This window comes from Candidatus Competibacter denitrificans Run_A_D11, from assembly GCF_001051235.1.
GTDB classification, from domain to species: domain Bacteria; phylum Pseudomonadota; class Gammaproteobacteria; order Competibacterales; family Competibacteraceae; genus Competibacter_A; species Competibacter_A denitrificans.
The window spans coordinates 1-57671 of the sequence record NZ_CBTJ020000102.1 but is presented as its reverse complement, the minus strand read 5'-3'; the positions used below and the strand labels follow the sequence as shown (position 1 = coordinate 57671).

Sequence of the window (57671 nt, the reverse complement as noted above, 5' to 3'; positions counted from 1 at the left end):
GGATATCGCAGCGGTAGAGCGGTTATTGCCCTTCATTTCCTTTGAATACGCCGCCCGCTATCACATTCTACCCATCGCGGCCGACGAGAGCCGTGTGGTCTTCGCCACCACCGAGCCGTGGCTGACCGACTGGCAAAATGTCTTGGGGCAAACGCTGCGTCGCACTATCGAACGGGTCATCGCCAACCCGCTGGATGTTAGCCGCTATCAGATGGAGTTTTACGGCGTCTCGCGTTCGGTACGCGGCGCGCTCAAGGGCACGGCGGAGCCGGCATCCGGGATTCTCAATTTCGAGCAACTCTTGGAATTGGGCCGCCGGGGCGAGCTGAGCGCCGATGAACGCCCCATCGTGCAGATTGTGGACTGGCTGCTGCAATATGCGTTTTCCCAGCGGGCCAGCGACATTCATCTGGAACCACGGCGCGAGCAGGGCAATATCCGATTTCGCATTGATGGCGTGCTGAATGCGATTTACCAACTGCCGCCTGCTGTGATGGCCGCCGTCACCAGCCGCATCAAGATTCTCGGCCGGATGGATGTGGCTGAAAAGCGGCGGCCACAGGATGGTCGGATCAAGACCCGTACCCCGGCCGGCCGTGAGATTGAGCTGCGCCTGTCAACCATGCCAACCGCCTTCGGTGAAAAATGCGTGCTGCGTATTTTCGATCCCGATACGGTCACCAAGACCTTCGGCCAGCTCGGTTTCGCACCCGCTGAGGAAAAGGCATGGCGTGGGATGATTGCCCGACCGCACGGTATCGTGTTGGTCACCGGGCCGACCGGCTCCGGCAAGACCACCACTTTATATACCACGCTCAAGCAGTTGGCAGCACCAGAGGTCAACGTCTGTACGGTGGAAGACCCCATCGAAATGGTCGTGCCGGAACTAAACCAGATGCAGGTGCAACCGGCTATTGACCTCACCTTCGCACACGGTATTCGCACCCTGTTGCGGCAAGATCCCGACATTATCATGGTCGGTGAAATCCGTGATCTAGAAACCGCGCAGATGGCGGTGCAGGCTGCTTTAACCGGCCACTTGGTGCTATCCACGCTGCATACCAACGACGCCGCCTCGGCTGTGACCCGCCTGCTTGATTTGGGCGTCCCGTATTATTTGATTCAAAACGTGCTGATTGGCGTGATGGCGCAACGCCTGGTGCGGACCTTGTGTCCCCATTGCAAGGGGACCGACGAAATCGACGAGGTATTGTGGAATGCCCTGGTCCGGCCCTGGCCCTTACCGAAGCCAGCGAGCATCGGTGCACCCAACGGCTGTCCAGAATGTCGCAACACCGGTTATTTGGGGCGCGTTGGTGTCTACGAGCTGTTAGCGGTCACGCCGGGGGTACGCCACCTGTTGCGGCCGGAGCTGGATGAAGAGACGTTACGGCGTGGGGTTTTCGAGCAAGGGATGCGACCCTTACGGGTCGGCGCAGCATTACAGATCGCCGCCGGCACCACGACCTTCGAGGAAGTGGTGCAGATTTTGCCGCCTTTAACCGATTAAAAATCAGTTTTATTTTGGATACGTGTTGCCGTTTTTGACTAAATTGTTGTGAAAGCGCACAATATATTTGTGTTTTTTATGCCTGATTTTAATATCCAATAAAACATTACAACAACCAATTTAGGGGTGCGCGATGTCCTCAAAATTAGCTAAAAGCGCTGTAGCGGCCGCGTTGGCTGCGAGTTTGTTAACGGGTGTTGCCAATGCCTACCAGACTGGCGATTGGGTGGTCAGAGGCGGTATTTGGGGCGCATTCCCCAAGTCCGATAATCTCTCACTCCCTCTCGGCACGCTGGAAGTGGACGATGGCGTGACCTTTGGTTTCAACGTAACGCATATGATTACGCCGAACCTCGGCGTCGAGCTGCTCGGCGCGTGGCCATTTAGCCACGACATCAAGCTGGGTGGTCGTAAAGTCGGGGAAACCAAGCACCTGCCGCCAACCGTGACCATGCAGTATCACTTTTTGCCGCAGAATACGGTTCGGCCTTATGTGGGTCTGGGGTTGAACTACACCTTCTTCTTCGATGAAGGCACCACGGGCGCGCTGACCGGAACCAAATTAAGCCTAAAGGATTCTTGGGGCCTGGCTGCGCAAGCGGGCGTCGATATTGATATCACGCCAGATTGGTTCGTAAACCTGGACGTTCACTATATCGACATTGACACCAAAGCCAAGGTCAACGGTGCCACTCTTGGTACTGTTGAAATCGATCCTTGGGTGTTTGGCATCAACATCGGCACCCGCTTCTAAGCACTTCCCTCACGCAGCGCCGCTGCCGCCTACACGGGTGCAGCGGCGCCTCGATCCTTGGTTTGGGCCGCACCGGCAAGCGGTGTGAGGTCAAACGCACGCAGCGACCCCGTGTTGTTCAAGCCCGTTCGGGATAGCCCAACTCCTGCAAGATTTTGGTTAATTCAGCCCGGATATCGCTGTCTGCTTGCACGGTCACCCGACCGGTTGACACCTCTACTTGGATGTCGTGCGCCTGCGGGTGTTTACCCAGCCCGGCGCGGATCGCGCTGGCGCAGCCGTTGCACTTAATATTCTGCGCAAGAAATTCGAGTTCCATAGTGGAAGCCTCTGCTGATTGCCACAGCTTTGGAGTATAACCCGCCGGGGCAATCCTGCCATCTGCTGGGCAAATCGAGCCATTACGCACCAATATGGTGCGCTCTATTCTGGTTTTGCACTGATAGGGTTCGCTATCACGCTCATCATGTGGGCGCTTTTAAGGGCAATGCGCTATTTCATGCAGAAAAATCGGCACTGGCATAGTTTGTGCTCTAGTTTGGCGCAATGAGTGATGATGTCCAGCCGTTTCTCTACCCAACCGGCCAAGACCGGTTTGTCAATCCGAGGAAGCAACGAAATGAATGCTGCTGATGTAATGAAGCTGATTGAGGAAAAAGACATCAAATTCGTGGACTACCGGTTCACGGACACCCGTGGCAAGGAACAGCACGTTACGGTACCGGTCAGCGCTGTGGACGAAGATGTATTCGAAGACGGCAAGATGTTCGATGGTTCCTCAATCGCCGGTTGGAAGGGCATCCAGGAATCGGACATGATTTTGATGCCCGATCCAGTCACCGCCTTTGTCGATCCGTTCTTTGAGGAGCCGACGTTAGTCTTGACGTGTGATGTGATCGAGCCTAACACCATGCAGGGTTACGAGCGTGACCCGCGCTCGTTGGCGCGTCGCGCCGAAGCCTATCTGAAATCGACTGGCATTGCCGATACCGCCTATTTCGGCCCGGAAAACGAGTTTTTCATTTTTGATGATATCCGTTGGGGCGCCGATATCAGCGGCTGCTTTTATAAGATCGATTCCTCGGAAGCCGGTTGGAATTCCGAGCGCGCCTATGAAGGCGGCAACTTCGGCCATCGGCCGGGGGTCAAGGGCGGTTATTTTCCAGTGCCGCCGGTCGATTCGTTACACGATATCCGCGCCGCCATGTGCCTGGCGTTGGAACAGGTCGGTCACAAAGTTGAAGTGCATCATCACGAGGTCGCCACCGCAGGCCAGTGTGAGATCGGCGTCGCCTTCAATACCCTGGTGCGCAAGGCCGATGAAGTGCAGTCGCTCAAATACGTCGTGCAAAATGTGGCGCAGAGTTACGGCAAAACCGCCACTTTCATGCCCAAGCCGCTGGTCGGTGATAACGGCAGCGGGATGCACGTCCATCAGTCGCTGGCCAAGGATGGGGTCAACCTGTTCGCCGGTGATCGCTACGCCGGACTATCGGAAATCGCGCTGTATTACATTGGCGGCATCATCAAACATGCCAAGGCCCTGAATGCCTTCACCAATGCCTCTACCAATAGTTACAAGCGATTGGTGCCCCACTTTGAAGCGCCCGTGATGCTGGCCTATTCGGCTCGCAACCGCTCGGCCTCGATCCGTATTCCTTATGTCAGCAGCCCGAAAGGTCGGCGTATCGAAGTCCGCTTCCCCGATTCCACCGCCAACCCGTATCTGGCCTTCGCAGCCATGATGATGGCGGGTCTGGATGGGATTCAGAACAAGATCCATCCAGGCGATGCGATGGATAAGGATCTGTATGATCTGCCGCCGGAAGAAGAAAAGCAGATTCCCAAGGTCTGTTTCTACTTCGATGAGGCATTGGCAGCACTGAACGCCGACCGCGACTTTCTGACCAAGGGTGGCGTGTTTACCAACGATCTGATCGGTGCTTACATTACCTTAAAGCAAGAGGAAGTCACGCGGTTGCGCATGACCACCCATCCGGTGGAGTTCGACCTGTATTACAGCTTGTAATGGCGAGTCGGCTACAAGCCTGCGCAACGGGCTGATCTGATGGGCTTTGCCAGTTGTGACGCCCCTGCGGGGGCGTTCGCGTTTACGGTGGCCGGGCTGTGGACGCAAGCCTGGAGTGGTTGCACTACAATGGTGCAATCGTGCTGAAATCGGCGCAGTGGGTGATTTGCTGTCAACGTGGTGAGGTGAGCTGGCTTCGATTCTGCGCTTGGCGATGAGGGTGCTGCAAAGGCGAGACAAACATGTCCAGAGACTACTACCGTCGGGTCGTGGATGGCTTGAGTGTCGCCGTGCTGGTGCTGGATCGGCGGTTGCGCTTGCTGTTTATGAACACGGCCGCCGAAACCCTCTTCGAGCTGAGTTTCCGTAAAGCGTACAAGCTGGCCTTACCCACGCTCATCGTGGGTGGCGAAGCCTTCATCACCGGACTGCGCCATTGCCTGGCCAGCGGCTATCCGTATATCGAGCGGGAACTGCAATTGATTTTGCCGGTGGAACGTACCATCACCGTGGATTGTACTGCCGTACCCTTGCCAGAGCGTGATCCAGCCACCGAATTGCTGTTGGAGCTGCGACAGGTCGATTGGCGGCTGCGGATCGACCGGGAAGAACACATGCTGGCCCAGCATCACACCACCCGGGCATTGGTGCGCAATTTGGCGCACGAGGTGAAAAATCCCCTGGGCGGGTTGCGGGGCGCGGCCCAATTGCTGGAGCGGGAATTGCCCGACCCGGCGCTGCGCGAGTACACCGGCATCATCATCGGTGAGGCCGACCGGCTGCGTAATCTGGTGGATCGAATGCTGGGACCCAACCAGCCGAATGCGTGTGATGAGGTCAGTATCCACGAAATCCTGGAGCGGGTATGTGCCTTGGTCAAAGCCGAAGCCGCGCCTGGCATCCGCATCGAGCGGGATTACGATCCCAGCATCCCGCCGGTGTGGGGCGATGCCGACCGTCTCATTCAAGCGGTGCTCAACGTGGTGCGCAACGCTGTCCAGGCTCTCGATAGTCACGGGACGATCATTCTGCGGACTCGGGTGCAGCGTCAGTACACCATCGGTGCCAAGCGGCACAGGCTGGTCGCCCAGTTGGATGTGATCGATGACGGGCCGGGCATTCCGCCGGAGCAGCAGGATCAGATCTTTTATCCGATGGTCAGCGGCCGCCCGACCGGTACCGGGCTGGGCTTGTCGATTGCCCAGAATATCGTCAACCAGCACGGCGGCCTGATTGAATGCGCTAGCCGATCCGGTGAAACCATTTTTACGTTGTTGTTGCCCTTGGGAAAGACCGGATGAGCAAGAAAGAACATGTGTGGGTGATCGACGATGATCATGCCATCCGTTGGGTGCTGGAAAAGGCGTTGCAGCGCGAGAGCATAACCGTCACGGCTTTCGAGAGCGCCAAGGGTGTGCTGGGTGCGCTCCAGCAAGGCCGGCCCGATGCGGTGATTGCCGATATTCGGATGCCGGATATAAACGGTCTGGAATTGTTGGCGCGCTTGCATGAGCGGGCGCCCGATTTACCGGTCATCATCATGACCGCCCATTCTGACTTGGATAGCGCAGTATCCGCCTATGAGGGCGGCGCCTTCGATTATCTGCCGAAACCGTTTGATGTCGATGAGGCGGTCGCTTTAGTCCGGCGCGCGTGCCTAACCTGTCGGCAGCAAAACCAGCCCCCACTCCAGGAAGACCCCGTGCCGGAGATCATCGGCGAGGCGCCAGCGATGCAGGAGGTGTTTCGTGCCATTGGTCGGCTGGCACGCTCCAACATCACTGTGCTGATCACGGGGGAATCCGGCACCGGCAAGGAATTGGTCGCCCGTGCTTTGCACCGGCACAGCCCGCGCGCCGCCAAACCCTTCATTGCCATCAACACCGCCGCCATTCCCCGCGATTTGCTGGAGTCGGAGTTATTCGGCCATGAGCGTGGCGCGTTTACCGGCGCGCAAGCCAGCCGCCAGGGCCGATTTGAGCAGGCCAACGGCGGTACCCTGTTTCTGGACGAGATCGGCGACATGCCAGCGGAGCTACAGACCCGCTTGCTGCGCGTGGTGGCCGAAGGGGAGTTTTATCGCGTCGGTGGCCACACGCCGACTCAGGTCGATGTGCGGGTGATCGCCGCCACCCATCAAAACTTGGAGCAGCGGGTCAAGGATGGCCGCTTTCGTGAAGATCTTTACCACCGGCTGAACGTGATCCGCGTGCAATTGCCCTCGCTGAACAAACGGCGAGAGGATATCCCTTTGTTGACCCGCCATTTTCTGGGGCAGGCTGGGCGAGAGTTGGGCGTCGAGTCCAAGATATTGCGGCCTGAAACCGGCGCCTATCTGAGTGAGCTGGATTGGCCGGGCAATGTTCGCCAATTGGAGAATCTATGCCGTTGGCTAACGGTCATGGCGTCCGGTCGGGAAATCTTGCTGGCCGATTTACCGGCAGAGTTGCGCGAGCGCGGGCCGGTAACGGAGCCGAGCGGCCCCGATTGGGAAATAGCATTACGAGCCTGGGCGGGTCGCCGGCTGGCGCGTGGCGGACATAATTTGCTGGAAACCGCTCTACCCAGTTTCGAGCGGGTGCTGATTCGGGTCGCGCTGGAGCAAAGCGGCGGGCATCGCCAAGATGCGGCCCGGTTGTTGGGCTGGGGACGCAATACCTTGACGCGCAAGATCAAGGAATTGGGGATGGAGTGAGCGAGCCAGTGGTAGGTTAGTCAAAACCATGTTCGACGTACTGCTCTATGAGCCGGAAATTCCGCCCAACACAGGCAATATTATCCGGCTGTGTGCCAATACCGGCGCCCGCTTACACTTGATTCGACCGCTGGGTTTTCAGTTCGATGATCGCCATTTGCGGCGTGCGGGTTTGGATTATGCCGAGTGGGCCACAGTTCGCCTGCACCAGAATCTAGCCGCCTGTCTGGCCGAGATTAGACCAACGCGCCTGTTGGCCTTAACGACCAAAGGTTCACGCGGCTACCACACGGTCGCTTATCAGCCAGACGATGCTTTGCTGTTTGGCCCGGAAACTCGTGGGTTGCCAGCGCGTGTACTTGCCGAAATCCCATCGGAACAGCGTTTACGGGTGCCGATGCTGCCGCCTGGTCGCAGCCTTAACCTGGCAAATACGGTCGCCATTGCCCTGTACGAGGCGTGGCGGCAAAACAACTTTTGTAGTCCCAGTGGACAAGACGCCGCTGAACCGCCGAACTATCCCCCAGGTGCCGTGATCTGAAAAAGGGTACGTCGATCCGTGTTTACCGGAGACCCCCATGGCCTACCAGTTGATTAGCTTTGTCCTCTGTCCTTTTGTACAACGCGCGGTCATTGCGCTCAAGGAAAAGCGGGTTGCATTCGAGATCACCTACATTGATTTGCAAAATCCGCCGGCGTGGTTTCTCGCCATTTCACCGATGGGCAAGGTGCCGGTCTTGCGGGTGGACAGTGGTGGTGTGCTCTTCGAATCAGCCGTTATCAACGAATACTTGGATGAGACCAACCCGCCGGCGCTGCACCCGCAAGATCCCTGGCGACGGGCGCATAATCGGGCGTGGATCGAATTTGGCTCGAACTTGATCGGCCGCCAGTACCGGATGCTGACTGCGCCTGACCAAGCGACCTTGCTCCGAGAGCGGGACGGTTTTTTAGCGGAGTGGGGGCACCTGGAAAAACAGCTCGGAGATGGGCCGTTTTTTAACGGTGCGGATTTTTCGCTCGCTGATACGGCGTATGCGCCGTTGCTGATGCGGCTGGAGATCATGGAACGCCGCTATCCCCAGCAACTGCTCGAATCAACCCCGAAGATTGCCGCTTGGTGTGCGGCGCTGCTCGCTCGTCCGACGGTCAGGGAATCGGTCGTGGCGGATTTTGAGGCGCAGTTCCGGGTGTATTTCGCCGGGCAGGGCGGCTATTTGGGCGAACGTCTGGCGTGAATACGCCGCGCTTTGCTCCTTTCAGCGAATGCAACCGTTCCGCTCGCGCCGATATGGGGTGGGGCTAGCTGTGCTCGCCGCTATCGCGCGGATCATTTAGCAGATACCGGCCGCACAGTTTGTGAAAGGCTTCCGACGTCTTGCGCCCCGCCAGCCCGTCAACCCGCACGAACAGACCGGGCCAGGTATTCAAAAACCGCTGCAACGCTTCCACCGCAGGCGAAAGTTCAGAGGCGGAGAAGTGCAGCAGCGGCCCCATCGGTCGAGTACCGCCGGAAAATTCGATCACACCCTGTTCGGCCAGTCGCCGCAGCAAGACGGCGACCCCGCAGGGCTGCGCGATTGTTGTTTCCTGCCAGGTGTCGTCAGTAACGTATTTACCTTGGCTATAGTGGGTCGAATAATTCCACAAATAGGGTGAGAGCACTTCGGGATGATGGAGCCGATAGCCCCAGCCGCCGTGGCCTTCCAGCACGAACAAGGTACCGGCGACGCTCCAGTCGGCCCACTGATCCAGATGCCGTAACTGTAGTGCATCGACCGCGCTATCTTCCCACCGAAACGGCGGTTCTCCGGTCAGGGGTCGGCCATCCGGCAAATGACGGGTGCGTTCGGTCAGCGGATCGCCATTGTGCAAATGCACGTCAAAATTGCGGTCGGTATCGGCGTAATGCAGCGCTGCGACCGCGAACCAGGGCATCTTCAGCCGACCGGCCACGGCGTGATAGCGGGGCCGATCTGCCAGCAGTGCCTCAATCAAACCATCCACCTCGGCGAGGTGTTCGGAGCGGATATCGCAGGTCGCAAACAAGCGCTCATAGTCGCTTTGCAGCGCTCCAGTCAGGGCGACGCGGCTCATTGCGAGTGATCCTTAAAGTAGTCGGGTGGGAAAGACCGATGCAAAGGCTTGACTTGGGCGATAGGTCAGGCACCGGCCGCGCGCAAAGCGAGTTTCACCACCAGCCAAATCGCTAAAATGAACAGGATCGTCAAGCCGATACCGACGATGATGAAATGGGCAGGTCGGCCGTGCTCAAAATCCCGTTCGCGGTTGCGCGCGCTTTGTACGCCCAAAAATGAAGAGAGCACACTGAGAATGACATCCAGTGGGCCGGGAGGCCGACGGGCAGCTTGGGGATTGGGGTCGGTTTTATTGGAGGGGTCAGGGGCAGTCATTGAGATCAGTAGGGTTTGCGTTGGGATGTCGGGCAAGGCTCGCTCGGTGGAGAGGGTCACTCAGGTGAAGAATGGGTTCTGGCTCCATTATAACCCACGCCGGGTTGACTTTTACGGTCCATGCCGCAGCGGCTGTCCAGCGCCTTGGCGTTTTTGGTGCTATCACGCTCTCGCAGCTCGGAATCCAATTCCGCCAGCCGCTGGGGAGTGCCGATATCACGCCAGGCACCGGCATAATACTCGCCAGTCACCCGGTCGGCCGCGATGGCTTGCCGTAAGAGCGGCCCCAGCGGGAAGCGTCCTGCGGCACAATCGGCGAACAGCTCCGGTCGCAAGACGCTGACCCCGCTAAATGTCAGGCGGGGCGCCCCGCTCAAAGACACCCTGCCAGTCTCCGCCAGCCATCCGAAATCGCCGGTAGGATGCTGCGGTGGGTTATCAACCAAGACCAGATGGGCCAAGCCAACGGACGCTTCCTTTAAGGCAGCGAAAGGATAGTCGGTCCAGATATCGCCGTTGACCACCAAAAACGGTTGAGATCCCAGCAAGGGCAGCGCCTGGAAGATACCACCGCCCGTTTCCAGCGCATCGGGCGGTTCCGGCGAATACGCGATGTGTACTCCCCAGTCGCGGCCATCACCCAGAGTCGCTGGCAAGCGTTCACCTAAATGGCCCGTGTTAATCACCAGATCGGTGATGCCCGCCGCACGCAAGGCATCCAAGTGGTGAGCAATCAATGGTTTGCCAGCGACCGGCAACAGCGGTTTGGGGGTATGATCGGTCAGCGGCCGCATCCGTTCGCCACGCCCAGCGGCAAGAATCATCGCCTTCACGGCGCTGGTGTCCAGCGGTCGATTTGATGAGCCAGCAACAGATCACGCAGACCGGCCAGTTCTGGATAGCGCGGCGCAACCGCCAGGATGTAACTCAGCGTGCGGGGAATGTCGTGCAGATAGCCGGGCTTGCCGTCGCGCAAGTTAAGGCGGGCAAAGATGCCGGTTGCTTTGAGATGACGCTGCACGCCCATCAAATCAAACCAGCGCAGAAATTGATCGGCATCCTCCAGACCATGGACCCCTGCCGCCCGCAGTCGCTGCCGATGAGCCAGCGCCCAGGCTTCCACGCGCTCACGCGGCCAGGCGATATAGCAATCGCGCAACAGGGAAACCAAATCGTAAGTGACCGCTCCGACTACGGCATCCTGAAAATCCAGGACGCCGGGGTTGCCGGCCTCGGTGACCATCAAATTACGGGAATGATAATCCCGATGGACCCAGACGCGCGGTTGTTCCAAGGCATTATCGGCCAGGGCGGCGAAACTGTGATCCAGCGTGTGCTGCTCGGCCTCGCTCAAGTTCAAACCGAGCTGGCGGCCAAGAAACCATTCCCGAAACAGTTCCATTTCCCGGTGCAGCAGCGCGGAATCGTAGGGGGGCAATAGCGCCGTGCCGGGATCGCCCCCAACCTGCAAACGCGCCAGCGTGTCTAGCGCATCATCGTACAAGCCGGCAACGCTGTGCTCGCCAAGCGCCGCCAGATACTGCTGTTCCCCCAGGTCTGTCAGCAATAGCAAGCCTTGATCGAGATCGGCGGCCAGGACTTCGGGGACGTTCAAGCCCAATCCATGCATGGCGCTGCCAATGGCGACGAAAGGCCGGCAATCCTCCTTATCCGGTGGCGCGTCCATCACGATACGAGTCTGGCTGTCGTACCAGACCCGGAAATAGCGGCGAAAACTGGCATCGCCGGATGCCGGGGCGATACGATCTGGCGGTGCTGGCAGTACGGCGCTCAGCCAATCCAGTAATAGAAGCTCTCGGTCGTTCACAGTGGCTCGCGTCTCCAGCCCGATGGCGTTGCAGCGATAATCAATCTATGCGATGTTAAGTCACTTTCATAAGCCCGTAAAACCCCGTTCCGTGACTCCGTATTTTCGAATCTTAGCGATTTGCCTAGCGCTGACGCTCGCTTTATCGACCAGCCTCCAGGCGAAGCAACCGACCCGACCCCCCGATGTATGGGTCCAGTGCGAAGCCGATGAATTGGCCGGTGAGATCGTTCCGGCTGAGGCTGGCGCGCTCCCTTTGGACGATGCACCGATTCAGGCCGAGGCTGGTACCGTGGAATCTTCGCCGGCCCGGTCTGTGCTAGAAGGCAATGTCCGCCTGTCGCGCGGCGGGCAACGCTTGCAAGCCGACAAGATCACGCTGGATCGCCCAGCCAATCAGGCTGTGATCGAAGGCCCCTACACCTATGGTGATTCGAGCCAGGCACTGCGCGGCAAAAAATCGGCGACCGTGGATTTGAACGCACAGTCCGGCCAGTTTGAGGAAGTCGATTATTACTTGCCGGGGCGCAATGCCCAGGGTTCCGCTGATGTGGTCAGAGTGGATCGAGGCAAACGCCGTACCCGCCTGGGGGATGCGACCTATTCGACATGTGCCCGTGGCAAGGAACACTGGGAGTTGCGGGCGCATCAGCTCACCCTGAACGACGCGACCGGCCGTGGTGAGGCGCGTGATATCGTGCTGGCGCTGTGGGATACACCGGTATTTTATTTTCCCTATTTGTCGTTTCCGCTCACTGACGAGCGGCAGTCGGGCTTTCTGTTCCCCACGGTGGGCTATTCGAATACCTTCGGTTTCAATGTAGCGGTTCCCTATTACTGGAACATCGCGCCCGAACGTGATCTAACCCTCACGCCGCGTTGGATGACCCAACGCGGGTTTGCGCTCGGCGCCGATTACCGGTTTCTCAGTCCCAAAGATCAGGGTCAAGTCCGGTTGGAATACCTGCCATACGACCAGCACTACGGTGGGGATCGCGGTTCGTTCAACGTCACTCACCGCGCTACGCCGCTACCCGATACCTATACCAACCTCCGCTACGAATACGTTTCCGATCAGACCTATATCCAGAATTTGAGCAACAATCTGCGCTTCCTGACGCCCAATTATCTGGATCGCTATTTCGATGTGCGCTACCAGGGCGACTGGTGGCAGGCGCTGGCTCGGGTGCAGGGCTATCAAATTTTGAACTCCGGGCTGTTTTCCCGAACCGGCAGGCCCTACCAGCGCTTGCCGCAATTGCTGTTCGATGGTACCTGGCCGCCAACGGCTGGCGGCTTCAACTATCGGTTGCACGGCGAATTGGTTAATTTTCAGCAAGACAACGCCGTAACCGGTACGCGAATCGATCTATGGCCGACCGTCGGCTGGTCCCTTGAGCAGCCGTGGGGTTATTTCAAACCCGAGGCGGGATTTCGCTATACCGGCTATCAGTTGGCCAACACGGCGCCTAATATCGGCGATGCGTTATCGCGATCCGCGCCCATCCTGAGCCTGGACGGGGGGTTAGTGTTCGAGCGGCCATTGCAAGCCGATTGGCTGGGAGTCGCCGCCGGGGCGCAGACTCTGGAGCCACGCCTGTTCTATCTGTATGTCCCCTACCGTGAGCAAAATGCGATTCCGGTGTTCGATAGCGCACTGATGGATCGTGACCACGACTGGTTGTTCCGGCGCAATCGCTTCATCGGTGCCGACCGGCTAGGCGATGCCAACCAACTGACCGCTGCCCTTACCACCCGGATCATTGACGGTCCAAGTGGCCGCGAACGGCTACGCGCCAGTATCGGCCAGATTCAGTATTTCGCCGACCGCCGTGTGACCTTGGCAACGGATGCCCTAGCGGATACTACTGCTAGCTCCGGCCTCATCGCCCAAGGGGAGTTAAGTCTATCCTCGCACTGGGCGTTGCAAGGCGGCGTCCAACTGGAACCGGATAATGGGGATGTACTGCGCAATACCCTGGATTTGCGCTACTACGCGGGTCCGCGCCAGTTGGTTAACTTCGCCTATCTGATGGATCGTGACCAGCCAGGTCTGGATGTGAATGATCAAATTCACTCGGTGGACGTTTCCCTGATGTGGCCGCTCAGTTCGCAGTGGCGCTTTATGAGCCGCTGGAACCAGGCTCTGAACGTGTCTCGCAATCTGGAAACCTTGGCCGGTCTGGAATATGAAGATTGTTGCTGGGCGGTGCGAGCCGTGGCGCGACGCTATCGCGGTAGCACCACGCAAGCCCAATCACAAACCGCGTTTTATCTGGAACTCGAACTGAAGGGCTTATCCCGGCTGGGCGAAGGTTTGGATGCTTTGCTGCAAGGTTCCATCCTCGGCTATCAACCGATGTCCCGTTACTGAACACCATTTTCTGTGGCCCGCATGAAAAAATCGCTTGTTTTCCTCGCCTTGTGCCTGTTGGTGTCGTTGCCGATTACCGGTCGCCCGGAGCTGGTTTTTGGCCCCGGCCCGGAAGGTCCGACCAATGCGCTGGATGCTATCGTCGCCGTGGTCGATGACGATGTGATCACGCGCCGGGAGCTGAACCAGGCCATCGTGGCCGCCGAGCGCCAATTACGCCAGCGAAAAGTCGCCATTCCTGCCCGCCCGGCCCTGGAAAATCAGGTCTTGGAGCGGCTGATTTTGGCTCGGGTACAGGTTCGTGCTGCTGAGCGCAACGGCATCACCGTGGATGACGCAACACTGAATGCCGCCATCGAAACGCTAGCCCAACGCAACAATATGAGCTTGACGCAGATGCGCCAGACCGTCGAAAAAGACGGACTCAGCTTCGCGAAGTTTCGTGACGAGGTGCGCCGCGAAATCATGGGCGCGCGGTTGCGGCAAAAGGTGGTGGATGGTCAACTGCAAGTTTCCGAGCAGGATGTGGATAGCCTTCAGGCGCAACTGCCGACTAACCAGAACGGGTTCGGTGCCGGGGAAGAGGGCGCGGGTGATGGCGCGCGCGCCTATCATATCGCGCAAATCCTGATCGCTTTGCCGGAGGATGCGTCCTCCCAACAGGTAGAGGCGGCTCGACGCAAGGCGGATGCCGTGTTGGCCCGCTTGCGCGGTGGCGCTGATTTCGGGCGTTTGGCGGCCAGCGAATCCTCTGGCCAGCACGCATTAGAAGGGGGTGATCTCGGTTGGCGGACGCCCGAGCAACTGCCGACTTTGTTCACCAACATCGTACCGAAACTGCGGCCGGGCCAAGTCAGTGAACCCATTCGTAGCCCCAGCGGCTTTCACATCGTCAAGCTATTGGAGGTTAAGGGTGGGGGTGCAGCGTCGGTCGGCCGTCGGCCCGTGCCCAAAGGCCAACCGGCTGGGGTAGTGACCGAAACCCGCGCGCGGCACATTCTGGTCAAAACCACGCCCCAGTTGGCCGATGACGAGGCCCGCCAACGGCTGGAGCGCGCCCGCCAGCGGCTACAGGATGGTGGCGACTTCGCCACGCTCGCCAGAGAGCTTTCCGACGATAAAGGGTCCGCAGCACGCGGCGGCGATTTGGGCTGGGTGCCGAGCGGTGCGATGGTGCCGGAGTTCGCGCGAGAGATGGATGCCTTGCAGCCAAACCAGATCAGCGCACCGTTCAAGACGCGGTTTGGCTGGCACATCGTTCAAGTGCTCGAACGGCGCCAGGGCCAGGCTTCTCCAGCCACTGAGCGCGCCCGCGTTCGTGAAGCGTTACTCCGGCGCCGCTCCGACGAGGAATGGGATCTGTTTTTACGGCGCTTGCGTAGCGAGGCTTATGTCGAAGTGCGCTTGCCATCGACAGGGGCTGCACCTGCGGAATCACCCGCCAAATCAGCCCCGTGAGGAATTGACGGCTTGGGCGTGACGGGCGAGCGACTGACCCATCGGGCGCGCAAGCGGTTTGGCCAGCATTTTCTGCGCGATCCCTACGCTATCGAGCGGCTGCTGGCGGCGATCCGGCCGTTACCAGAGGATCGCTTGGTGGAAATCGGCCCCGGCCTCGGCGCTCTGACCCGGCCGCTGTTGGTGGCAGCGGGCGCGTTGGATGCGGTCGAGCTGGATCGTGATGTGCTGGAGCCGTTGCGGGTGCGCTGTGCCGGTTTGGGTACGCTGCGACTCCACCAGGCCGATGCGCTGACCTTTGATTTTGCCGCGTTGCGTGGCACTGGCCCACTGCTGCGGATCGTCGGCAATCTGCCGTACAATATTTCGACGCCCTTGCTGTTTCATCTGCTGGGCCAAGCCGAACATCTGCGCGACTTGCATCTGATGCTGCAACAAGAGGTGGTGGCGCGGATGGCGGCCGGGCCAGGTGAAGACGCCTATGGACGGCTGTCGGTGATGCTGCAATACCGCTGCCAGGTGATGGCGCTGTTCACGGTCGGCCCGGAGGCTTTCCAGCCCCCGCCAAAGGTCTGGTCGGCGGTGGTGCGCTTGATACCCCATGCGACCCTGCCAGTTAAAGTCCAGGACGAGCAGCAGTTCGCCGAGGTGGTGCGGCGTGCGTTTGCGCAGCGTCGCAAGACCTTGCGCAACGCGCTGCGTGGTCTGCTGGATGTGGCCGACATTGAAGCCGCCGGCGTCGATCCCGGTGCGCGCCCCGAAACGCTCGACCTGGCCGCATTCGCGGCACTAAGCCATTCTCGCTGTAAAAATCCTTTGGAGTCGGAGCCATGAAAACCAAATTACCCGCCGCCCCCGCTGGCAATCTGGATCAAGTCGTCGCCGCCGCCCGCCGCAATCGGGAGCAGCGCGAGCAAGACTACCGCGAACAGGCCCTCAAGCTTTACCCGTGGATTTGCGGACGCTGCGCGCGCGAGTTCAATCGGCAGAATTTGCACGAGTTGACCGTGCATCATCGTAATCACGATCATGATTTCAACCCGCCCGATGGCAGTAATTGGGAGTTGCTGTGCCTGTACTGCCACGACAACGAGCATCAACGGCACGAAGAAGCCCTGGCGCAAGCAGGTGCCAGTCATGGCTCCGGTAGCCAGCGAGGCGCTGCCACCCACAACCCGTTCGCCGGTTTGAAAGCGTTGCTGGAGAGCCGTAAAGAAGGCTAGAGGGCTGAGCAGGGACTATTTTTGAGTGCTCAACTCAGGTCATCGCGGTTAAGATAGCGGCCTCGTATTGCCGGCCTTTTTAGGGGACTACCCATGACGTTTGTCGTTACCGAAAATTGCATCAAGTGCAAGTACACCGACTGCGTGGAGGTCTGTCCGGTGGACTGCTTTCACGAGGGGCCGAATTTCCTGGTCATTGACCCGGATGAGTGTATCGACTGCACGTTATGCGAACCGGAATGTCCGGCTCACGCCATCTTCTCCGAGGATGATTTGCCTGCCGATCAGACACATTTCTTAGCGCTCAACGCGGAGCTGACCAAGACCTGGCCGGTCATTAGCGCTAAGAAAGATGCACCGCCCGATGCAGCCGATTGGGACGGTAAGCCCGATAAATTACCCTATCTGGAGCGCTGATCGCAGCGGTTGGCGATCTGTTAGCCACCCACTCGGCTACTGTCCAGGCTTGACCCATCGGCAGCGCTAGCCGCGTGTCGGTGTTCCCTTTACGGAATCAATTATGAGCGCATCCCCTTACGTCATTGAAGTTAATCAACACAATTTCACCCAAACGGTGGTGGAAGCCTCCCAGAGCGTGCCGGTGCTGGTCGATTTTTGGGCTGACTGGTGCCAGCCCTGTCAAACGCTGGGGCCTATGCTGACCAAGCTGGCGAACGAGTATCGCGGCGGTGTCATCGTTGCCAAGATCAACGCCGATACTGAGAAAGCGCTCGCCGCGCATTTTCGGGTGCGCAGCCTGCCGACGGTGATGGTCATTTGGCAGGGCCAGTTGGTGGATCAGTTGGTCGGTTTGCAACCGGAATCGGTTTATCGGGAGATTATTGATCGGTTGGGCGGTGGGGCGGCTCCACAAGCCGGCGATAGATTCCAAGAACAGGTGGAAGCGCTGTGGCAACACGGTCGCCAAAAACAGGCTATTGAGCTATTGCGCGATGCCATTAAGGAAGAGCCGGAAAGCGTCGAGCTAAACGTCAACTTGGCCGATAAGCTGCTTCAGTTAGATCGGGCCGAGGAGGCGCGCAAGCTGCTCGAAAGCTTGCCGGCTGAGGCGCGCGAGCGGCAACCGGCCAGCGGTCTCTTGGCGCGTCTGCAATTCGCCGACATGGCGCGGAATGCACCGACTATCGCCAAACTGCAAGCCCAAGTGAGCACGAAGCCGGACGACTGCACCGCTCGCCAACAGCTCGCCGCCCGCTATGTCCTGGCCGGTGATTACGAGGCTGCGTTGGAACAGTTCATGGACATCCTGCGGCGTGATCCGAAGTTCGGCGATGAGGCAGGGCGCAAGGGCCTGATCGCTATTTTTGATATGTTGGGCAACGAAGACCCGCTAGTCATCACTTACCGGCGCCGCCTGTTTTCCCTGCTGCATTAGGCGAGCGGCCAGGCTGACGCCGAGCACCGGCCGCATGAGTGCTGATCAAAACGGCCTTGCCAGACTCCGCAGCCAGGCTCGACAAGCCCGCACTGAGGGGCAATTCAGGCAAGCTGCCCGTTTTGAGCGTCAGGCGGTGGAACTCGCCCAAGCTTTGGGCCTGGCCAGCGAACGGGTACAGGCCCTACTGTGGGAAGGCTATAGCTTGCGCCAGGCGGGCGAGGAGGATTTGGCCTTGGCAGCCTTGCTGCAAGCGGCCAGCGAGCGGGCCACAACCGCCGATCCAGCCGATGTGTTTGCGGCGTTGGTCGCGGTTATCCATATCAGTCTGGAGCGCAAACCACCGGCGTTTTGCCGAGCGCTTCTGGATGAGGGACGGCGCTATCTTACCGATTTGCGGCAACCATGGAATGGCTTGTTGGATTATCTGGAAGGTGAACTGGCCTACCGTGAAGGTCATTGGGCACCGGCCTGGGAGTGGTATTGTCGTGCCTGGGCCGGTCGGCGGGCCGCACATCCCTGCCTAACGGCCGCAACGCATCTCTGGGCGCTGTGCCGAACTGCCTTTCGGCGGCACGATCTGGCCGAACTGGAACGGTGGATTGCCCGGCTGAGCGAACTCACGCCAAGCGATTCCCTGGATCGGCAATTGCAGCAGCGAGCGCGGTTGTTGGGTTGGCGGGCACGTCGCGCCGCTGGTGTAACCTGTGCCGATGCGGCAACCGATGCTCAGGTAGCGGAGATCGCGCAGGCGTTGCTCGCTGAAGTCACTCAGGGCGCGCAACGGGATACCGGTGTTCGGCACGAAGTGTTGCGGGTGTTGGCGTTGCTCAGTAGCCCCGTGGCGAGGTGAGCTGCCGATCTCGCACTTGCTGGAAGAACGCTGCCAGCCGTTGCGCGATCCCGTCCCAGGTTTCCTCAATCCGGCCGGCGCGCTGAGCGCCTTCACGGCAACGGCTGTACAGAGTGTTATCGGTACACAGTGTGATAATCGCTTCGGCTAACGCCTCGGATGTCGCGGCGGTGGCGATCAAACCCGTTTCGCCATCGACCACTTGTTCGCAAAGCCCACCGACCGGCGTGACCACGACCGGAACTCCCATCCCATAGGCGGCTTCCACCACACCGGACTGGCTGGCTTCCACGCATGGGACCACCACCAGATCGGCCGCCTCGAAGATAGCAGCCACTTCGTGTTCTGGAATCCAGCGGTTATCGAGGTGGATACGCGGGTGCGTGGCCAAGCGAGCCGCCCGTGCGTCCAACTCTCCGCTGCCGACCACTGCCAGGGATAAATCATCGTGGTGCTCGGCGATTTGCCGGAAAGCCTCCAGTAAAAGCGATAGTCCTTTGTAAGCCCGGATGCGGCCGAAGAACAGCAAGCGCCGCGCGCGTTCCGGCCGAGGGCTTGCAGCCTCTGGACGGGGAAAAGCGAGTGGCCCATGAGGAACGATACAGATTCGCTCTGGCGGATAGTGGTAATGGCTGAGCAGCCGGTTGCGCACATGATCTGATAGCACCAACACCCCATCGGCACATTTTAGATTGGCGCGTGTGATGGCCTCCCAACCGATGAATCGGTCGCCGGGGTGAGGGGTGGCGTCATGCAGGGTAAAAACGTAGGCGCGTTTCGTTGAGCGAAGGCGTGGCGCAACCCAGCCGCTCCAAGGGTGAATCATGGTATTGACGACCAGATCAATCTGCTGGCTTTCCAGATAGGCCAAAAACCGTCGCACGAGTTGCGGTAGGACCAAGGTTCGCCAAGCAGCGGATAGCACACCTTCATAGGTATCGACTGCGAAAATCGGCAAGTTGAGCGCTTTGGTTTCAGTCAGCAACTCGGATTGCCGCGATAGAGAAAGGTGTAGGTCGAGCGTGGGGATGCGGCTGAGGGCCTGGGCGACGTGTAAGGTATAGCGCGGGCCGCCACCGCGTCGGCCCCAACACCAGAGGAGGACGCACAGCCGTGTTAACTCTTTACCTCTATTAGACATGGCCACACTTTTTCGGAAAAACTTTCTCACTAATGACTACTAAAAGGGTCTGAAAAAAGTAACAAAAAAGTAACAAAAATGTTAAAAAATTAGCAGTTGACCCCTTGAAACTGTTTAATGCTTATTATCAATCAGTTATTATGAAATTATCAGGATTTGCGCTTTCGCACTTCATGGAGCCGTGATCAGTGCCATTTCAAGCGAAAAAATTCACAGAGATGTAGATCGTCATGACTCCAAAATTCAAAGCTGTCCACTGGCTCGGTTGGCTCATCATCTGCTTGAGCATATTCATGGGGGGCCGGATTGCATGGGCTGCCGCTCCCGCTCCCGTTCCTAGCGCCACCGTCCCATCGGGAACACTCGATCAGTTTATTGGTGAGAGCTTTACCATCCCGTCTACATCGACTGCGCCAATCTCGGATCAGGTGTGTTTTGATAATACCGGCAATGCAACCGGCTATCAGCCCGCGTTTGAATTAATCACGCCGGCGGGAGTGACGTTCAATTCGGCTACGTATCTGGGCAGTGCGGTTAGCATCTCATCACAATTTTGCCCTGCTGCGCCCGGTAATACGAACTGTACCTTTACCAATCCTGATGTCAGTACGCGGATTGTAACCGTCCACCCCGGCGAAACTTTTTCGGTCTTACGTTTTCCGCTGGGTTCCTTCACCACCGACCAACCCGCGCAATGTATGGCTTTGGCGTTTACGCTGGGCAGCTCAGCTACCGCGCCACTTGGCATAATCAAGACGCTGACAGTCACGCCATTCTTTGATTTAGGGGCCGACCCCCTGGACAATCCGGCAACCGATCTACCGCTTTTCGGCGATCTACAAATTATCAAAATCAATCCGACCGTCATCAAGCACACCAAAGTTATTAACGCCCCGGAGGATGAAACCGCGACTGGACCGGACTACCCACGCACGGTGACTTTAACTGTGGATGTGGCGACGGGAGAAACGGTCAATCCTGTTAAAGTGACCGATGATTTGCCGGCTGAGTTTCAGTTTATCAATCCGCCTGCGCCGACTGGTGGATGCTCCATTGATGCTGCCACCACTGCCACCACCACCACCCCTGGCGGTAAGCTGGTTTTTGATTGTGGCTCCATTACAGGGGTGGCTGGAGTCGATAAGACTATCACCTTTTCCTTTTATATCCCGAAAGATAGGGCGAACAATACCTCGATATTGAATCCGACGACGCCCAATCCTTTAACAATTACTAATAACTCCAGCGCTGCTAGCACATATCTTGGTAATCCGCTCCCATCCGTACTCGCCTCCGACACCATCACCGCCAAGGCTGTGGCGTTGCAAAAGGGCGGGGCCATTGTGACGAATACGGGGCCAACAGGTCTGTCCTCTGGCGATACGGTGGAATACACCCTGAATGGCCAGGTTTCCGATTACTTTACCGTGGGTAATTTGATCGTCACTGACAAGTTGGGGGATGGGCAAACCTATGATGCTAGCTTTACCCCGACTTGGAGCGTGGCTTGCGTTGGCGCTCCAGCAACCAACGGTACCTTTACCGGTAGCAACATTACCGTTACGTCGAATCAATGCACCGCGACTAACCCTCCCCCCGGTTGTGACGGTACAACGTCTATTCGGCTTGATCTTTCAAGCGCGATGGGCGGATCTGGTCTACTCGCTGGTACGGTTAACGGCCAGCAGTGTACCTTCACCATCAAGCTGCGCTCAGTCATTGATAATGCCTATACCGGTCCCGTGAGTGGCACCAAGACGTTGAGTGCCGGTGATACCGTTAAAAACCACAGCGATGTGGCCTTTAACGTAGCAGGTGGTGGCACGATCACCGAAAGCACGTCATCCAGTCTAACTGTCGCTGCACCGACGTTGGTTAAGTCAAAGTATGCTTTCAACGGGAGCACGACCCTGCCCGATCCGTTTAAGGTCGGGGCGGGCGATACAGTGACTTACCGGCTGACCACCACGTTTCCAGTTTCTTCGGTCGAGAATTTCAAACTGACCGATTATCTGCCGATTCCTTTATATAGTCTTCCAACATCTCTGGCAGGTGGGGGTCAATGCGCAGGTGGGGCGACGCCGACAGCACCGGCAACCAATGCGTGGTGTTATACCAGTAGCGATACAGTGAGCGGTACCCCACCACCACCACCACTAATCGTTACGACAACGCCCAGTCTGAACCGCATCGAATGGAATTATGGTAACCGCGAGTTACCAGATACAGGTGGCACGATTGATATTTTGTATACCGTTCAAGCTACCAATCAACCAATGGCTGACCGCTTGAACCTGGCTAATTTAGCGGTTCAGTCTTACAAAGACAGCCTCAGTGGTACTGAGCAAACGGCGGCGACGACGACCCAGGTCATTACCAAGCAGCCGCAGCTAGCTATTAAGAAAGAAATTCGCAGCGTCACGCATGGTACGCGGACAGATTCTGCTTCAGTCCCTGCTGGCTATGATGCCCAGGCAACCGGCCTGGATGCGGGTGACAAGATCACCTATCGCGTGCGCATCACTAACACCGGCAGCGCACCCGCTTACAGCATTCGCCTGACCGACGATGCGGGTACGCTGACCACCGCATTTGGCAGCCCCACCTCGTGTACCACGCCGACAGTGACGTTGGGAGATGAAAGCACAGCCGTCACCACAAGCGGTAGCCTATTTACCACGGATGCCAACTTAGGAATGACGGTCACGCCATCGTTAGCTGGTAATGGTGATGCCACAGTCGATGCCAATGAAGAACTTTTTGTTGAATACACCTGCACGCTGGCGGCTAATGCGACACCACGCACGACAGCTATTGATAACACCGCAACCCTGCGGAATTACAGCAACATCAATACGACCGGTGCAGTTAATTTCGCCACCAACCCAGCGCCGTTGACGCGCAAGGCACAGATTCAAACGCAGGGGATTCAAAGCATCACCAAAGCAATTACTGGCTCTTCTCTGCCCGGCTCAACACCCGACAGCAACATCAACAACGGCGAAACGCTGACGTTCACGATTACCGTCAATCTTTCGGAAGGGATTTACAATAGTTTCAGCTTGACCGACAACAGAACCACCATCCCTACGATTACCTGTGGCTCCAACGGTTTTACCTGTAGCAGTAATGTAACGACCTCCGGCAGTCAAGTCACGGTTGCCGCAACCCCTAATTCGACCCCTGGCACGATCACCTACACCTATTCCCAGGCCAAGGCAGCAGGCGGCACCAATATCGCTAGTGTGTCTGCAACCAACGCACCGGCCAAGACGGCCACCACAACCTGGAGCATGGATAATCCAAATCCCGCCATCAGCAAGACGCTCTCGCCTGGCAGTAATCTACAGGATGGGGATACGGTACAAATCAGGCTGGGCTGGTCTAATACTGACAACAATAACCCAATGTTCCGCTGCGTTATTACCGATACGCTTGATGGTAATGTGTTTGATCTGAACACAGTGCAGAATGTTACTGCACCTACTGATTACACCTTTGCATACAACAACCCAACCGTTACTTACACCTATACGCCGCCCGTTGCGACGCCGGATGCGCCTTGCCCCACAGTGGCAGCGGGTGGTGCGGTATTCAGCGTCCAGATTAAAAACAACGTTGTTACCGGCACCTACACCAATACTGCGAATATTGATACTTACACCGTGCCGCCGTCGGTGACCATCGGCGGGGCGGCAGTCAGCGCCAGCGTCAACGCGCAGGTACCCATCGGTGCACCGACAGTCAGCAGCAAAACAGTGCTGCGAACTTCACTGGCGGATACCAGCGGCAGCAATGTCGCCATCGGTGAGGTGGTAACCTACCGGCTGGTATTCCGAATGGCCGAAGGTGTTACGAATGCCGTTAAGCTGATCGACCAACTGATGACCGGTACCTCTACTGCGCAGTTGGTTTATATTCCTAACACGGCCCAGCTATCGCGCAGTAGCACCAGCTTGAGCGCCGCTAACGACCCTAACGGCATTAATAACGTCGCCATCAACACGCTGGTGTCGGTTACCCCAACGCTCAGTGGTTCAAACCTTATCATTGATCTGGGCAACGTTACCAATGCTGACGCCAACAAGGCCACTGCCGAAAGCTACACGTTAGAAGCGCAATTCTACGTCGCCAATGTATCCCTCAATAGCGGCGGCACAAGCTTGCAAAACCGTGCGCAAATCACTTACCGGCCGGCAGCTGCAACCGCTGATACAACCGTCAACGGCTCAACGGCGACTGTTAAAGTCGTAACGCCGCAAGTAGGCATCATCAAGACGGCAAATCCCACCGCCGGGGCGGGTGGTGATACCGTCACCTACACCTTAAAAGTGAGCAACACGGCCACGGGCGCCAACGCGGCGCCAGCCTATGATTACGCCTTCAGCGATCTTCTGCCGGCAGAAATGACGCCGACAGGCACTCCAACCGCCAACGTCGGTACCACGGGTGCAACGGTCAGTTCGCTAGCCTTCAGTGGCCAAACACTGGCCGGCGTCATCGACAAGCTTGATCCGGGCGAAACGGTGACGATCACCTATCAGGCGACATTAGCGCCAACCGTGCCTTTGGGTAAGATCCTAGTCAACAAAGCCGCTGCCACCGCCACCACCCTACCGGGAATCGATAGCAACGAGCGTACCGGCTCCGGCACGGGACCCAATACCTTATTCGCTGGGACTAATGCGCCAGTCAACACGCAAACGGTCACGCTCAGCAAGACGATCAAAAATCCCAAACCGTACTATGCCATCGGCGAGGTAGTGGAGTACGAGTTGCGCCTTGCGGTACCCATCGGTACAGCGACGAACGTCAAGTTCGAGGATACTTTGCCTACCGGTTTGAGCTATGTAGCTGGTAGTGGCGCCTTGAGTATCACGGGTGGCGTAACTACACCAACCGCTGGCCCGAACACCCCCAGCCCCACCAGTCCGCTTACCTTTACAGTAGGTACTGTCGTCGCAGCGGGCACAGCGGGCGATGTGGTAATTAGTTATCGAGCCAAGGTTGATAACACCAGCGCCAACCAGGATGGCGCCTTGCGGATCAACAACGCACAGGTCAGTTACGACAATCCCAATGGTCCCAGCGGTTCGTTGCTGACGGCCACAGCGCCCAATCCGCCGAGCGTGCATGTCGGCGAGCCGAATCTGGAAATGACCAAGACGATCCTGGCGGGGGCCGCAGGCGGCACCGCGCAGGGTGCAGGCAGCATCGTGCGCTGGCAGTTTACCGTTAGCAACAACGGCCATACCACGGCGCATCGAGTGGCGATTAGGGATGTATTGCCGGGTAATACCGCCGGTCTGGATAAGCTGACCATTGCCACTACGCCCAATATCACCGTCACCACCGTAGGTGGGGTGAGTAAGGAGGCCGGCGGTCCTGTAATTGCAAGCGACTTTTTGGTCAGTCTCACTAACCGTGCCCGCGATACGCTCTCAGCGACCGATCTGGTTCTCGAACCCGGTGCGACGCTGACCGTAGCCTTCGATACGGTCGTAGGGCCGGATGCCTCGGCTACTGATAACCTGGATAACAAGGTCGCAGCGACCTACAACAGCTTGCCAACTGGCACAGATGGGCGCGACGCCAGCAACGGAGGCGATGATGACAACGACGCGACCCTAAACAACTATCAGGAATCAGCCAGCCAAAGCCTGCGGATCAAGTCGTTCATCGCCATCGACAAGCAAGTCGAACCGGTGACGGCGACCATCGGCCAAACGATCACCTATCGTTTACACATCGACCTGATTGAAGGCACAACCAACAGTGTCGTCGTGACCGATGTGTTGCCAGCGGGACTGCAATATGTCAGCCACGCAGTTAACGTGGGCAATATCGGCATGGCGTTAACTAACGCTGCGTACAACACCCGACTGGGTTCCGGCCAAACCGTCAGCTTCAACCTGGGTAATGTGATCAACCCGGCTAACGGAGATCAAAGCGACGATTACGTAGAAGTGGAAATCTACGCCCGCGTGGCTAATATCACCACCAATCAAAACAACCTGTTGATTGCGAACGGTGGTGAGCCGACCGGTCCTTCGCCGGTGTCGGTAAGCTACAATGATGGGTCGCCGCAAACCGTCTATTTCGACCATGACGCCACTACGCCCGGCTATCAGGGCATTCCCTTCACAGTGACTGAGCCGGTGCTGGGCGTGACCAAGACGGTCAATCCAACCGCGCAGGCGCTTGGCGATATCGTTACCTATACCCTGAACATCAGCCACCAGCCGGCTAGCACAGCAGATGCCTATGACGTGGTGTTGGTGGATGTCATTCCCGCCGGTTTGACCTACATCGCCAATTCGGTAAACCCACCTGCGACCTTTGTTTCCTACGACGCCGGAACGCGCAAACTCACGCTGCGCTACGACAGCCTGCCGCAGGCCGAAGGCAGCCGGACGATCACTTACCAGGCGCAAATCAATACATCGGCCGTGGTAGGGGTTCAGCAGGTCAACAGCCTTACCATGACCTGGGCTAGCTTGCCAGGTGCCAACGGCGATCCCAACAATGGCCGCAATGGCGAGGACGGACCTGGTGGTTTGAACGATTACCAGGTCACCACCAGTACGCCGGTGACACCCACAGCCAGCGCGGTAATTGATGCCACCAAGATTGTAACTTTTGTCATCCCCGGTGGGGATGTCAACGGCAACGGCATTGTCGATCCTGGTGACACGCTGCAATACACCGTTACCCTGAAGAACACCGGGACCAGTCCGGTAACCAATGTGGTGTTTACTGATCCCATTCCCGCCAATACCCAATATGTAACGGGCAGCAGTACCTTGAACAGCAATTCGGCGGGTAGCTTCAGCGACGATACGCTGACGGTGAATGTAGGCGGCCTGAATGCCAGCGCCACCGCCACCATTTCTTTCCAGGTGACGGTGAACGCGGGAACGCCGGCAGGAACGATCATCAGCAACCAAGGTGTGGTCGATTCCGACCAGACCGTTCCCGAACCGACCGATGCTGACGGCAACGATGCCAATGGCGATCAGCCGACCGTGATCCCCGTGGGCGGCACGCAAACGGCCCTCTACGCTGAAAAACGGGTGCGGTTATATCAAGATGTCAATAACAACGGCATTGTTGATAACGGCGACATCATGGAATACTCGCTGATCCTGCACAATCAGGGCAGCACAGCACTGACGGGTGTGCGCCTGACCGATACGCTGCCAAATGGTTTGACTCCTGTTGTTGATAGCGAGTTGTCTGCCTTAAACACAAAGCTAACCGTAGCTACGGGTCAGGATGGTGTGAAGTGGGAATCCTCCACGACCCCAGGAGCCGGTTTTACAATAGGCCCCAACAGCTCGGCGCTGGCAACTTTCCGGGTGACTGTGACCGATGCCACCGCCAATAGTGGCACGTTCTCCAACCAGGCCACTGTCAATTACACCGAGGGCAGCACGCCCAGGACCACCCGAACCGACAGCAACGGCAGCCCGGAGGATGGCAACCAGCCGACGGTGTTCCAGGCCGGTTCCAGCACACCCAAGCTCGATCCACAAAAGCGTTGGCGGTTGGATACCGATCTTGATGGTGACGGTCAGCCCAGTGCTGGTGATATCTTGTATTACACCATTACGGTGACCAATACGGGTGCAGCCGCCACCAATGTGCGCTTGACCGATCCGATTCCGGCCAATACCACCCTGGTCCCCAATTCCGTGTATACCAGCCAGGGTACGATAACCGGGCAAAGCCCAATCAGTGTCAATATCGGCAACATGGCCACTGGCGATGTGGTGACGGTCAATTTTAGAGTCAAGATCGACAAGCCGTTGCCGGCGGGTGTCAATCTCATCAGCAACCAGGCCACGGTCACGAGGACCGGCGACCCCACGGGTGTCAAATCCGACGACAATGGCAATCCGAACGACAACGGCGGTAATCCAAGTCCCACCTTGACGCCGATTGGCCGACAAAGCGCCGTGACGAAGACGCTATTTGGCACCAGCGAGCCGGTTGGCAGTACCGGCAACCAAGTGTTGATCGGTGAAGTGTTGACTTACCGCCTTACGGCGACCATACCACCTGGAACCACGCGCCAATTGTCCTTTTTGGATACCTTGCCAGCAGGGCTTGATTATGTGGCGGGATCGGCGACGCTGACGCGGACGTTCACTAGCGGATTGAACGCCTCGCTTAACCCAGCGGATATCAACAGCGCAACCAGCGGTTCGCCGGTTGTTCTAACCAATGATCCCAACCTGTCCTGGACTGCGGGGACACGCACCTTGCAACTTACCTTGGGCGATGTCATCAATTCAGCCGCGACGGATGCGACCTACACGTTGGAATATAAGGTGGTGGTGCAAAACATCGCCGCCAACGTCCGTGACCAAGCGTTGACGAATACGGGCGGTATCCGTTACTGGAATGCGCTGTCGCAGCCGCAAACAACGTCCGCGACACCGGTTACGGTCACGGTCATCGAACCGCACCTGACCTTGACTAAAATACCGAGTCCATCGGCCATTGTTTCGTCATCGGCGTCTGGTCAAATCACCTACACCATCACGGTGCGCAATGATGGCAATGCATCGGCTTACAATGTGGCGATTACGGACGCCCTCACTACCCTACCAACGGGCGCGCAACTTTCAACAGTTACGACGACTCAGGTGCCAAGCGGTACGTTTGGAACCATCACCAACACTAGTTCCACAACTAATCTTGCCATCCAGGTTGCTGAATTCCCGGCAGGTGGGACTTTAACGATTGTCGCTCCGGTGAACCTAACTTTGGGGGCTTCGGCTGATTTCTCCAACACGGCAAATACCACCTGGACCAGCTTGCCCGGTGCTAAAGGCACTAACGATGCGAATCCCGCAAACCCAGGTGACATTGACGGCGAACGCACGGGTGGAGCAGGGGCGGGTAGCAACGGTTACAGCAACAGCGCGACCTCAACGGTCAAGGTCGCTAATCCAGGGCTGACCAAGGAGCTATTAAACGCTCAAAGCCGCTATGCCATCGGTGATGTCGTCGAATACCGCCTGGCACTCAGCGTCCCGGCGGGCTTCACCCTCCAGAGTGTGAGATTGAAGGATGTATTGCCGGCGGGACTGAGCTATGTTACTGGCTCATTTAACCTTGTGAAGCCGACGGATATAACTCTTGGCACTACACCGGCTGACTTCACAACGACAAGCAATACTCTGGAAGCTAATTTTGGCAATGTGGTTAACGCCAACACGACAACCAGCCAGACGATAGTTATTACCTACAAGGCGTTGGTGGCGAACGTATTGGATAATCAAGATGGCGTCTCGATGACCAATACGGCCACTCTAACTGTGTTTGATCCGGGAACTAACGGCGACCTTACCAAACCCATCACCAACCAGCCGCCCCCGGCTATCATAGTTGGCGAGCCGCATCTGAAGATGATCAAAGACGTCAATCCGGTCGTTGGGGTGCAAAACGGCGATACGGTGACGTTCACCATCACCGTGGAAAATAATGGCTCGACGCCTTCCTACGAGACGGTCTTGACGGATGCGTTGACAGGCAAGCTGGTTGGAGTTGCTGGTTCTTTAACTGTTACTGTGGTGAATGGCTCCCCCGTCGTTGGGGTGGGCAACTTCACCTTCGGCGCAGGTGGCTTGAGTACCGGCACGCCGTTCACGCTCGCTCCTGGGGCTAAAATCCAGTTAACGTTCCAGGCCAAGTTGACCGGTGTCAACATTGGCGACGCGCTGCCGAACCAGGTTAGCGCGACCTTCTCCAGCCGTTTGGGTGATGACCAGAACGAGCGTGATAACGGTAATAATGGCGTCGATCAAGACGATCCCGCGCAAAATACGGACCCGAACAAGCTGGATAACTACAACGCTACGGCAACTTCGCCAAATTTGATCGCCGCCACCACGGTCGCAATCGACAAGGGGTTTTTGCCGCAGGGCCAGAACACCTACACCATTGGCGAGCTAGTGACTTACCAGATCAAGGTCAACGTTAGCCGAGTGATCACCCCGGATGTGGTGGTGACGGATGTATTGCCGGCTGGGTTAAGCTATGTGAGCTGCGCGGTGGCTACTGGCGACTCTGACCTCACCGTTGCAAAAATAGCCATAATCCAACCCGGTTTACCAGCCAGTTGTGTCCCGTCCGCACAGGCTGGAACTGGCCCAACTACGCTCACCTTCGATTTTGGTGAGGTTAATAATCGGGCGATAGCGACGGATACTAACCCCAACGATGAGTATGTGTTGGTCACGCTCATCGCACGGGTGGATAACATCTTGGCTAATCAGGCGGGTGTCTCGCTGGGTAACAATGCCTCAGTCAGCTACACCGAGGCCGGCCAGCCCAAGAGCCTGGATTTTGACGCCGACGGTAATCCCAATAACGGGGTTATCGAGCCTCTCAAGCTCACGGTTGTGGAACCACAGGTGACATTGGATAAGACTGCTAGCCCCAGTAGCGTTTCCCTGGGCGATGAGGTGACGTTCAACCTAACCCTGACTCCGGTCGCGGATGCTACGGGCCAGTGTCGGACACCAGCCTATGATCTGGTGATAAAAGATACGCTGCCGCAATATCTGACCTATATAGGGTTGGGCGGCAGTCCATTACCCAGTGGGGTGACGGTGGCCCAGAATGGTCAGGAACTGACCTTTACCCTTAGCAGTGCGCTGGCGTGCGGTGCGCCCAAAACGATCCCATTCCGGGCACGCCTCTCAGCCGCTGCGCCAATTGGCGTCGCTCTGACTAATAATGCAACCGTCACCTGGGCCTCACAGCCGGGTGCGACGGGTGGTTCCGATAGTGGTCGCACGGGTGCGGATGGTGCCGGATCGGGGCTTAATAACTATGCAGACCCCGCGACTGCCGTAATCACGCCGACTGCCAACGCGGTGATCAGTGCCGCCAAGAGCGTCAGAGATGTCAACGGCGGTACGACTTTGCCTGGTGATCTGCTGGAGTACAGCATCACGCTGACCAACAACAGTGACGAGGACATCAGCGGGGTCGTATTCACTGACCCAATTCCGGGTAACACGAGCTATGTCGCAGCCAGCAGTACCCTGAACGGCAATCCGACCGGCAGTGTCGCTGGTAGCCCTCCGATTCTGACCGTGAATGTCGGCACGCTAAAGGCTCACGCCAGTGCAATCATCCGCTTCCAGGTCAGAGTCAGTTACAGTACGCCCAATGGCTTCGTGGTTCGCAATCAAGGCTCCGTGGACTCACCACGAACCGTGCCGACCCCAACCGATGCCGACAACGATCCGAGCAATGGCGCACAGCCGACCGAAACACCGATTGGCACTCAGACTGGTACGAACAGCACCTTGCGGGCTGAAAAGCGGGTAGCCGTGTCGAATGACATCACGCCACTCGGTGTGGTGAACGCGGGCGATACCCTGCGCTACACCATCGTTTTGCGCAATCCGGGTCAGACAGCACTGACCAATCTGACGCTTACCGATCAGGTTCCAACCGGTTTGACGTATGTCAACAACAGTGCCAGCCCGGTGGCAGCTTTTAGTAGCCCCACCTTGACGTGGTCGGGCCTAAGCGTGCCAGCTAATGGCAGCCTGACGCTGACGTTTGATGCCACAATTGACACATTTAGCGCACCACCACCACCTACCGAGAAGGAATTCAGCAATCAAGGCACGGTGACCTCGCCCCAGATCACCACCCCGGTGTTCACCGATGGCAATGGCGATCCCGGCGACGGTGAGCAACCGACTGTGATCACCGCGACGACGGCCGCTGGCGCCCCGAAGCTGGATTTGCAAAAACGTGGGGCGCTCGCTGGCAACGCGGCGGGTGGCACCGCTGTCAATCCGGGTGATACGGTCCTCTACACACTGGTGGTGTCAAACACCGGCTCCGCGACGGCAACCCAGGTGATCGTGACCGATAACGCGCTGCCGCCGCAGGTCACGCTCATTGCGGGTAGTGTGCTGACCAGCCGTGGCAGCGTGGTCACTGAAAGCCCATTAAGGGTCAATGTTGGTGACCTAAAACCGGGTGAGCAAGCGACCATCAGCTTCCGTGTCACGGTCAATGCCAATACCGGAGGACAAACCGCGAGCAATCAGGCCCGCGCAGTAGCGGATAATGATCCAAATGGCATTGCCTCCGACGACAATAACAGTGGACGCGATCCGACGGATATTCGTATCCTCCGTGTTCCTGGGGTTGGCAGCATCCCAACCTTATCGGAATGGGGAATGATCGTCCTATCTTTGCTGATGGTCATGGCGCTGGCGGTGACGCGGCGCCGGGATGCCATGATCCGTGGGAGCAGTCGGCGGTGGAGATAGGGCCAAGCTCGTGAACGGTTTGATGCGCAGACCTGGGCGGTGCAGAGTATGTTGCGATTTTTTCTGATCTTTCTCGCCATCCAGGCCGCGCTGTTCACGGCGGAGCTGACCCCGCCGGTACAGCGGATTTTCGTCGAGCCGTTTACCGGAGTTTTGGCCAAGGCATCTGGTGCAACTCTGGATTTGCTTGGGCGGGAGGTAGAAACAGTCGGCATGGTGATCCGCGATGTAGCTACCCCGTTCGCAGTCGAAATCGCGGCTGGGTGCAACGGCGTGGAGGCGATGTTGATCCTGATCGCCGCCATGCTGGCGTTTCCCGCGCCGTGTCGGTATCGGCTGGCCGGTATCGCCATCGGTATTTTCGCTATTCAGGTGCTCAATCTGGTACGCATTGTCTCGCTGTTTTTTCTGGGACTTTGGAGTCAGACGGCGTTCGAGTGGGCACATCTTTATGTGTGGCAGGCCCTGATTATGCTGGACGCCCTGGTTGTCTGGCTCTTGTGGATTCGCAGTCTACCGTCGGCTCATAATGGTTCTCCCCAAGCCATCTAGCCTGTTGGGGCGCTTTTTCTTAGCGGCCCTGTTTTGGTTGCCAGTGTGGTTTACCATCTGGTACTACGCGGCCCCAATAGTTGGAGCGCCGGTAGTTTGGCTGTCGCGTTGGGTGCTCGATTGGATTACCCCTGGCGTTATCAGCGAAGTGCTCGGTTATGGTAAAGACCTGCATTTTGCCACCACCATCCCAGCGGCCTTGCCTTCCAGCGCGCCGGCCGGGTCCGTCGCCGAGATTGTCGTCCCCGTCAATCTGCTTAAGTATTCCTGGAACCTTCCCGTACTGATGGCGTTGTTGTTCGCCGCTGACGAGCGTTTCTTTTCCCTGGGCCGGATGGTCTTGGGCTCTCTGGCGCTGCTACCATTCCAAGCTTGGGGAGTCATTTTCGAGGTTCTGAAAGTCCTTTCGATCCAGCTAGGGCCTGAAATCGCCGGTCGGGTGGGCATCTCACCGTGGGGCCGGGAAGCGGTGGCGCTGGGTTATCAGTTCGGCTATCTGATGCTGCCGGTCATTGCGGCCAGCAGTGTTTGGATGATTCTCAATCGATCCCTGATCAATACTCTCCTGTCGGCTGGTCGAGATCGTTCCGAATAGTCTATTCGGATGTTTGTAAGTCAGCTAAATTTTTTCACCGAAACCGATGGCGGGAGACGGGTTTGACCAACCGCACCAAGGACACTGCCGGTTTATACCGCACCGGCCGCGAGGATGGGGAACGTCAGCTTCGCTTTGACCGAGGCACGCTGTTGCTGGAAGGCGTCGCCGAACTGCCGACCGGGCTTGATGACTGGTTTTGTTACGATCCGCGTGTGGATGCCTATCGTGCCCCGGCGAGTTGTTACAACGCCATCATTGGCCCGCTCAAAGGTGAACTAGCCCGCAACAAGGCACCGCGTTATCAGCGCCGGGAATTGAGTTGTGCGCTGGAAATGGTGCCTTATCCGCACCAGCGCGAAGCGCTGGCCGCTTGGCAGGCCGCTAAGGGACGGGGTGTTGTGGTGCTGCCAACCGGAGCCGGTAAAACTTTAGTCGGTCTCCTGGCGCTGTGCTGGGCACGGCGCGATGGGCTGATCCTGGTGCCGACCCTGGATCTGATGCAGCAATGGTATGCGCTACTGCGGGCTGCATTTCCCGATCAGGAGATCGGCCTGCTCGGTGGCGGTTACCACGAACCACAGCCGCTGACCATCGCCACTTACGACTCGGCGGCTCGTCATATCGAGCGTCTGGGCGACCGCTTCGGCCTGTTGATCTTTGATGAAGCCCATCATTTACCCTCCGAATTTTATCGGGCTATTGCCGAATTTTCGCTAGCGCCCTACCGACTGGGTCTGACCGCCACGCCAGAGCGGGGTGATGGCCGTGATGCTGACCTGCCCACCTTGGTCGGGCCGATCATTTATCGCAAGCGGCCGGAACAGTTGGCGGGCGATGTATTGGCAGATTTTCAGGTGCGACCCGTTCATGTCGATCTTTCCCCAGCAGAACGGTTGGCTTATAGCCAGGCATTGGAGGAGCGCAATAGCTTCTTGCAGGCCAACCGCTTATCTCTGAGTACCCTGGAGGGCTGGAACCGATTCGTGATGCTGTCGGCGCGCAGTGTCGAGGGCCGTCGGGCCATGCGTGCCCATCGTGATGCCCGCCGCATCGCTCATGCCACGCCAGGAAAACTGCGCGCGCTGGGAATGATTTTCGCCAACCATGCCGGCAACAAAACGGTGATTTTTACCGAAGATAACGCGACCGCTTATGAGGTTTCCCAACGCTTTCTGGTGCCTTGTCTCACTCATCAAACCCCGATCAAGGAGCGCCAGGCATTTTTGGATGGTTTCAAAACTGGCCTTTATACCGCCATTGTCACCAGCAACGTGTTGAATGAAGGCGTGGATGTGCCGGATGCCTCCATCGGTGTCATCCTTTCCGGTAGCGCCTCAGCGCGGGAATTCGTGCAACGCCTGGGGCGTATCCTGCGGCGCGGCGATGGCAAACGCGCCATTTTGTATGAAGTGATCGCCCGCGAAACCCGCGAGGAGCGAGTGGCGGATCGGCGGCGCTCTCCCCCTGAGGCCAGCCAAAAAGCCGAACGCATCACAGCAACACTCGCCTTATTCGAGCGATCTCCCGCCGACGCTGAGCGAGAGCGCCAGGGCGAAGGCGGCAACAGACCGCATAAGCCACGCTGACCGATGCTGCCTTCCGAGTTGCTGTTCTCCGTTAAGCGTGGTGCCCAGGTCTATCCACGCTTTTTACGCCGCGAGCAACACGTCTGGGCCGAGCAGGTTTTGCGATTACTCGGTGAGCATCGCCAGCGCACGCGCGGTGAGCTGGATGCCGCGCTGCGGGCGTTGGAAGGTGATTCGCCCGATTATCGGATCGTGCGTGGTTTCGCTCACCTGGCCTTGAACGCCGCTGAATTTGCGCTGGCGATTGGGGAACTGGAGCCGGAGGCGTTGCGCCGCGAGGTGTTTACACGAGCCGCCGAGCGCGGCGGCTATGGTGAAGCCCAAGCGCGAGAAGTGCTGGAAGACGTGGCGCCACGCTATCGCCTGGAAGCTGAGACCTTGCGCGAGGCGCTCTATGCTGATCTACCGGAAAACCATTTATTGGTGGCCTTGCCAGAGTTCACCGCTGACCAGTTGATTGACCGTTACAATCTGGCACAGGCGCAAGGCTTGCTCTATTCGGCGCTTTATCTGCGCTTGACCGCTCACCGCAATGTCCCCGGCGAATACCGGCGGCTGTTCCAGCACCTCAAATTTCATGGGCTGATGTACGCGGTCGAAGGCCACCTGGATGACGGTTACCAGATTTACGTCGATGGGCCGGCCAGTCTGTTTAAACAAACTCGCAAATACGGTCTGCAAATGGCGATGTTTCTGCCGGCGTTGCTGCGGGTCAGCCGCTGGGAGATGGAAGCCGTTTTGCAGCGAGATGGCGCGGAATTCAGTTATCGACTGGATTCACAATCACCGCTTAAGCCGCTGCAAAAGCCGCCGCCGGCTTACGATAGCTTGCTGGAAGAAACCTTCGCCCGGCGCTGGGAGAAGTTGGGTACTCCGTGGACGCTGGAGCGGGAAGTCGAAATCGTCGATCTGAAAGGCACGGTCTTCGTACCTGACTTTGCCTTGCGCCACCCGGACGGCCGCTTGGTGCATGTCGAAATCATGGGCTTCTGGCACCCGGACTATCTGCGCCGCAAGCTGGAGAAATTGCGCCGCGCCGCGATGCCGGATTTGATTGTCGCGGTTTCGGATCGGCTGAATGCGGGTGCGGACGATTTCCATGACGTACCGGGTCCAGTTATTTTCTTCAAAGGAAAGCTGGAACCTCGGCAAGTCTTGGCGATACTGGAACCGGCGACAGGGATATCCTTGATCTAAGCCTCAAAGAAGTGGGGTTTAATTTTTTTGTGGGGATCAATAGGCTAAAATCCATTGATACGGCCATTCTGCTACGGCTAATGTTCTATAAGTTCTATCCAGGACCAGCCGAAAAAGCGTTACATTGACAGTATCGTTCATCTTGAACGATGACAACACGAACTATAATTAGTCAGAATTATGAACGATTTTTTGGTGACCGCTTCGACGACACTTGGCGTGGTCGCGCTAGCCGAATTGGGGGACAAAACCCAGTTAGTCTGCATGACCTTAGCCGCCCGCCACCCACCTGCTCCAGTATTGCTCGGTGCGATTAGCGCGTTTGCTCTGTTAAATTTGTTGGCGGTGCTGTTTGGTGCGGCTGTAGCGGCTTGGTTACCGCAATGGTTGGTTGCCGCTGCGGTGGCTGTTTTGTTCGCGGTTTTCGGCTGGCGTGCATTTCGGGAAGCCGGCGAGGAGGCGGCCGATATCCGCGAGCCGGATGGCCGTAGTGTGTTTCTGTCGGCATTTGCCCTGATTTTTCTGGCCGAGCTGGGGGACAAGACCCAACTGGCGGTCGCGGGATTGGCGGGGACGGGGGCTGCCTTGCCGGTCTGGATCGGCGGAACTTTGGCTTTAGCTGCTACCTCGGCCCTGGGTGTGTGGGCGGGGCAGACTGTTTTGCGCCGGTTGCCGATGTATCTCCTGCACCGGCTGAGTGGTGGGTTATTTCTGCTGCTGGCCGTTATCGCCGGCTGGCGGGCTTTCGTCGCGTTTCCCACCTAGATCGAGGTCGGCGCGCCATGCCGCTTGTATTGCGACCGGCTTCCTCCCTGTCGTCCGCCGCTCATCTTGCCGGCGTCCTCTATGCGCTGGGCTGCTTTAGTATCTGGGGCCTGTTTCCGGTATATTTCAAATGGCTCCATCACGTTTCCGCGTTGGAAGTGCTGGCGCATCGCATCGTGTGGTCGGCTGTGTTGTTGCTGGCGCTGATCTTTTGGCGGGGAGAGGGACAAACCTTGTTGAATGCGCTGCGCGATCCGCGCCGCCTAGGCTTTTACCTCTGCACGACGCTGTTGATTGCCGCCAATTGGCTACTTTACATCTGGACGGTGCAAAACGGCCGGATTTTGCAAGCCAGCCTGGGTTATTACATCAATCCCTTGGTCAATGTGCTCTTGGGTGTGTTGGTGCTGGGTGAGCGCTTAAAACCCCTTCACTGGCTTGCAGTGGCCATCGCGGCGGGTGGGGTACTGATCCTGGTCGTGGGCTATGGCACCTTTCCCTGGATTTCCCTGGCTTTGGCCTTAAGTTTTGGGGGCTATGGGCTGCTGCGGAAAAAAGATGGCCACGCTGCTATCCTGGGATTGGCTGTGGAAACCGGGTTGCTGGCACCGGTGGCCTTGTTATTTCTGCTCGTGCTTGGGGTGAACGGTAGCGGTGCGTTCGGTGCGCTGGATCGAGAAACCGATGGATTGCTGTCCGCTGCTGGCTTAGTGACCGTGATTCCACTGGTGATGTTTTTGGAAGCTGGCCGTCGGCTCCATCTTTCCGTGGTGGGCTTGATTCAATACCTGACGCCGACCTTGCAGTTTCTGTTGGCGGTTGTGGTTTATCGGGAACCCTTTACCGCATTGCATCTCGCAGCCTTCGGCTGTATCTGGTTGGCCCTGACCGTTTATAGCGCCGATGCCTATAGCGTGTACCGCCATCGGATGAAGGGAAGCACGGCCGGTTTGCTGGGGCAGCAGGAGACCCCCTCTTGAAACAGCCGATCAGAAAGATCCAAATCAGCATTGTCGGCGTGCCGCTCTTTCTTATGGGCCTGTTCCTGGCTGGTATGCTGATTTTGCAAGATAGCGGATTCCAGAAGTTCTTGGCCGTCAGCTTGCTAATTTTGATCGTGCTGTTTATCGGCCTGTGCCATTCCATCAGCCGGCCGCTGTACCTGATTTCCCGAAGCCTGCACCATCAGGATGCGGCCCCACTCGCTGGGCTGGCCGATGAGCGTACCGAGTTTGGCCAGTTGGCTCGGCTGATCCAGGAGTTTTTCCGGCAACGGGAGGAACTGATTGCTGAAATTCAGGAGCGACAGCGGGCGGAACAGCAATTGCGCCTATTTTCGCGGGCCATTGAACAAAGCGCCAACCTGGTAATGATCACCGATTGTGAAGGCATCATCGAATACGTTAACCCGAAATTTACCCAGGTAACCGGCTATACCGAAGCCGAAGCCATCGGCGCCAATCCTCGTTTTCTCAAATCCGGTCGCACCGCATCGGAACAATATCGGCGACTGTGGCAAACGATCCTGGCCGGCAACGAGTGGCGCGGCGAGTTTTGCAATCGCCGTAAGGATGGAACCCTGTATTGGGAATTGACTGCAATTGCACCCTTGCGCGACGAACGGGGGACGACTACCCATTTCCTCGCCATCAAGGAAGATATTACCAATCGCAAAAAGATCGAAGCGGCTTTGCACGCTAGTGAGCTGAAATATCGCAACGTGTTCGCCACCATTGGGGATGCTTTGTTTTTGGTCGATGGTCGCGATGGGCGCATCCTGACCGTCAATCCGGCGGCTTGCACGCTGTATGGTTACTCGCGGAAAGAGTTGCTGGCACTGAAGGATATCGATCTAGCCAGCGATCCCACGAGCGATGCGCAATTGCCACGCGCCGAATCGCGGCGGCTGATGGATCGCTGGCATCGCCGCAAGGATGGGACCGCCTTTCCGGCCGATCTCTGGGTGCGGCATTTCAACTATAAGGGCCACACGATTACAGTTGCCGCCGTCCGCGACATGAGCGCGCAAAAGCTAGTGGAACGAAAAGTCGTGCGCCTGAACAGTCTATATGCCGCGCTCAGTCGCACGAACGCCGCGATTATGAGGCAGGCTAAGCCGGATGACCTGTTCCGGCAGGTCTGCCAGATTGTGGCCGAGTTGGAGCAGATCGTGCTGGTGTCGATCAGTTTCGTGAACCCGGAAACGTCTTGGCTGGAAGCCGCCGCCTACGCCGGTACGCCAGCCGCGCTTGCGCTTCACCCGACGGTGCCCCACGCCACCACTGATCCCAGCCTAGCTGAAGGGATGGGGCCTTGCGGTATGGCATTTCGTTTGGGTAATCCGGTGGTCAGCAACGACTTCCTAAACGACCCGGACAGCGGGCCATGGCAAGAGTGGGCCAATCACCTGGGCGTGCGGGCGGCCGCGGCGTTTCCGCTGCGCCGCAGCGGCGGGGTGATCGGTTGTCTAACCGCCTGTGCGTTGGAACTCGGCTTTTTCGCCGATGACATCACCGGATTACTCACCAATTTAGCCGGTGAAGTCTCTTTCGCTCTCGATCTGTTTGACCGCGAAACCCAGCGCGAAGTCGTTGCCCAGCACATCCAGCATATGGCGACCCACGATCCCCTGACTGGGCTGCCTAACCGAACCTTGTTATTGGATCGACTATCACAAGCGATCCATGGCGCTCGGCGCAAACAACATTATGTCGGAATCCTGTTTCTAGATCTCGATCACTTCAAGACGCTCAACGATTCGCTGGGTCATGATATCGGTGACCAGTTGCTGCGCGCTGTTACCGAACGCCTGCGCGATTCGGTCCGGCAGGAGGACACGTTGGCACGCCAGGGCGGTGACGAGTTTATCCTGGTGTTACCGGATATGGCTGAACCGGCCTTTGCCGGCCGAGTGGCGGAGCATCTGCTACGGGCGCTGCGGGCGCCATTTGCTTTGTACCATCACATCATGCACGTCAATGCCAGTATTGGGATCAGTGTATATCCCGTCGATAGCGAAGATCCGATGACCCTCATTCGCTTCGCTGACAGCGCGATGTATCACGCCAAAGCGGCCGGGCGTGCCGATTATGTATTTTTTACCTCCGAGCTTAATGTCCGGGTATCAGAGCTATTCATCTTAAGTAACCAATTGCGCCAAGCCTTGGAACGGGAAGAGTTCATCCTGCATTACCAACCGCAAATCGACCTAGCGACCTACCGGGTGACTGGGATGGAAGCCCTCATTCGCTGGCGTCATCCTGACAAGGGCTTGATTTCACCGATCAAATTTATTCCTATCGCCGAGGAAGCTGGCTTGATCAGTGCCATCGGTGAATGGACGCTGCGGACGGCCTGCGCTCAGGCACGGCGCTGGCAGGATGCCGGATTGCCGGCGGTACCCATCGCGGTCAATCTGTCGGCCCCACAATGGTTGCAGCCCGACCTCGAAAAGCAGGTCATCACCGCGCTGGAAAGCCAAAGCTTGGCCCCACATCTCCTGGAGCTAGAACTGACCGAAAGCCTGCTGATGCGCGATACCGACAAGATGATCCAAACCATGCACCGACTGCGGGCGCGTGGGGTGCGGTTTGCCGTTGACGATTTCGGAATCGGCTATTCCAGCTTGAGCTACCTCAAACAGTTTCCCGTCGATCATCTCAAAATCGACCAATCTTTCGTGCGGGATATTCCAGCCGACCCTGACGATGCGGCCATTGCCACCGCGATCATCCAGTTGGGGAAGAGCTTGCGCTTAACCGTCATTGCCGAAGGTGTCGAGACCTCAGCGCAGCTCAACTTTCTGCGCGAGCACGGTTGCGATATAGCCCAAGGCTATTATTTCAGCAGCCCGCTGCCGGCCGATGGTTGTGCGGAGTTTCTGGCCAGACAGTCGGGCGTGAATTGAGCGGCGGGCTGGGGCGTGCCTTGGGGAGAAACGGCACGCCCTGAGTGAAACCCTGCGCTGGGTTAGGAAAAAGTCGCTTTTTCGCGCTCACGCATCGTTGTTGCCGAGCACGACCCGCTTACGCTGCTTGGCAAATTCGAGCAAGCGGCGGATCGGAACCGCCGCGCGGGCACGAATCGCTTCGTCGATCTGGATTTCATTCGCACCGGTTTCCAACACGCGGGCCAGGTTGCGCAAGCCGTTCATCGCCATCCATGGGCAATGGGCGCAACTGACGCAGGTGGCACCCTTGCCGGCTACCGGGGCTTCAAGGAACTCCTTGTCGGGGGCAATCTGTTTCATCTTGTGAAACAAGCCGTTATCAGTGGCAACGATAAATTTTTTCGCTGACAATTTGCGAGCGGCTTCGACTATCGCGGTGGTCGAACCTACCACATCAGCCTGGGCGATGACATCCAGCGGTGATTCGGGGTGGACCAATACCTTGGCGTCGGGGTGTTCGGCGCGCAGCTTACGCAAGCCATCGGCTTTAAATGCTTCATGCACCACGCAAGCGGCGCCCCACAGCAACATGTCGGCACCGGTTTCGCGCTGGATATAGGCGCCTAAATGCCGATCCGGTGCCCAGATCAACTTATCACCGCGCTCGGCCAGATGGCTGATCAGCTCCAGAGCAATGCCCGAAGTGACCACCCAGTCGGAACGTGCTTTGACTGCGGCGCTGGTGTTGGCATAGACCACCACCGTCCGGTCGGGATGCTGGTCGCAGAATGCGGCAAACTCATCGGCCGGGCAGCCTAAATCCAGCGAGCATTCCGCCTGTAAGTCAGGCATCAGTACCCGCTTCTCAGGATTAAGAATCTTGGCGGTTTCGCCCATGAACCGCACGCCGGCCACGACGAGGGTGCTAGCTTTCGATTCAGCGCCGAAGCGGGCCATATCAAGCGAATCGGAGACATAGCCGCCGGTGGCGTCCGCCAGTTCTTGCAGTTCTGGTGCGGTGTAGTAATGGGCCACCAGCGTGGCGTCCTGCTCGACCAACAGGCGCTTGATCTTGGCCACGAGCCGCTCCCGTTCCATGGCATCCAATGATTCGACTACGGTGGGCGGTACTTGTGCGGGTGACAAGCGACGATCCTGCAAGATGATCGGGGAAGCGACAGCGCTCATGATAGTTCTCCGGCGACCGGCTGCGGCCGCGTCACTTGATAAAATCAACCTGGCCGGGACGCTTGGCCCGGAATAATCGTGCCGGGCGATGGCCATACTGCCGCGCCATCTCTCCGGTCGCCTCGATGCAATCCAGTGCTAAGATGCGCTTGCGAAAATTGCGCTTGTCCAACAGCTCTCCCAAAATGATTTCATGCACGGCCTGTAACTGGCTCAGGGTGAAACACTCCGGCATTAGCTGTAGAGCGATGGTCGAATACGCCAGTTTGGCCGCTAACCGGCGCCGGGCCAGTGTGACGATAGCAGCATGATCCAGCGCCAGAACCGGCATGTCGTCCACCGCGACCCAGCGAGTTTCTGCGATGGCCGGAACCGCATCAGCCAACGAAAACCCGGCACGAACCAGCGCGTAATAAGCCACCGCTACTGCCCGTTGCCCGCTATCCCGGTTAGGTTCTCCAAAGGTATAAAGCTGCTCCAGATAGATTTCGCCCAGGCCGGTTTGCTCCGCCAAATGACGGCGCGCGGCGGCATCCAAATCTTCCTCGCCACCCACAGGTCCGCCTGGTAGTCGCCAGGTCGTTGCCTGTTGTACCAACAACACCGCCAAGCGTTCGGTGCAGATCGCAAACGGTACGATCTCGGCGGTCAGAAGCAGCGGTATCCTCAGGGTCATCGCCTGGCATCCGATCATGGTGTTGAGATTACACTAATATATTAGTGTTGTTTTTACACTATTGCAATCGGATGACAGAAATTTTTCGAAAGGATGAAAAACCGGTAAATCCTGAAAACGCCGCCCAGCGGATTTCGCTAGAATAAGCGCTCACGGTCAGCGCGATAAAACGCAGCGGAGATAACGACAATGACAGCGCGGCGAGAAACGGTAGTGCTAGTGCATGGCTTGTATGTCCATGGCCTGTGGATGCGCTTGCTGGAGTATTGGTTGGAGGAATCGGGTTATCAGACCATCAACTACTCTTATCCCAGCATGACCCGATCCCCAGCGGAAAATGCCCACGATCTCCAGGCGCTGTTGAGCCAAGTCGATACCCCGATCATTCATTTTCTTGCTCACAGCATGGGCGGGTTGGTGGTGCGGCATTTATTTCATATCTATCCGAAGCAGAAACCCGGCCAGGTGGTGACGATGGGCACACCTCATCAGGGCAGCTACGCCGCGCAGATCATGCACGGGACTGGTCTGGGCTTCTGCGTTGGTCGGGGTTTGGAGGGTGGACTGCTGGGCGATGCACCACCTTGGGTGGCCTCTAACCGCATCGGCTCCATCGCGGGTACTTTAAATATCGGTTTTGGGCTTTTATTTCCCGGTATGCCGGCACCTTCCGACGGGATGATCGCGGTGGTCGAAACCCAGTTTTCCGGCTTGAGCGATCATATTTGTTTGCCGGTGTCGCACATGCAGATGCTGGTGGACCCCACCGCAGTTGCCCAGGCTATCGCGTTCTTCGCCACCGGCCGGTTTCGCCATGCGGCCTTTTCCGCATGGCAAGACGATAAAGTGCCGGTATCCTCCCAGCTTTGAGTTTCCAAACAGGTCCTTTTGGCAATATCAAGCTCGCGGGCGGCACGAGTCAGATTACCGTGGGTGGCGGCAATCGCACGCCGGATGAGATCGGCTTCGCTCTCGGAGAGTCTGAATGCCGCACTGGCGCCTGCTTCATCGCCCGCTACATCGGCCATAAAATCAAGCGGTAAGTCCTCGACCCCAAGCACCGGATGGTCGCTCATCAAGACCATGCTCTCGATCACGTTATGCAGTTCCCGGACATTGCCCGGCCACGCATAGTGTTCCAGCCGGGCGATGATCGCTTCATAGATAACCGTTCCAGGGGTTACCCACCTGGAGCGGTTCCGCGTTTGCTACAGATTGGCCGAGCGCCACCAGTTGCTGTGATCCTTTCTCAGGACGACGGGAGAGAGCATCGGGTAATAAACTAGTTCCTCACCGATGCCCGCAAAAAAGCCGTTTTTGACCATGCGGAACGGGAATTCGAGCGAGTGGACGCGATGCACCAGCTTGTTCTGCTTCGAGACCGGCTCCAGCTCCATCAACGCCTCGCGCAGGTGCTGCATGAAGGAATACGGCAAATCGCCCTCTCGACCGTTCGCCGGATCACGCGCCAGCATCCCCAATTCCAGTTCGACGAAGCACATGCCAGGAAAGCGGAACGAATGGGAGGGCTTGGTCACCACATCGGCATAGTAAGCAGCCGGATCAAACACGCTCACCACCAGGCTGTTGATTGGCGCAAGGTCCTGATACATGTGCAGTTCCTTCTCGACCTTCGGCAGCGCCTCCCCACGGCTCAAGCCCAGCGTTTCGCCCATTGCCGTGGTCAGGTACATCTTGCCCAGGGCGCTGACGGGAAGATGTTCCGTCACCCGATACATCGAAACGTAGATCGAATTTTTGGGTGAGCCGTCGGCCTTGGCCACGCAGCGCTTATAACAGCCGTCAATGTCGAAATACGGATGCCGGTAGTTCGGATCGACTTCAAAGAACACCGCCTGGCCCTTCGATTTGAACTTGTGCCCCGTCGCGTAATACTGGCCGAACTTTTCGGGCGGCAGCATGGAGGCAATCAGCGCTTCTGGAATCAATGAATAGTAGAGATGGATAGACATGTGATCGGTCCTTTATTAGAAGAATCAATGTTCTGGATTCGCCTTCACCGTCGCGGCACGCAGGGAAGCGTGTACTGCTCCCTTCAGAGCATCATAGCGACGATGCGGCGTAATAACCATTAATGTTCAGCGGTCTTGGCGACGATACGCATCCCGTAGAAACTGCGGTACACGAACACCAGATTGACGGCCAGGAACGCGGCAGCCAACAGCCAGACCAAGCCCTGATAGCCCTGCGCCTGCAAGCCCACCGCCATTTCCACCGCCAGCAGCCCAAACAGGGTGGTGAACTTGATGATCGGGTTCATCGCCACCGACGCGGTGTCCTTGAAAGGATCGCCCACGGTATCGCCGACCACTGAGGCATTGTGCAGGTCGGTGCCCTTGGCGTGCATTTCCGTTTCGACGATTTTCTTGGCGTTGTCCCAGGCGCCACCGGCGTTGGCCATAAACACCGCTTGGTACAGCCCGATGATCGCTAGCGAAATCAGGTAGCCGATGAAGAAGAACGGTTCGAGGAAGGCACAGGCCAGGGTGCCGAAGAACACCGCCAGAAAGATGTTGAACATGCCTTTTTGCGCGTAGATCGTGCAAATCTCGACGACCTTTTTACTGTCTTTCTGCGAGGCTTTGATGACCTCATCGAGCCGGATATGGGTGCTGATGAACTCCACCGCCCGGTAAGCGCCGGTCGAGACCGCCTGGGTGCTGGCCCCGGAGAACCAGAAGATAGTCGCGCCGCCGCTGATCAGACCGAGCAGGAAAGGCGGATGCAGCAATGACAGCTTATCCAGATTCTCGGTCAGTCCCGCCGTCAACAGCATGACGATGGAAAATACCATGGTCGCCGCACCGACCACTGCCGTGCCGATCAATACCGGCTTGGCGGTCGCCTTGAAGGTGTTACCCGCGCCGTCGTTCTCTTCCAGCAGGAATTTGGCGGAACGGAAATCGAGATCGAAGCCGAAATCCCGCTTGATTTCCTCCTCAATGCCAGGAATTTGCTCAATGGTGGACAACTCATAGACCGACTGGGCGTTGTCAGTGACCGGGCCGTAGCTGTCCACGGCAATCGTCACCGGCCCCATACCGAGGAAACCAAACGCGACCAGTCCGAACGAAAACACCGCCGCCATCATGGTGGCCTTCGCGAGATCGGGATTGATCACGGCGGTCAGTTGAAATTGCGACAGCAGATAAGACCCGGCCATCAGCGCCACGATGATCACCCCAATCCAGAACGCCGAGAAATAACCGGCGACAATCCCGGACAGGATGTTCAGACTGGCCCCGCCTGCTTTGGAGGCGGTCACCACTTCGCGGACGTGTTTGGAATTGGTCGAGGTGAAGACCTTGACCACTTCGGGAATGATCGCGCCCGCCAGCGTGCCCAGGGTGATGATCAGCGACAGTTGCCACCACAGATGGCCGTAAATTTTGCCATCGACCACGAAGTGACCGATCAGCAAATACGACACGAAGAAGGTCAGCACCAGCGAAACGCCGGAGGTGATCCAGACCAGCGAGGTCAACGGTTCCTCGAAATCAAAACGTGACTTGTCGGCGTAGCGCTGCTCGGCCAGCCGACTATTGCCGAAGTAGGAAATGCCCGAAGCGATGATCATCATCACCCGCATGACGAATAGCCAGACCAGCAGTTGCACCTGCACCGCCGGTTCCGGCACCGCCAGCATGATGAAGCTGATCAGCGCGACGCCGGTGACGCCGTAGGTCTCGAAGCCGTCGGCGGTGGGGCCGACCGAATCGCCCGCGTTGTCGCCGGCGCAGTCGGCGATCACGCCGGGATTGCGGGCGTCGTCCTCCTGGATGCCGAACTCGATCTTCATCAAATCCGAGCCGATGTCGGCGATCTTGGTGAAGATGCCGCCGGCGATACGCAGCGCCGCCGCGCCCAGCGATTCGCCAATGGCGAAACCGATGAAGCATTTGCCCGCCAGCGATGGCGGCACGAACAGCATGATGCCGAGCATGATCAACAGCTCGGTCGAGATCAACAGCATTCCAATCGCGATACCCGACTTGATCGGAATGGCGTAGACCGGAAAGGGTCTGGCCGCCAGCGAGGCGAAGGCGGTGCGACTGTTGGCCAGGGTGTTGATGCGGATGCCGAACCAGGCCACCAGGTAGGAACCGGCGATGCCGACCAGCGAAAAGGCCAGGATCAGGCTGACATCGGACACGGGAAGCTGCTGAATGAAGTAGAAATAACCGATCATGATGACTGCCGTGAACGCTTCCAGGATCAGCAGGAACTTGCCCTGGGTGATCATGTAGGTCTTGCAGGTCTCATAGATCAGTTCGCTGACCTCAGCCATGGAGCGATGCACCGGCAGGCGCACGATCTGGTAGTAAATGACGCCGCCGAAGACCAGGCCGCCGAGACAGACCAGCAGGCCGACAAACAGCAGCGACCAGCCCGACGCGCCGCCAAAGAACGCCGCCAGCGACGTATCGCTCAAATCGGGCAATACCAGATTGGCCTCGCTGACGTGGGCTGTCGCCGCCAGCGCGGGCAGCGCGCCCGCTGCCAGGATAAACAGCAGCAAGATAAGAACACCACGCACTATGGGCTGTGCGGGCACCATCGTAAAATTCAATGTCATCAGGGTTCCTCAAAGAAAGTTTGCATTCATTAAAGCTAGGCAATGCGGCTTGCAGAGAGGCGGGAAGATTGCGGGTGGGAATTTTTTCCAGGGCTTAGGATATCAATCTTTAGCGAAGAGCCTGTTTTAGATGGCTTAAGCGCCAAAGCCAGGTCTGCACAGTGCTGTGCTGTTGCCTGGGAATGGCGGCGCTGCAACGAAACCCGAAGCGGTCCTGGAAAAATCAATCATTCAGTCCGCCTCTTGCACTGAAGATTGCCTGCCTGGCAGCTTAACAAATCCCCGCAGCCGTAGACACCAAACCTAAGCCCGGCCCGGCGCCCGAAATATCCGTGCCACGGATGATAGCTGCAATGCAGCATAATCAGAACACATCGTGGCTATTGATAAAACAAGGCGTAGTATTGCATTGCAATAAAATAATGCAGTGTGTATCGAATGATTGAAAATCGGACGAGCGGCCGAAAATCGAACGCTCACCAATCCGCACAAATCGACCGCCCCAACCAACCCAGGCGCAGAGGCTGGGGGTCGTCCTATCCCCTAGCAGCTTGATGAATCGAGGGTCTCTGGCAGAAAATCCTGATAAACTGATCACTGGTTTTGACAGGTTTTCAAGGCACGAGGCTTTTCATGGCAGGACATAGTAAATGGGCCAATATCCAGCATCGGAAAAACGCCCAAGATTCCAAGCGCGGCAAACTGTTCACGCGCTTAATCCGCGAGATTACAGTCTCATCGCGTATGAGTGGGGGCGATCCGAGTGCCAACCCTCGATTGCGGCTGGCGATGGACAAGGCGCTTACCGCTAACATGCCCAGAGACACCATTGAGCGTGCGATCAAACGCGGCACCGGTGGCCTGGAAGGGGTTGAATACGAAGAAATTCGCTACGAAGGTTATGGGCCTGGCGGCGTGGCCGTGATGGTCGATGCCATGACCGATAACCGCAACCGCACGGTCGCGGAAGTCCGCCACGCTTTCAGCAAATGCGGTGGCAATCTCGGTACCAGCGGGTCGGTAGGATTCCAGTTTACCGAACAAGGGGTGTTGAACTATTCGGTCGGTTGCAATGAAGAGCGCATCATGGAAGTCGCCATTGAAGCGGGCGCGGAGGATGTGGTGAGCTATCCCGATGGTTCGGTGGATGTGCTGACCACACCCAGTGCCTTTTCCCAGGTCAAGGAAGCCATGCAAGCGGCCAAGCTGGAGCCGGAAGCCGCTGAAGTCACCCAGCGCGCTGCGTCCAATATCACCCTGGGTTTTGAAGATGCCCAGAAGATGGTCAAGCTGCTGGAGTTGCTGGAAGATTTGGATGACACCCAGAATGTCTATTCCAACGCCGATATCCCCGATGACATTCTGGCGAAACTCTAGGCGTGACGACCATCCGGCTCATGGGCATCGATCCCGGTTCGCGGATCACCGGTTATGGCATCATTGATATCGATGGCCCACGCCGTTGTTATATCGCCAGCGGTTGCATCCAGACCGCGAGCGACCGCCCCTTGCCGGAGCGGTTGAAAACGATCTTTGAGGAAATCACCACGGTTGTGCGGACTTATCAGCCACAGGAAGTGGCGGTCGAACAAGTCTTTATGCATCGCAATCCCGATTCTGCACTCAAGCTTGGCCAAGCGCGTGGCGCGGCATTATGTGCCGTGGTGATGGCGGGATTGTCGGTTAATGAGTACGCGCCACGGGCGATTAAACAGGCTGTGGTAGGGAGTGGCGCGGCGGACAAGCTTCAGGTGCAGCACATGATGAAGTTGTTACTGAAGCTGGCGGAGGCGCCGGCGGCGGATGCCGCTGATGCGTTGGCAGTGGCGATTTGCCATGGCCATACCCGACAAACTCAGCAACGACTCGGCGCGGCGGTGGTACAGGCCGGGAGACGGCGGTGATCGGTCGTTTGCGCGGCGTGCTGGCCTGGAAGCAACCGCCCTGGCTGCTGATTGACGCCAATGGAGTGGGCTACGAGTTGGAGGCATCGCTGACCACATTCCAAACCTTACCGGAGATCGGCGCGGACGTCATGCTGCATACGCATCTGGCCGTGCGCGAAGACGCTCACACGCTGTATGGATTTGCGACGCCGAGCGAGCGAGCGCTGTTTCGTAATCTGATCCGGGTGACCGGTATCGGGCCGCGCGTCGCCTTGCTGATCTTGTCGGGAATGAGCGTGGATCTGTTTGGCCGTTGTGTGCGCGAGGGCGACGCAGCCGCGCTGACCCGTTTGCCCGGCATTGGCAAAAAAACCGCTGAGCGCCTGATCATTGAGATGCGTGATCGCGTCGGCGAGCTGGGCCTAGATCCCACAGTAGTGACCTTACCCGGTGAGCGCTCAGGTGCCCTGGCCATTAACCCGGTCGATGACGCCATCAGCGCTTTGGTGGCGCTGGGCTACCGATTGCCAGACGCTGCGCGGATGGTGCAAACCATCGCGCCGGAAGGATTAACCAGCGAAGCGATTATCCGGCAGGCGTTGCAAGCCAGCGTGCGCCGCTGAGTGGAGTGTCTCTGCCTTCGTGTTAGTCGTTCCAATGCCGGTCACATGCCCTGACCGTTGGCTGTGACACATTTCCCCAATTCGTCCTAAATCACCATCGCCATGGAACCATCGGATCGTCTCATCTCCCCGACCGCGCGCAGTGAGGATGCCACGCTGGATCGGGCAGTGCGCCCACGCCGCTTGGCCGAATACATCGGTCAGCAAGCCATGCGTGAGCAACTGGAGATTTATATCCAAGCCGCGCGCGGACGCAGTGAGGCGCTAGATCATGTTTTACTGTTCGGGCCACCAGGCCTGGGCAAAACGACGCTGGCGCATATCGTCGCCGCTGAAATGGGCGTCAACCTGCGCCAGACATCGGGGCCGGTCATTGAACGACCCGGCGATCTGGCGGCGCTGCTGACCAATCTGGAGCCACGCGATGTGTTGTTCATCGACGAGATTCATCGCTTAAGCCCGGTCGTAGAGGAAGTGTTATATCCGGCGATGGAGGATTACCAGATCGATATTCTGATCGGTGAAGGGCCGGCGGCCCGGTCGATCAAGCTCGATTTACCGCCGTTTACCCTGGTCGGTGCCACGACTCGCGCGGGTTTGTTGACCTCGCCGCTGCGCGACCGTTTTGGGATTGTGCATCGCCTGGAGTTTTACACGCCGGAGGAATTGACCGAAATCGTGGCCCGGTCGGCGCGGATTCTCGCCATTGAGACCGATTGCCCCGAGGGCGCGATGGAGATTGGTCGCCGTTCGCGGGGCACGCCACGCATTGCTAATCGGCTGCTGCGGCGCGTGCGCGATTTCGCGCAGGTCCGCGCGGATGGGCGGATCACTGTCGAGGTCGCTAAACTGGCTCTGGATTTGCTGAAAGTGGATGATCGCGGTTTCGATGAGCAGGACCGGCGCTTGCTGTGGCTGATGATTGATAAGTTTGGTGGCGGGCCGGTGGGTCTGGATACTCTGTCGGCGGCCCTGAGCGAAGAGCGCGGCACCATTGAAGACGTGTTAGAACCGTTTCTGATTCAGCAGGGTTTTTTAATGCGTACCCCGCGTGGGCGGGTGGCAACAGCGCACGCTTATCGCCATTTCGGGCTGACGGCTGTCGGCAATCCGGCCGGTAGCGGGGATTTGTTTGGTCCAGACGCCTAGCTGATTAGGGTTTGGGTGGAGTCGGTGGAGTTGGCGAAGCTGGTGGAGTTGGTGGGGTTGATGGCGTCGCGGGTGGTGCGCTGGTATTGCCTGAAGGTGTACTAGGCGGCGATTTGACCTGCGGCGCGCTCGCTGGTGTCTGCGCGGGGGGATTAGCACCGACCGTCGGTTTGGCTGGCGTCGGCGCAGTTGTTGGGGTTGCGGGAGGGGTCGGCTTGTCTGGTTCGTCGGCTTCGTCGGCTTCGTTGGGAGAGTTAGCGTCGGTATCCGGCGGTAAGTTCTCCAAAGCGATTTCGTACTCGTCCACCGTGAGCGTGCCATCGTGGTCGTTGTCGGCGGCTTCGAAATCCAGCCCTTCGACATTGGCAGCTTCATCAGCGCTGATCAGGCCGTCGCCGTCGGTATCGGTTTCCTCGAATGTCAACGGGGCTACGGCGAAGGCAGGGGATACTGCTAATAATAGAGCCGATAGAATCAAAATACGCATTAGAGTCCTCCGCCGGGGTGCGGTGATTCAGCTTCAGTTAAACGTGATTGCGGGATTTTAACGGAACATGGATAAATTTGTTTGGCCGGTCCGGGTCTATTACGAAGATACCGATAGCGGCGGTGTGGTTTATTATGCCAATTATCTAAAATTTATGGAGCGTGCCCGCACCGAATGGTTGCGCGCGCACGGCTTCGAGCAAGATGCACTGCTGCGCGATCAACGCCTCATGTTCGCGGTACGGTCACTGAGCATTGACTATCAGCAGCCGGCGCACTTTAACGACCTCTTGGCGGTGGTGAGTCGAGTGGTGGAGGCGCGAGGAGCCACGCTGGTATTTGAGCAAACCGTCGAGCGCGATCCGTCCGCCCAGGTGCTTTGTGCTGCGCGGGTTCGGGTGGCTTGTATTGACGCGCAAACGTTCCGAGCACGCCGGATTCCTCGGGAATTATTGGGGGAGAGAGGAGGGGATGTAGGTGACCCATGATTTGTCGTTTTGGAGTTTGATCGCTAACGCCAGTTTGATCGTGCAGTTGATCATGCTGGCGCTGGCGCTGGTCTCTTTGGGGTCATGGTGGGTGATCGTCAAGAAGGGCTTGGTGCTGGCCTCGGCCAAGCGGGCTACCGACCAGTTCGAAGACGATTTTTGGTCCGGGATTGAACTGGCCTCGCTCTACTCGCGCGTCAGCCGTCAAAAAGAAGTCGTGGCGGGGATGGAGGCGATTTTTCTGGCTGGTTTTCAAGAGTTTCTGCGATTGCGCGCTCAGCCGAACGTCGATCCTGAATCGGTGGTTAGCGGCGCTCAGCGGGCGATGCGCGCGGCCGGTTCACGCGAATTGGACGACTTGGAAACGTATTTGTCATTGCTGGCGACGACCGGTTCGACCAGTCCTTATATTGGGCTGTTCGGCACCGTTTGGGGCATCATGAATGCGTTCCGAGCGCTGGGATTGGTCCAGCAGGCGACCCTGGCACAGGTAGCGCCGGGTATTGCGGAGGCTTTGATTGCGACCGCGATGGGCTTGTTTGCAGCGATTCCCGCCGTCATTTTTTATAATCGCTATGCCCATGAGGTGGACCGTTTGGCCAATCGTTATGAGACGTTCATGGAAGAGTTCTCAAATATCTTGCAGCGCCAGTCTTATAGTTTGCGCAAGAGCTATGCCGATGCCGCTGCCCGCGCTGCGGCCCCGCAAGGTTAAGCCATGGCTCGCCGCAGTTCGCACGGTCGTCTGAAAGCGGAAATCAATATCGTCCCCTACATCGACGTGATGTTGGTGTTGCTGGTCATTTTCATGGTTACAGCACCCTTGCTCAATCAGGGGGTTGAAGTGGATCTTCCCAAGGCGGCGGCCGAGAGGATCGATACCAAAGAGCGGGATACCGAAGTGGTCGTGTTGTCGGTTCAGAAAAATGGCCTGTGCTATCTCAATGTCGGCTCAGAAAAAGCGGAGTCGGTGAATTGCGCAAGCCTAGAGCCGCGTCTGGCGGATATCCGTGAGCGTTTAAGCCGGAAACCGCAGCCCCCGGTGTTGGTACGGGCCGACCGAGAGCTGAAGTACGATGACGTAATCAAGGCAATGGCCGTTCTGCGAGATGCGGGAGCAGCCAAGGTTGGGTTGTCCACAGCCCCGCCCGATGGGCAATCGATTCCACCTTAGTACTAACCGATGCAACTGGAGCGTGGCACCAAAACTCAGGATATTGTGGCAGGGGTGGCTACAGTCGCCATCCACGCCCTCGCCCTGATCTTTTTGTTGCTCAACTTGAATCTTACCACCGGCGCGCCGCATCTTCCGCCGGAGGAGATTCAGCCGATTCCAGCCGAGGTGATTGATGAATTGGCTGTTCGAGAAGAATTGGCACGCCAGGCGGAAGAAGAGCGCAAGCGTCAGCATGAAGAAGCGGAGCGACAAGCGCGCTTAGCTCGCGCTGAACGGGAAGCTCGTCTGGCGGAGGAACGCAGACAAGCGGAGATCCGCCGTCAACGAGCAGAAGAGGCGCGACGGGAAGCGGCGGAAGCGGCGAAGCAAGAGGCGGATGCAGAGGCCAGGCGAGAAGCGGCTGAGGAGGCCAAACGCCAGGCAGAGGAGGCGAAGCGGGAGGCTGCGGAAGAAGCCAGACGGAAGGAAGCCGCAGAAGTGAGGCGTGCCGCTGCCGAGGAGAGACAGCGGGAAGCGGCGGAAGCGGCAAAACGACAAGCGGCCGAAGAAGCCAAACGGCAGGCTCAGGAAGCCAAGCGTAAGGCGGCTGAGGAAGCCAAACGGCTAGCCCTTGTGGAAACCAAGCGGGAAGCCGCCCAAGAGGCAAAACGACAAGCGGCCGCTGAGGCGAAGCAGGAGGCCGCGGAAGAAGCCAGGCGGATCGCTGCCGAGGAGGCCAAGCGTCAAGCAGCCGTAGAAGCCAGACAACAAGCTGCTGCGGAAGCGAGGCAACAAGCCGCTGCTGAGGCCAAGCGTCAAGCAGCCGCAGAGGCGAAACGGGCCGCAGCCGAAGAAGCAAAACGGGAAGCGACCGCCGAGGCCAAGCGTCAAGCAGCGTTAGAGGCCAGACAACAAGCCGCTGCTGAGGCCAAGCGTCAAGCAGCCGCAGAGGCGAAGCGAGCAGCGACGGAAGAAGCCAAGCGGGCTGCCGCCGAAGAAGCGAAGCGTCAAGCAGCCGCAGAGGCCAGACAACAGGCGGCGGCGGAAGCGAGGCAACAAGCCGCTGCTGAGGCCAAGCGTCAAGCAGCCACAGAGGCGAAGCGAGCAGCGGCGGAAGAAGCCAAGCGGGCTGCCGCTGAGGAAGCCAAGCGGGAGGCTGCGGCGGAAGCCAAGCGAGCCGCTGCCGAAGAGGCTAAACGGCAAGCAGCCGCTGAAGCGAAGCGAGCAGCGGCGGAAGAAGCCAAGCGAGCTGCTGCCGAGGAAGCGAAGCGGGAGGCTGCGGCGGAAGCAAAACGCGCCGCCGCTGCCGAAGAAGCCAAACGGCAAGCAGCAGAAGAGGCGCGGCGCAAAGCGGAAGAAGCACGCGCGCTGGCACAAAAACTGGCTGCACAAGAACACGCCAAGGCCACCGCTACTGCCCACGCCGGTAACGTGATCGGGCCTTATGTCGAGCGGCACTGGACTCCTCTTGCCAGTAGTGAGGGAGGCTTGGTTTGTTTGCTGAGAATCACAATCACCGGTTCCGGGCAAGTGACCAACGTACAAGTGGTGAAAGGTAGCGGTGACAGCTTATTTGACAATTCGGCGGTTGCCGCTGCCCGTCGGGCGTCACCGTTGCCCATGCCGGCCGATCCGGCAGTGGCGCAAGAGTTGCGCCCCACCTTTATTCTGAGATTCCGACCGAAGTAAGCTATGCGTTTAAACCACTGCACTTACACTTAAGATTGGCGTTGTTGAGGAGATCAGTCGTTGAAAGCGTTTTTGAAAATTTTTGGAGCATTGATGCTCCTGGTGGGAAGCGGGTCGCTTGCCCATGCCGAACTGACCATTGATGTGACCAAAGGCATTCAGGGTGGCGGTATTCCTATCGCCATTGCACCGTTTGCGGGAGGTGCATCGGAAAATATCGCCGGCATCATTGCATCCGATCTCAAGCGTACCGGGAAATTCGCCCCCCAATCTCCAGACGTGCGGGCCGACTATGCCGTCACTGGGCAGGCCAGTCCTGGCGGTTCGCGCGGTTATGTCGTGCGCTTCCAGTTGGCCGGAGCACAGGGTAGCCAACTGTTAAACCTGTCTTTTGATGTACCACCCAATCAATTGCGGCCGGTGGCCCATCGCATCAGCGATCTGATCTACGAGAAACTCACCGGTGAAAAGGGCTTATCCGGTACCCGGATCGCCTTTGTCACCGCCGGTGGCGGCTCGTGGTTCCTAGTGATCGCCGACGCCGACGGCCAGAATCCGAAAGTGATTTTGCGTTCCACCCAGCCCATCATGTCTCCAGCCTGGTCGCCGGATGGTTCCAGGCTGGCCTATGTCTCTTTCGAAGGGCGCCGGCCCCAGATTGTCGTCCAAGAAGTCTACACCGGCGCCCGGCGTACCGTCTCGGCGGCCCCAGGCATCAACGGTGCTCCCTCATGGGCACCGAACGGGCAACGCCTGGCGTTTACCTTGTCCAAAGACGGTAACCCAGAAATTTATTCCCTGGATCTGGGCAGCCCGAACCCGGTTCGTCTCACCAACGGAAGCGCCATTGATACCGAGCCGGTCTGGCTGCCTGATGGCAGCGTGGTCTTTACCTCGGATCGCGGCGGCTCACCGCAACTGTATCGCATTGGGCCAGGGGGTGGCGCGGCCCAGCGGTTGACCTTCGAGGGGAGCTACAACGCCAAGCCGACCGTTTCGCCGGATGGCCGGTATATCGCGATGGTTCATCAGCGCAATAGTCGATTTTATATCGCTGTGCTGGATATGAAGACGCGCCAATTTCGGGTGCTGACCTCCGGTGGATTGGACGAATCGCCCAGTTTCGCCCCCAACGGCAGAATGATCATTTACTCGGACGGCCAACGGCTGAACGCGATATCGGTAGATGGTGGCGTCAAACAAGATTTCGTTTTGCGCGGCAGAGCGCGTGATCCAGTCTGGGCGCCTTACAGTCGCTAGCTGATTGTTAACTCAATATTGAAGGGAAGAAGCCATGCACTATTTTGTCAGAACGTTGATCGCCGCCGCTTCACTTGCGTTGTTGGCCAGTTGCGCCTCAACCGGTGAAAACACCGAAGAGAATGCCCAAGACGCGACCGCCCAACCCCAGGGCGTCGAGCAGCAAGCCGCCGGTCAGGCGGAAGCTTATAGCTATCCCTACGGCCAAGCTCCGAGTAACTATGACGCTTACGACACCAGTGGCGGCGGTACGGCCAACTATGCCGGTGGTGGTCAGCCTGCCAAGGGTAGCACGGGCGGTAGTATGGTCTCGGCTGACCGGATCATTTATTTCGAATACGATAGTTCCAATATCCGCGCCGAAAGTCGCCCGGTCATCGAAGCCAATGCCCGTGCCTTGGCGGGTAACAGCCGCGCGGTTACCCAATTGGAGGGGCATACCGACGAACGTGGCAGTCGCGAATACAACATCGCCTTGGGCGAGCGGCGGGCGAATGCCGTCCGTCAGGTGATGGTGGCGATGGGCGTTTCTCCACAGCAGATTCGGGTCATGAGTTATGGTGAGGAACGGCCGGCATCCGGCGGTCAGGACGAGCAGAGCTACGCTTTGAACCGTCGGGTAGAAATTTTGTACTGATCGCTGATTCTCATGCCCCGTTACCGGTTATTTTGGCCCTTGCTGGCGGTATTGGGGGGCATTACGCCCCTCGGTGCCGTTGACGCCGAACCCGTGCCAAACAATGAGCTGACTTTGGAGTTAGTGGAACGGGTGGGGCGTTTGGAAGCCGAGGTTCGACACCTGCGAGGCCAACTGGAAATCCAGCGCTATCGAATCGAACAGATCCAGCAACAACGTGCGCTACCGGCCCCAGTCCCACCTTCTTCTCCGGCAGCGGAGGGGCAACCGGAAATGGTTCAGCCTCCCGCATCTTCAGTGCAAACTCCCCACTCGCCCGCGCTTTCAGTGCAGCCGGCGGCGACTGATTCGGTTACCACCCAACCGGCTGAGCCGGCCTCGGCACGAACTGAGCAGGCCGATTTTGATGCGGCTTTGGGGGAATTGCGCGAGGGTCGGTATGATGAGGCGGCGACCCGTTTCCAGCGCTTTTTAGCAGCTTATCCCAACGGTGCTCTGGTCGGTGATGCCCAGTATTGGCTGGGAGAATCCCACTACTTCAGCCAGAATTACAGTGCGGCCAAGCAAGCTTTCATTGATTTGGGATTGCATTATCCGCAAAGTGCGCGCTTGCCAGATGCACTGCTGAAACTCGGCTATATCTATGGACAACAAGGCGATAGCGAACGGGCACGAGAAGTGTTTGAGAAGCTGCTCCAGGTTTACCCTGGCACTCAAGCCGCTAGTCTCGCCGAACGGCGCTTGCAAATGTTGCCCTGATCACGCAATCAACCCTTGCCATTTTGTTCGATTGTTGTAGGATTGACGACCTTTTAGGGCCGTTAGCTCAGTCGGTAGAGCAGCAGACTTTTAATCTGTTGGTCGTGCGTTCGAATCGCACACGGCCCACCAGATAAAACAAGGGGTTAGGCGATAGCCTAGCCCCTTTATTTTTTCTGTTGTCCACTGGTTGTCCACCTGCTGGCAATAAAGCGCAACAATCTACAGCAGTTTTATAAGGGAAAATCCTTATGCCTTCTTATGAATAAAAGACATTTCAATATTCATAGGAGTTACGCAGTTGAAATTCTAAGTGATTGATTAATGGAAAATTTCGGTTGTCTACCGCACAAGTCGATTTCTTTTAAAATCAGAGTGTTAGAGATCCAACTGCGTAACTCCTAATTCATTAGGAGTTACGCAGTTGGTTGATAAAGAGCGATAAGGAAGGTTATGAACCCACCGAAAGTCACAGATGAAGACTACATCCAGTTTCTGATAGCG

The 57671-nt window shown here is 57.9% G+C and carries 46 protein-coding genes, 1 tRNA gene and 1 pseudogene (1 of these 48 running past the window's edge); 36 read left to right on the top strand and 12 right to left on the bottom strand.

Annotated features, from left to right (window positions below; genetic code table 11):
* Both BN873_RS16580 and BN873_RS16575 read left to right on the top strand, forming a co-directional pair.
* On the top strand, window positions 1–1510 hold the 3' portion of the coding sequence (locus BN873_RS16580) for a GspE/PulE family protein (protein WP_374727170.1). The gene continues 344 nt to the left of window position 1, outside the view; 1510 of the gene's 1854 nt are visible here — the last part of the coding sequence; its start codon lies off the left edge, out of view; it ends in the stop codon at window positions 1508–1510.
* 133 nt (window positions 1511–1643) lie between these two features.
* Window positions 1644–2264, top strand: a complete 621-nt coding sequence (locus BN873_RS16575; protein WP_048676358.1) for an OmpW/AlkL family protein — start codon at window positions 1644–1646, stop codon at window positions 2262–2264.
* 118 nt (window positions 2265–2382) lie between these two features.
* Here the strand turns inward: BN873_RS16575 and BN873_RS16570 are convergent, their stop codons facing one another.
* The gene (locus BN873_RS16570) at window positions 2383–2583 is read right to left on the bottom strand and encodes a heavy-metal-associated domain-containing protein (protein WP_048676355.1); all 201 of its coding nucleotides are present in this window, start codon (window positions 2581–2583) and stop codon (window positions 2383–2385) included.
* Between the two features lie 300 nt (window positions 2584–2883).
* Between BN873_RS16570 and glnA the strand changes: the two genes are divergently transcribed.
* The 5 genes from glnA to BN873_RS16545 all read left to right on the top strand — a co-directional run bounded on the left by glnA (window position 2884) and on the right by BN873_RS16545 (window position 8226).
* Window positions 2884–4293 carry a glutamate--ammonia ligase gene (gene glnA, locus BN873_RS16565; protein ID WP_048676408.1) on the top strand — a complete coding sequence of 470 codons (1410 nt, stop codon included), beginning with the start codon at window positions 2884–2886 and terminating at the stop codon, window positions 4291–4293.
* A 242-nt stretch (window positions 4294–4535) separates the two neighbouring features.
* On the top strand, window positions 4536–5594 hold the full coding sequence (gene glnL / locus BN873_RS16560; RefSeq protein WP_048676352.1) for a nitrogen regulation protein NR(II): 1059 nt from the start codon (window positions 4536–4538) through the stop codon (window positions 5592–5594).
* Window positions 5591–6988: a nitrogen regulation protein NR(I) gene (gene glnG / locus BN873_RS16555; RefSeq protein ID WP_048676349.1), complete on the top strand. Its 1398-nt coding sequence runs from the start codon at window positions 5591–5593 to the stop codon at window positions 6986–6988. The genes glnL and glnG overlap by 4 nt, the downstream gene beginning before the upstream one ends.
* A 28-nt stretch (window positions 6989–7016) precedes the next feature.
* A complete protein-coding gene (locus BN873_RS16550) occupies window positions 7017–7529 on the top strand; it encodes a tRNA (cytidine(34)-2'-O)-methyltransferase (protein ID WP_048676346.1) in 513 nt (170 codons plus the stop codon).
* Between the two features lie 37 nt (window positions 7530–7566).
* Window positions 7567–8226 (top strand): glutathione S-transferase family protein, encoded by a 660-nt coding sequence (locus tag BN873_RS16545; protein WP_048676344.1) that lies wholly within the window; start codon window positions 7567–7569, stop codon window positions 8224–8226.
* A 64-nt stretch (window positions 8227–8290) separates the two neighbouring features.
* On the opposite strand, the gene BN873_RS16540 is transcribed toward BN873_RS16545, so the two are convergent.
* The 4 genes from BN873_RS16540 to BN873_RS16525 form a co-directional block, all read right to left on the bottom strand.
* A complete protein-coding gene (locus BN873_RS16540) occupies window positions 8291–9085 on the bottom strand; it encodes a hypothetical protein (RefSeq protein WP_048676341.1) in 795 nt (264 codons plus the stop codon).
* Window positions 9086–9150: 65 nt separating this feature from the next.
* Window positions 9151–9438 (bottom strand): DUF2970 domain-containing protein, encoded by a 288-nt coding sequence (locus tag BN873_RS21270; protein WP_320411713.1) that lies wholly within the window; start codon window positions 9436–9438, stop codon window positions 9151–9153.
* A gap of 20 nt (window positions 9439–9458) precedes the next feature.
* A complete protein-coding gene (gene murU / locus BN873_RS16530; RefSeq protein ID WP_082161363.1) occupies window positions 9459–10235 on the bottom strand; it encodes an N-acetylmuramate alpha-1-phosphate uridylyltransferase MurU in 777 nt (258 codons plus the stop codon).
* Window positions 10232–11230, bottom strand: a complete 999-nt coding sequence (locus BN873_RS16525) for an aminoglycoside phosphotransferase family protein (RefSeq protein WP_082161362.1) — start codon at window positions 11228–11230, stop codon at window positions 10232–10234. The genes murU and BN873_RS16525 overlap by 4 nt, the downstream gene beginning before the upstream one ends.
* Window positions 11231–11321: 91 nt before the next feature.
* Between BN873_RS16525 and BN873_RS16520 the strand changes: the two genes are divergently transcribed.
* The 7 genes from BN873_RS16520 to BN873_RS16490 all read left to right on the top strand — a co-directional run bounded on the left by BN873_RS16520 (window position 11322) and on the right by BN873_RS16490 (window position 18534).
* Window positions 11322–13604 (top strand): LPS-assembly protein LptD, encoded by a 2283-nt coding sequence (locus BN873_RS16520; RefSeq protein WP_171820512.1) that lies wholly within the window; start codon window positions 11322–11324, stop codon window positions 13602–13604.
* A 21-nt stretch (window positions 13605–13625) separates the two neighbouring features.
* A complete protein-coding gene (locus BN873_RS16515) occupies window positions 13626–15062 on the top strand; it encodes a peptidylprolyl isomerase (RefSeq protein WP_048676335.1) in 1437 nt (478 codons plus the stop codon).
* Window positions 15063–15080: 18 nt separating this feature from the next.
* A complete protein-coding gene (gene rsmA / locus BN873_RS16510; protein WP_374727171.1) occupies window positions 15081–15896 on the top strand; it encodes a 16S rRNA (adenine(1518)-N(6)/adenine(1519)-N(6))-dimethyltransferase RsmA in 816 nt (271 codons plus the stop codon).
* Complete coding sequence (locus BN873_RS16505) at window positions 15893–16285, top strand: YajD family HNH nuclease (protein WP_048676332.1); 393 nt, start codon at window positions 15893–15895, stop codon at window positions 16283–16285. Before rsmA ends, BN873_RS16505 begins: the two co-directional genes overlap by 4 nt.
* A gap of 93 nt (window positions 16286–16378) precedes the next feature.
* Window positions 16379–16702 carry a ferredoxin FdxA gene (gene fdxA, locus BN873_RS16500; protein ID WP_048676329.1) on the top strand — a complete coding sequence of 108 codons (324 nt, stop codon included), beginning with the start codon at window positions 16379–16381 and terminating at the stop codon, window positions 16700–16702.
* A 103-nt stretch (window positions 16703–16805) separates the two neighbouring features.
* Window positions 16806–17681 (top strand): thioredoxin, encoded by an 876-nt coding sequence (trxA, locus tag BN873_RS16495; RefSeq protein WP_048676326.1) that lies wholly within the window; start codon window positions 16806–16808, stop codon window positions 17679–17681.
* Between the two features lie 34 nt (window positions 17682–17715).
* Window positions 17716–18534 carry a hypothetical protein gene (locus BN873_RS16490; protein ID WP_048676323.1) on the top strand — a complete coding sequence of 273 codons (819 nt, stop codon included), beginning with the start codon at window positions 17716–17718 and terminating at the stop codon, window positions 18532–18534.
* Here BN873_RS16490 and BN873_RS16485 read toward each other — a convergent pair.
* The gene (locus BN873_RS16485) at window positions 18512–19675 is read right to left on the bottom strand and encodes a glycosyltransferase family 4 protein (RefSeq protein ID WP_082161361.1); all 1164 of its coding nucleotides are present in this window, start codon (window positions 19673–19675) and stop codon (window positions 18512–18514) included. The genes BN873_RS16490 and BN873_RS16485 overlap by 23 nt on opposite strands.
* A 293-nt stretch (window positions 19676–19968) precedes the next feature.
* Here BN873_RS16485 and BN873_RS16480 point away from each other — a divergent pair, with 293 nt between their 5' ends.
* The 8 genes from BN873_RS16480 (at window position 19969) to BN873_RS16445 (ending at window position 40591) form a co-directional block, all read left to right on the top strand.
* A complete protein-coding gene (locus BN873_RS16480; RefSeq protein WP_048676317.1) occupies window positions 19969–31986 on the top strand; it encodes an IPTL-CTERM sorting domain-containing protein in 12018 nt (4005 codons plus the stop codon).
* 48 nt (window positions 31987–32034) lie between these two features.
* Entirely contained in the window at window positions 32035–32538 is a 504-nt protein-coding gene (gene xrtH / locus BN873_RS16475; protein WP_048676314.1) for an exosortase H, read from the top strand.
* A complete protein-coding gene (locus BN873_RS16470; RefSeq protein WP_048676311.1) occupies window positions 32516–33133 on the top strand; it encodes an exosortase H-associated membrane protein in 618 nt (205 codons plus the stop codon). The genes xrtH and BN873_RS16470 overlap by 23 nt, the downstream gene beginning before the upstream one ends.
* Before the next feature lie 62 nt (window positions 33134–33195).
* Window positions 33196–34722 (top strand): DEAD/DEAH box helicase family protein, encoded by a 1527-nt coding sequence (locus BN873_RS16465; RefSeq protein WP_071244398.1) that lies wholly within the window; start codon window positions 33196–33198, stop codon window positions 34720–34722.
* Window positions 34723–34725: 3 nt separating this feature from the next.
* The gene (locus BN873_RS16460; RefSeq protein ID WP_048676308.1) at window positions 34726–35919 is read left to right on the top strand and encodes a DUF790 family protein; all 1194 of its coding nucleotides are present in this window, start codon (window positions 34726–34728) and stop codon (window positions 35917–35919) included.
* A gap of 180 nt (window positions 35920–36099) precedes the next feature.
* Window positions 36100–36684 (top strand): TMEM165/GDT1 family protein, encoded by a 585-nt coding sequence (locus BN873_RS16455; protein ID WP_048676305.1) that lies wholly within the window; start codon window positions 36100–36102, stop codon window positions 36682–36684.
* 17 nt (window positions 36685–36701) lie between these two features.
* Window positions 36702–37664, top strand: a complete 963-nt coding sequence (gene rarD / locus BN873_RS16450) for an EamA family transporter RarD (RefSeq protein ID WP_048676303.1) — start codon at window positions 36702–36704, stop codon at window positions 37662–37664.
* Window positions 37661–40591, top strand: coding sequence for a sensor domain-containing protein (locus BN873_RS16445; RefSeq protein ID WP_048676299.1), 2931 nt, complete (start codon window positions 37661–37663; stop codon window positions 40589–40591). Before rarD ends, BN873_RS16445 begins: the two co-directional genes overlap by 4 nt.
* An 87-nt stretch (window positions 40592–40678) precedes the next feature.
* On the opposite strand, the gene nadA is transcribed toward BN873_RS16445, so the two are convergent.
* Complete coding sequence (gene nadA / locus BN873_RS16440) at window positions 40679–41761, bottom strand: quinolinate synthase NadA (protein WP_053085430.1); 1083 nt, start codon at window positions 41759–41761, stop codon at window positions 40679–40681.
* Window positions 41762–41792: 31 nt separating this feature from the next.
* Entirely contained in the window at window positions 41793–42437 is a 645-nt protein-coding gene (locus BN873_RS16435) for an NUDIX hydrolase (protein ID WP_171820511.1), read from the bottom strand.
* Window positions 42438–42626: 189 nt separating this feature from the next.
* On the opposite strand from BN873_RS16435, the pseudogene BN873_RS21060 reads away from it, so the two are divergent.
* Window positions 42627–43100, top strand: a pseudogene (locus BN873_RS21060) (esterase/lipase family protein); the annotation flags it as partial.
* 56 nt (window positions 43101–43156) lie between these two features.
* Here BN873_RS21060 and BN873_RS21055 read toward each other — a convergent pair.
* A complete protein-coding gene (locus BN873_RS21055; RefSeq protein ID WP_242434456.1) occupies window positions 43157–43381 on the bottom strand; it encodes a hypothetical protein in 225 nt (74 codons plus the stop codon).
* On the opposite strand from BN873_RS21055, the gene BN873_RS21050 reads away from it, so the two are divergent.
* A complete protein-coding gene (locus tag BN873_RS21050; protein ID WP_242434457.1) occupies window positions 43304–43480 on the top strand; it encodes a hypothetical protein in 177 nt (58 codons plus the stop codon). The two genes, BN873_RS21055 and BN873_RS21050, sit on opposite strands and share 78 nt — an antisense overlap.
* Before the next feature lie 165 nt (window positions 43481–43645).
* Here BN873_RS21050 and BN873_RS16425 read toward each other — a convergent pair whose 3' ends face one another.
* A complete protein-coding gene (locus BN873_RS16425; RefSeq protein ID WP_048676291.1) occupies window positions 43646–44410 on the bottom strand; it encodes a hypothetical protein in 765 nt (254 codons plus the stop codon).
* Between the two features lie 119 nt (window positions 44411–44529).
* Window positions 44530–47034: a sodium-translocating pyrophosphatase gene (locus tag BN873_RS16420; RefSeq protein ID WP_048676288.1), complete on the bottom strand. Its 2505-nt coding sequence runs from the start codon at window positions 47032–47034 to the stop codon at window positions 44530–44532.
* Between the two features lie 633 nt (window positions 47035–47667).
* Between BN873_RS16420 and BN873_RS16415 the strand changes: the two genes are divergently transcribed.
* The 4 genes from BN873_RS16415 (at window position 47668) to ruvB (ending at window position 50692) form a co-directional block, all read left to right on the top strand.
* Window positions 47668–48411, top strand: a complete 744-nt coding sequence (locus tag BN873_RS16415) for a YebC/PmpR family DNA-binding transcriptional regulator (RefSeq protein ID WP_048676285.1) — start codon at window positions 47668–47670, stop codon at window positions 48409–48411.
* A gap of 11 nt (window positions 48412–48422) precedes the next feature.
* A complete protein-coding gene (gene ruvC, locus BN873_RS16410) occupies window positions 48423–48938 on the top strand; it encodes a crossover junction endodeoxyribonuclease RuvC (RefSeq protein ID WP_048676387.1) in 516 nt (171 codons plus the stop codon).
* Window positions 48935–49543: a Holliday junction branch migration protein RuvA gene (gene ruvA, locus BN873_RS16405; protein ID WP_048676282.1), complete on the top strand. Its 609-nt coding sequence runs from the start codon at window positions 48935–48937 to the stop codon at window positions 49541–49543. The genes ruvC and ruvA overlap by 4 nt, the downstream gene beginning before the upstream one ends.
* A 102-nt stretch (window positions 49544–49645) precedes the next feature.
* Window positions 49646–50692, top strand: coding sequence for a Holliday junction branch migration DNA helicase RuvB (ruvB, locus tag BN873_RS16400; RefSeq protein WP_048676279.1), 1047 nt, complete (start codon window positions 49646–49648; stop codon window positions 50690–50692).
* A gap of 4 nt (window positions 50693–50696) precedes the next feature.
* On the opposite strand, the gene BN873_RS16395 is transcribed toward ruvB, so the two are convergent.
* On the bottom strand, window positions 50697–51179 hold the full coding sequence (locus BN873_RS16395; protein ID WP_048676276.1) for an EF-hand domain-containing protein: 483 nt from the start codon (window positions 51177–51179) through the stop codon (window positions 50697–50699).
* Between the two features lie 67 nt (window positions 51180–51246).
* Between BN873_RS16395 and ybgC the strand changes: the two genes are divergently transcribed.
* The 8 genes from ybgC to BN873_RS16355 all read left to right on the top strand — a co-directional run bounded on the left by ybgC (window position 51247) and on the right by BN873_RS16355 (window position 57299).
* On the top strand, window positions 51247–51666 hold the full coding sequence (gene ybgC, locus BN873_RS16390) for a tol-pal system-associated acyl-CoA thioesterase (RefSeq protein WP_048676273.1): 420 nt from the start codon (window positions 51247–51249) through the stop codon (window positions 51664–51666).
* Entirely contained in the window at window positions 51656–52381 is a 726-nt protein-coding gene (tolQ, locus tag BN873_RS16385) for a protein TolQ (RefSeq protein ID WP_048676270.1), read from the top strand. Before ybgC ends, tolQ begins: the two co-directional genes overlap by 11 nt.
* 3 nt (window positions 52382–52384) lie before the next feature.
* The gene (gene tolR, locus BN873_RS16380) at window positions 52385–52840 is read left to right on the top strand and encodes a protein TolR (RefSeq protein WP_048676268.1); all 456 of its coding nucleotides are present in this window, start codon (window positions 52385–52387) and stop codon (window positions 52838–52840) included.
* Window positions 52841–52849: 9 nt separating this feature from the next.
* Window positions 52850–54511, top strand: a complete 1662-nt coding sequence (tolA, locus tag BN873_RS18935) for a cell envelope integrity protein TolA (RefSeq protein ID WP_053085429.1) — start codon at window positions 52850–52852, stop codon at window positions 54509–54511.
* 93 nt (window positions 54512–54604) lie between these two features.
* Window positions 54605–55771, top strand: coding sequence for a Tol-Pal system beta propeller repeat protein TolB (gene tolB, locus BN873_RS16370; RefSeq protein WP_071244404.1), 1167 nt, complete (start codon window positions 54605–54607; stop codon window positions 55769–55771).
* A gap of 34 nt (window positions 55772–55805) precedes the next feature.
* Entirely contained in the window at window positions 55806–56408 is a 603-nt protein-coding gene (pal, locus tag BN873_RS18930; RefSeq protein WP_053085428.1) for a peptidoglycan-associated lipoprotein Pal, read from the top strand.
* Between the two features lie 12 nt (window positions 56409–56420).
* A complete protein-coding gene (gene ybgF, locus BN873_RS16360) occupies window positions 56421–57167 on the top strand; it encodes a tol-pal system protein YbgF (protein WP_048676263.1) in 747 nt (248 codons plus the stop codon).
* A gap of 56 nt (window positions 57168–57223) precedes the next feature.
* Window positions 57224–57299: transfer RNA gene (locus BN873_RS16355), tRNA-Lys, on the top strand.
* Window positions 57300–57671 lie beyond the last annotated feature (372 nt).

What these genes read in the sequence shown, in the direction of transcription:
- BN873_RS16575 (WP_048676358.1), top strand. Translation starts at nt 1,644, where the DNA reads ATGTCCTCAAAATTAGCTAAAAGCGCTGTAGCGGCCGCGTTGGCTGCG.
- BN873_RS16570 (WP_048676355.1), bottom strand. Translation starts at nt 2,583, where the DNA reads ATGGAACTCGAATTTCTTGCGCAGAATATTAAGTGCAACGGCTGCGCC.
- glnA (WP_048676408.1), top strand. Translation starts at nt 2,884, where the DNA reads ATGAATGCTGCTGATGTAATGAAGCTGATTGAGGAAAAAGACATCAAA.
- glnL (WP_048676352.1), top strand. Translation starts at nt 4,536, where the DNA reads ATGTCCAGAGACTACTACCGTCGGGTCGTGGATGGCTTGAGTGTCGCC.
- glnG (WP_048676349.1), top strand. Translation starts at nt 5,591, where the DNA reads ATGAGCAAGAAAGAACATGTGTGGGTGATCGACGATGATCATGCCATC.
- BN873_RS16550 (WP_048676346.1), top strand. Translation starts at nt 7,017, where the DNA reads ATGTTCGACGTACTGCTCTATGAGCCGGAAATTCCGCCCAACACAGGC.
- BN873_RS16545 (WP_048676344.1), top strand. Translation starts at nt 7,567, where the DNA reads ATGGCCTACCAGTTGATTAGCTTTGTCCTCTGTCCTTTTGTACAACGC.
- BN873_RS16540 (WP_048676341.1), bottom strand. Translation starts at nt 9,085, where the DNA reads ATGAGCCGCGTCGCCCTGACTGGAGCGCTGCAAAGCGACTATGAGCGC.
- BN873_RS16515 (WP_048676335.1), top strand. Translation starts at nt 13,626, where the DNA reads ATGAAAAAATCGCTTGTTTTCCTCGCCTTGTGCCTGTTGGTGTCGTTG.
- BN873_RS16505 (WP_048676332.1), top strand. Translation starts at nt 15,893, where the DNA reads ATGAAAACCAAATTACCCGCCGCCCCCGCTGGCAATCTGGATCAAGTC.
- fdxA (WP_048676329.1), top strand. Translation starts at nt 16,379, where the DNA reads ATGACGTTTGTCGTTACCGAAAATTGCATCAAGTGCAAGTACACCGAC.
- trxA (WP_048676326.1), top strand. Translation starts at nt 16,806, where the DNA reads ATGAGCGCATCCCCTTACGTCATTGAAGTTAATCAACACAATTTCACC.
- BN873_RS16490 (WP_048676323.1), top strand. Translation starts at nt 17,716, where the DNA reads ATGAGTGCTGATCAAAACGGCCTTGCCAGACTCCGCAGCCAGGCTCGA.
- BN873_RS16485 (WP_082161361.1), bottom strand. Translation starts at nt 19,675, where the DNA reads ATGTCTAATAGAGGTAAAGAGTTAACACGGCTGTGCGTCCTCCTCTGG.
- BN873_RS16480 (WP_048676317.1), top strand. Translation starts at nt 19,969, where the DNA reads ATGGGGGGCCGGATTGCATGGGCTGCCGCTCCCGCTCCCGTTCCTAGC.
- xrtH (WP_048676314.1), top strand. Translation starts at nt 32,035, where the DNA reads ATGTTGCGATTTTTTCTGATCTTTCTCGCCATCCAGGCCGCGCTGTTC.
- BN873_RS16470 (WP_048676311.1), top strand. Translation starts at nt 32,516, where the DNA reads ATGGTTCTCCCCAAGCCATCTAGCCTGTTGGGGCGCTTTTTCTTAGCG.
- BN873_RS16460 (WP_048676308.1), top strand. Translation starts at nt 34,726, where the DNA reads ATGCTGCCTTCCGAGTTGCTGTTCTCCGTTAAGCGTGGTGCCCAGGTC.
- BN873_RS16455 (WP_048676305.1), top strand. Translation starts at nt 36,100, where the DNA reads ATGAACGATTTTTTGGTGACCGCTTCGACGACACTTGGCGTGGTCGCG.
- rarD (WP_048676303.1), top strand. Translation starts at nt 36,702, where the DNA reads ATGCCGCTTGTATTGCGACCGGCTTCCTCCCTGTCGTCCGCCGCTCAT.
- nadA (WP_053085430.1), bottom strand. Translation starts at nt 41,761, where the DNA reads ATGAGCGCTGTCGCTTCCCCGATCATCTTGCAGGATCGTCGCTTGTCA.
- BN873_RS16435 (WP_171820511.1), bottom strand. Translation starts at nt 42,437, where the DNA reads ATGACCCTGAGGATACCGCTGCTTCTGACCGCCGAGATCGTACCGTTT.
- BN873_RS16425 (WP_048676291.1), bottom strand. Translation starts at nt 44,410, where the DNA reads ATGTCTATCCATCTCTACTATTCATTGATTCCAGAAGCGCTGATTGCC.
- BN873_RS16420 (WP_048676288.1), bottom strand. Translation starts at nt 47,034, where the DNA reads ATGACATTGAATTTTACGATGGTGCCCGCACAGCCCATAGTGCGTGGT.
- BN873_RS16415 (WP_048676285.1), top strand. Translation starts at nt 47,668, where the DNA reads ATGGCAGGACATAGTAAATGGGCCAATATCCAGCATCGGAAAAACGCC.
- ruvB (WP_048676279.1), top strand. Translation starts at nt 49,646, where the DNA reads ATGGAACCATCGGATCGTCTCATCTCCCCGACCGCGCGCAGTGAGGAT.
- BN873_RS16395 (WP_048676276.1), bottom strand. Translation starts at nt 51,179, where the DNA reads ATGCGTATTTTGATTCTATCGGCTCTATTATTAGCAGTATCCCCTGCC.
- ybgC (WP_048676273.1), top strand. Translation starts at nt 51,247, where the DNA reads ATGGATAAATTTGTTTGGCCGGTCCGGGTCTATTACGAAGATACCGAT.
- tolR (WP_048676268.1), top strand. Translation starts at nt 52,385, where the DNA reads ATGGCTCGCCGCAGTTCGCACGGTCGTCTGAAAGCGGAAATCAATATC.
- tolA (WP_053085429.1), top strand. Translation starts at nt 52,850, where the DNA reads ATGCAACTGGAGCGTGGCACCAAAACTCAGGATATTGTGGCAGGGGTG.
- tolB (WP_071244404.1), top strand. Translation starts at nt 54,605, where the DNA reads ATGCTCCTGGTGGGAAGCGGGTCGCTTGCCCATGCCGAACTGACCATT.
- pal (WP_053085428.1), top strand. Translation starts at nt 55,806, where the DNA reads ATGCACTATTTTGTCAGAACGTTGATCGCCGCCGCTTCACTTGCGTTG.
- ybgF (WP_048676263.1), top strand. Translation starts at nt 56,421, where the DNA reads ATGCCCCGTTACCGGTTATTTTGGCCCTTGCTGGCGGTATTGGGGGGC.